This is a genomic window from Aedoeadaptatus ivorii (genome assembly GCF_030815095.1).
GTDB classification, from domain to species: domain Bacteria; phylum Bacillota; class Clostridia; order Tissierellales; family Peptoniphilaceae; genus Aedoeadaptatus; species Aedoeadaptatus ivorii.
The window spans coordinates 57672-113522 of the sequence record NZ_JAUSWF010000008.1 but is presented as its reverse complement, the minus strand read 5'-3'; the positions used below and the strand labels follow the sequence as shown (position 1 = coordinate 113522).

General features: G+C 54.7%; 68 protein-coding genes and 1 other annotated feature (2 of these 69 running past the window's edge). Of the genes, 2 read left to right on the top strand and 66 right to left on the bottom strand.

The genetic code is table 11. The features are described from left to right. The 12 genes from lon to QO008_RS06685 all read right to left on the bottom strand — a co-directional run. Positions 1-234, bottom strand: partial view of an endopeptidase La gene (gene lon / locus QO008_RS06740; RefSeq protein WP_307385287.1) — the 5' portion only. Its footprint begins 2094 nt before the window's first position; only the first 234 of its 2328 coding nucleotides appear in the window; it begins with the start codon at positions 232-234; its stop codon lies beyond the left edge, outside the window. A gap of 44 nt (positions 235-278) precedes the next feature. Then, positions 279-1535 (bottom strand): ATP-dependent Clp protease ATP-binding subunit ClpX, encoded by a 1257-nt coding sequence (clpX, locus tag QO008_RS06735; protein WP_307385285.1) that lies wholly within the window; start codon positions 1533-1535, stop codon positions 279-281. A gap of 12 nt (positions 1536-1547) precedes the next feature. Continuing rightward, a complete protein-coding gene (gene clpP, locus QO008_RS06730; RefSeq protein WP_126465744.1) occupies positions 1548-2132 on the bottom strand; it encodes an ATP-dependent Clp endopeptidase proteolytic subunit ClpP in 585 nt (194 codons plus the stop codon). A 33-nt stretch (positions 2133-2165) separates the two neighbouring features. Next, positions 2166-3506: a trigger factor gene (gene tig / locus QO008_RS06725; RefSeq protein ID WP_126465745.1), complete on the bottom strand. Its 1341-nt coding sequence runs from the start codon at positions 3504-3506 to the stop codon at positions 2166-2168. Between the two features lie 109 nt (positions 3507-3615). After that, positions 3616-4014, bottom strand: a complete 399-nt coding sequence (locus QO008_RS06720) for a hypothetical protein (RefSeq protein ID WP_126465746.1) — start codon at positions 4012-4014, stop codon at positions 3616-3618. Beyond that, complete coding sequence (locus QO008_RS06715) at positions 4011-4931, bottom strand: lactate/malate family dehydrogenase (protein WP_126465747.1); 921 nt, start codon at positions 4929-4931, stop codon at positions 4011-4013. The genes QO008_RS06720 and QO008_RS06715 overlap by 4 nt, the downstream gene beginning before the upstream one ends. A gap of 10 nt (positions 4932-4941) precedes the next feature. Beyond that, positions 4942-5148, bottom strand: coding sequence for a YdbC family protein (locus tag QO008_RS06710; protein WP_126465748.1), 207 nt, complete (start codon positions 5146-5148; stop codon positions 4942-4944). A 41-nt stretch (positions 5149-5189) separates the two neighbouring features. Beyond that, the gene (locus QO008_RS06705; protein WP_307385279.1) at positions 5190-7772 is read right to left on the bottom strand and encodes a heavy metal translocating P-type ATPase; all 2583 of its coding nucleotides are present in this window, start codon (positions 7770-7772) and stop codon (positions 5190-5192) included. A gap of 126 nt (positions 7773-7898) precedes the next feature. Further along, positions 7899-10706 (bottom strand): UvrD-helicase domain-containing protein, encoded by a 2808-nt coding sequence (locus QO008_RS06700; RefSeq protein WP_307385277.1) that lies wholly within the window; start codon positions 10704-10706, stop codon positions 7899-7901. Further along, the gene (locus QO008_RS06695) at positions 10697-13153 is read right to left on the bottom strand and encodes a PD-(D/E)XK nuclease family protein (protein ID WP_307385275.1); all 2457 of its coding nucleotides are present in this window, start codon (positions 13151-13153) and stop codon (positions 10697-10699) included. Before QO008_RS06695 ends, QO008_RS06700 begins: the two co-directional genes overlap by 10 nt. Then, positions 13154-14008 carry an ROK family protein gene (locus QO008_RS06690; protein WP_126465752.1) on the bottom strand — a complete coding sequence of 285 codons (855 nt, stop codon included), beginning with the start codon at positions 14006-14008 and terminating at the stop codon, positions 13154-13156. It lies immediately after the preceding gene. Then, positions 14001-14900: an RluA family pseudouridine synthase gene (locus tag QO008_RS06685; RefSeq protein ID WP_164715243.1), complete on the bottom strand. Its 900-nt coding sequence runs from the start codon at positions 14898-14900 to the stop codon at positions 14001-14003. The genes QO008_RS06690 and QO008_RS06685 overlap by 8 nt, the downstream gene beginning before the upstream one ends. 128 nt (positions 14901-15028) lie before the next feature. Here QO008_RS06685 and QO008_RS06680 point away from each other — a divergent pair, with 128 nt between their 5' ends. Next, positions 15029-15757: an endolytic transglycosylase MltG gene (locus QO008_RS06680; RefSeq protein ID WP_307385271.1), complete on the top strand. Its 729-nt coding sequence runs from the start codon at positions 15029-15031 to the stop codon at positions 15755-15757. Positions 15758-15888: 131 nt separating this feature from the next. Here QO008_RS06680 and QO008_RS06675 read toward each other — a convergent pair whose 3' ends face one another. From QO008_RS06675 to rpsF, 22 genes are all read right to left on the bottom strand, one after another. Continuing rightward, positions 15889-16671, bottom strand: coding sequence for a DUF169 domain-containing protein (locus tag QO008_RS06675; protein WP_307385270.1), 783 nt, complete (start codon positions 16669-16671; stop codon positions 15889-15891). Then, complete coding sequence (locus QO008_RS06670; protein WP_307385269.1) at positions 16672-17496, bottom strand: MetQ/NlpA family ABC transporter substrate-binding protein; 825 nt, start codon at positions 17494-17496, stop codon at positions 16672-16674. 9 nt (positions 17497-17505) lie between these two features. Then, positions 17506-18171, bottom strand: coding sequence for a methionine ABC transporter permease (locus tag QO008_RS06665; RefSeq protein ID WP_126465757.1), 666 nt, complete (start codon positions 18169-18171; stop codon positions 17506-17508). Between the two features lies 1 nt (position 18172). Continuing rightward, positions 18173-18895, bottom strand: a complete 723-nt coding sequence (locus tag QO008_RS06660; protein WP_164715244.1) for a methionine ABC transporter ATP-binding protein — start codon at positions 18893-18895, stop codon at positions 18173-18175. Between the two features lie 201 nt (positions 18896-19096). Next, positions 19097-20023: a thioredoxin-disulfide reductase gene (gene trxB / locus QO008_RS06655; protein WP_126465759.1), complete on the bottom strand. Its 927-nt coding sequence runs from the start codon at positions 20021-20023 to the stop codon at positions 19097-19099. Between the two features lie 4 nt (positions 20024-20027). Continuing rightward, on the bottom strand, positions 20028-21050 hold the full coding sequence (gene fni, locus QO008_RS06650; RefSeq protein ID WP_307385267.1) for a type 2 isopentenyl-diphosphate Delta-isomerase: 1023 nt from the start codon (positions 21048-21050) through the stop codon (positions 20028-20030). Between the two features lie 133 nt (positions 21051-21183). Then, positions 21184-21771, bottom strand: a complete 588-nt coding sequence (locus QO008_RS06645) for a biotin transporter BioY (RefSeq protein ID WP_197721087.1) — start codon at positions 21769-21771, stop codon at positions 21184-21186. A 152-nt stretch (positions 21772-21923) separates the two neighbouring features. Next, complete coding sequence (locus QO008_RS06640; protein WP_307385265.1) at positions 21924-24641, bottom strand: calcium-translocating P-type ATPase, SERCA-type; 2718 nt, start codon at positions 24639-24641, stop codon at positions 21924-21926. Between the two features lie 162 nt (positions 24642-24803). Beyond that, positions 24804-26090 (bottom strand): serine--tRNA ligase, encoded by a 1287-nt coding sequence (serS, locus tag QO008_RS06635; RefSeq protein ID WP_126465764.1) that lies wholly within the window; start codon positions 26088-26090, stop codon positions 24804-24806. Between the two features lie 36 nt (positions 26091-26126). After that, positions 26127-26292 (bottom strand) — a binding site (T-box leader). 112 nt (positions 26293-26404) lie between these two features. Continuing rightward, complete coding sequence (locus QO008_RS06630; RefSeq protein WP_126465766.1) at positions 26405-26572, bottom strand: DUF362 domain-containing protein; 168 nt, start codon at positions 26570-26572, stop codon at positions 26405-26407. Between the two features lie 212 nt (positions 26573-26784). Continuing rightward, positions 26785-26910, bottom strand: a complete 126-nt coding sequence (locus QO008_RS06625) for a FeoB-associated Cys-rich membrane protein (protein ID WP_126465768.1) — start codon at positions 26908-26910, stop codon at positions 26785-26787. 10 nt (positions 26911-26920) lie between these two features. Continuing rightward, the gene (gene feoB, locus QO008_RS06620; RefSeq protein WP_307385262.1) at positions 26921-29041 is read right to left on the bottom strand and encodes a ferrous iron transport protein B; all 2121 of its coding nucleotides are present in this window, start codon (positions 29039-29041) and stop codon (positions 26921-26923) included. Then, on the bottom strand, positions 29038-29274 hold the full coding sequence (locus QO008_RS06615) for a FeoA family protein (protein WP_126465772.1): 237 nt from the start codon (positions 29272-29274) through the stop codon (positions 29038-29040). Before QO008_RS06615 ends, feoB begins: the two co-directional genes overlap by 4 nt. Before the next feature lie 10 nt (positions 29275-29284). Beyond that, positions 29285-29509, bottom strand: coding sequence for a FeoA family protein (locus tag QO008_RS06610; RefSeq protein WP_126465774.1), 225 nt, complete (start codon positions 29507-29509; stop codon positions 29285-29287). A 187-nt stretch (positions 29510-29696) separates the two neighbouring features. Further along, complete coding sequence (locus tag QO008_RS06605; RefSeq protein ID WP_307385259.1) at positions 29697-30518, bottom strand: undecaprenyl-diphosphate phosphatase; 822 nt, start codon at positions 30516-30518, stop codon at positions 29697-29699. A gap of 10 nt (positions 30519-30528) precedes the next feature. After that, positions 30529-31857, bottom strand: coding sequence for a replicative DNA helicase (gene dnaB / locus QO008_RS06600; RefSeq protein ID WP_307385257.1), 1329 nt, complete (start codon positions 31855-31857; stop codon positions 30529-30531). Beyond that, positions 31857-32303: a 50S ribosomal protein L9 gene (gene rplI, locus QO008_RS06595; RefSeq protein ID WP_307385255.1), complete on the bottom strand. Its 447-nt coding sequence runs from the start codon at positions 32301-32303 to the stop codon at positions 31857-31859. The genes dnaB and rplI overlap by 1 nt, the downstream gene beginning before the upstream one ends. Beyond that, complete coding sequence (locus QO008_RS06590; RefSeq protein ID WP_307385253.1) at positions 32300-34297, bottom strand: DHH family phosphoesterase; 1998 nt, start codon at positions 34295-34297, stop codon at positions 32300-32302. The genes rplI and QO008_RS06590 overlap by 4 nt, the downstream gene beginning before the upstream one ends. Positions 34298-34303: 6 nt before the next feature. Further along, positions 34304-35224: a DUF2232 domain-containing protein gene (locus QO008_RS06585; RefSeq protein WP_307385252.1), complete on the bottom strand. Its 921-nt coding sequence runs from the start codon at positions 35222-35224 to the stop codon at positions 34304-34306. A 134-nt stretch (positions 35225-35358) separates the two neighbouring features. Then, a complete protein-coding gene (gene rpsR, locus QO008_RS06580; RefSeq protein ID WP_126465785.1) occupies positions 35359-35583 on the bottom strand; it encodes a 30S ribosomal protein S18 in 225 nt (74 codons plus the stop codon). A gap of 21 nt (positions 35584-35604) precedes the next feature. After that, entirely contained in the window at positions 35605-36090 is a 486-nt protein-coding gene (locus QO008_RS06575; RefSeq protein WP_126465788.1) for a single-stranded DNA-binding protein, read from the bottom strand. A gap of 20 nt (positions 36091-36110) precedes the next feature. Next, entirely contained in the window at positions 36111-36395 is a 285-nt protein-coding gene (gene rpsF / locus QO008_RS06570; protein ID WP_126465790.1) for a 30S ribosomal protein S6, read from the bottom strand. 157 nt (positions 36396-36552) lie between these two features. Here rpsF and QO008_RS06565 point away from each other — a divergent pair, with 157 nt between their 5' ends. After that, a complete protein-coding gene (locus tag QO008_RS06565) occupies positions 36553-37449 on the top strand; it encodes a DMT family transporter (RefSeq protein ID WP_307385249.1) in 897 nt (298 codons plus the stop codon). On the opposite strand, the gene QO008_RS06560 is transcribed toward QO008_RS06565, so the two are convergent. The 32 genes from QO008_RS06560 to clpB form a co-directional block, all read right to left on the bottom strand. After that, a complete protein-coding gene (locus tag QO008_RS06560; protein ID WP_126465793.1) occupies positions 37444-39957 on the bottom strand; it encodes a sulfatase-like hydrolase/transferase in 2514 nt (837 codons plus the stop codon). The two genes, QO008_RS06565 and QO008_RS06560, sit on opposite strands and share 6 nt — an antisense overlap. A gap of 105 nt (positions 39958-40062) precedes the next feature. After that, on the bottom strand, positions 40063-40404 hold the full coding sequence (gene rplQ, locus QO008_RS06555) for a 50S ribosomal protein L17 (protein ID WP_126465795.1): 342 nt from the start codon (positions 40402-40404) through the stop codon (positions 40063-40065). Positions 40405-40418: 14 nt separating this feature from the next. Continuing rightward, a complete protein-coding gene (locus tag QO008_RS06550; RefSeq protein ID WP_307385246.1) occupies positions 40419-41366 on the bottom strand; it encodes a DNA-directed RNA polymerase subunit alpha in 948 nt (315 codons plus the stop codon). Positions 41367-41432: 66 nt separating this feature from the next. Beyond that, positions 41433-41828, bottom strand: coding sequence for a 30S ribosomal protein S11 (rpsK, locus tag QO008_RS06545; RefSeq protein WP_307385244.1), 396 nt, complete (start codon positions 41826-41828; stop codon positions 41433-41435). A 9-nt stretch (positions 41829-41837) separates the two neighbouring features. Further along, positions 41838-42200, bottom strand: a complete 363-nt coding sequence (rpsM, locus tag QO008_RS06540; RefSeq protein ID WP_126465801.1) for a 30S ribosomal protein S13 — start codon at positions 42198-42200, stop codon at positions 41838-41840. A 12-nt stretch (positions 42201-42212) separates the two neighbouring features. Next, positions 42213-42326: a 50S ribosomal protein L36 gene (gene rpmJ, locus QO008_RS06535; RefSeq protein ID WP_126465803.1), complete on the bottom strand. Its 114-nt coding sequence runs from the start codon at positions 42324-42326 to the stop codon at positions 42213-42215. Between the two features lie 17 nt (positions 42327-42343). After that, entirely contained in the window at positions 42344-42562 is a 219-nt protein-coding gene (gene infA / locus QO008_RS06530) for a translation initiation factor IF-1 (RefSeq protein WP_126465804.1), read from the bottom strand. Between the two features lie 13 nt (positions 42563-42575). Next, on the bottom strand, positions 42576-42806 hold the full coding sequence (locus QO008_RS06525) for a KOW domain-containing RNA-binding protein (RefSeq protein WP_307385242.1): 231 nt from the start codon (positions 42804-42806) through the stop codon (positions 42576-42578). Positions 42807-42847: 41 nt separating this feature from the next. Next, positions 42848-43498, bottom strand: a complete 651-nt coding sequence (locus tag QO008_RS06520; RefSeq protein ID WP_307385240.1) for an adenylate kinase — start codon at positions 43496-43498, stop codon at positions 42848-42850. Between the two features lie 10 nt (positions 43499-43508). Then, complete coding sequence (gene secY, locus QO008_RS06515) at positions 43509-44789, bottom strand: preprotein translocase subunit SecY (RefSeq protein WP_126465810.1); 1281 nt, start codon at positions 44787-44789, stop codon at positions 43509-43511. Next, positions 44790-45239: a 50S ribosomal protein L15 gene (gene rplO, locus QO008_RS06510; RefSeq protein ID WP_126465812.1), complete on the bottom strand. Its 450-nt coding sequence runs from the start codon at positions 45237-45239 to the stop codon at positions 44790-44792. 13 nt (positions 45240-45252) lie between these two features. Beyond that, positions 45253-45429: a 50S ribosomal protein L30 gene (rpmD, locus tag QO008_RS06505; protein WP_126465814.1), complete on the bottom strand. Its 177-nt coding sequence runs from the start codon at positions 45427-45429 to the stop codon at positions 45253-45255. Between the two features lie 9 nt (positions 45430-45438). Next, positions 45439-45951: a 30S ribosomal protein S5 gene (gene rpsE / locus QO008_RS06500; protein ID WP_126465816.1), complete on the bottom strand. Its 513-nt coding sequence runs from the start codon at positions 45949-45951 to the stop codon at positions 45439-45441. A gap of 13 nt (positions 45952-45964) precedes the next feature. Continuing rightward, on the bottom strand, positions 45965-46327 hold the full coding sequence (gene rplR, locus QO008_RS06495; RefSeq protein ID WP_126465818.1) for a 50S ribosomal protein L18: 363 nt from the start codon (positions 46325-46327) through the stop codon (positions 45965-45967). A 17-nt stretch (positions 46328-46344) separates the two neighbouring features. After that, the gene (gene rplF, locus QO008_RS06490; RefSeq protein WP_126465820.1) at positions 46345-46881 is read right to left on the bottom strand and encodes a 50S ribosomal protein L6; all 537 of its coding nucleotides are present in this window, start codon (positions 46879-46881) and stop codon (positions 46345-46347) included. 15 nt (positions 46882-46896) lie between these two features. Further along, on the bottom strand, positions 46897-47292 hold the full coding sequence (gene rpsH / locus QO008_RS06485; protein ID WP_126465822.1) for a 30S ribosomal protein S8: 396 nt from the start codon (positions 47290-47292) through the stop codon (positions 46897-46899). Positions 47293-47317: 25 nt separating this feature from the next. Further along, positions 47318-47503 (bottom strand): type Z 30S ribosomal protein S14, encoded by a 186-nt coding sequence (locus tag QO008_RS06480; RefSeq protein ID WP_126465824.1) that lies wholly within the window; start codon positions 47501-47503, stop codon positions 47318-47320. Positions 47504-47506: 3 nt separating this feature from the next. After that, a complete protein-coding gene (gene rplE, locus QO008_RS06475) occupies positions 47507-48058 on the bottom strand; it encodes a 50S ribosomal protein L5 (protein WP_126465826.1) in 552 nt (183 codons plus the stop codon). An 11-nt stretch (positions 48059-48069) separates the two neighbouring features. After that, the gene (gene rplX, locus QO008_RS06470) at positions 48070-48384 is read right to left on the bottom strand and encodes a 50S ribosomal protein L24 (RefSeq protein WP_126465827.1); all 315 of its coding nucleotides are present in this window, start codon (positions 48382-48384) and stop codon (positions 48070-48072) included. A 14-nt stretch (positions 48385-48398) separates the two neighbouring features. Continuing rightward, on the bottom strand, positions 48399-48767 hold the full coding sequence (gene rplN, locus QO008_RS06465; protein WP_126465829.1) for a 50S ribosomal protein L14: 369 nt from the start codon (positions 48765-48767) through the stop codon (positions 48399-48401). A gap of 14 nt (positions 48768-48781) precedes the next feature. Next, positions 48782-49036 carry a 30S ribosomal protein S17 gene (gene rpsQ, locus QO008_RS06460; protein WP_126465831.1) on the bottom strand — a complete coding sequence of 85 codons (255 nt, stop codon included), beginning with the start codon at positions 49034-49036 and terminating at the stop codon, positions 48782-48784. A gap of 3 nt (positions 49037-49039) precedes the next feature. Then, the gene (gene rpmC / locus QO008_RS06455; RefSeq protein ID WP_126465834.1) at positions 49040-49246 is read right to left on the bottom strand and encodes a 50S ribosomal protein L29; all 207 of its coding nucleotides are present in this window, start codon (positions 49244-49246) and stop codon (positions 49040-49042) included. Continuing rightward, positions 49236-49676 carry a 50S ribosomal protein L16 gene (gene rplP / locus QO008_RS06450; RefSeq protein WP_126465836.1) on the bottom strand — a complete coding sequence of 147 codons (441 nt, stop codon included), beginning with the start codon at positions 49674-49676 and terminating at the stop codon, positions 49236-49238. The genes rpmC and rplP overlap by 11 nt, the downstream gene beginning before the upstream one ends. 17 nt (positions 49677-49693) lie before the next feature. Then, entirely contained in the window at positions 49694-50428 is a 735-nt protein-coding gene (rpsC, locus tag QO008_RS06445; RefSeq protein WP_307385234.1) for a 30S ribosomal protein S3, read from the bottom strand. A 14-nt stretch (positions 50429-50442) separates the two neighbouring features. Then, complete coding sequence (rplV, locus tag QO008_RS06440; RefSeq protein WP_108832100.1) at positions 50443-50778, bottom strand: 50S ribosomal protein L22; 336 nt, start codon at positions 50776-50778, stop codon at positions 50443-50445. Between the two features lie 13 nt (positions 50779-50791). Beyond that, a complete protein-coding gene (rpsS, locus tag QO008_RS06435) occupies positions 50792-51073 on the bottom strand; it encodes a 30S ribosomal protein S19 (RefSeq protein ID WP_126465842.1) in 282 nt (93 codons plus the stop codon). 14 nt (positions 51074-51087) lie between these two features. Beyond that, positions 51088-51918 carry a 50S ribosomal protein L2 gene (gene rplB, locus QO008_RS06430; protein ID WP_307385232.1) on the bottom strand — a complete coding sequence of 277 codons (831 nt, stop codon included), beginning with the start codon at positions 51916-51918 and terminating at the stop codon, positions 51088-51090. A 20-nt stretch (positions 51919-51938) separates the two neighbouring features. Beyond that, positions 51939-52229, bottom strand: coding sequence for a 50S ribosomal protein L23 (gene rplW, locus QO008_RS06425; RefSeq protein WP_126465846.1), 291 nt, complete (start codon positions 52227-52229; stop codon positions 51939-51941). Further along, a complete protein-coding gene (gene rplD, locus QO008_RS06420; protein WP_307385229.1) occupies positions 52229-52852 on the bottom strand; it encodes a 50S ribosomal protein L4 in 624 nt (207 codons plus the stop codon). The genes rplW and rplD overlap by 1 nt, the downstream gene beginning before the upstream one ends. Positions 52853-52871: 19 nt before the next feature. Further along, positions 52872-53504, bottom strand: coding sequence for a 50S ribosomal protein L3 (rplC, locus tag QO008_RS06415; protein ID WP_126465850.1), 633 nt, complete (start codon positions 53502-53504; stop codon positions 52872-52874). A gap of 50 nt (positions 53505-53554) precedes the next feature. Continuing rightward, entirely contained in the window at positions 53555-53872 is a 318-nt protein-coding gene (rpsJ, locus tag QO008_RS06410; protein ID WP_126465852.1) for a 30S ribosomal protein S10, read from the bottom strand. A 501-nt stretch (positions 53873-54373) separates the two neighbouring features. After that, a protein-coding gene (gene clpB, locus QO008_RS06405; RefSeq protein ID WP_307385228.1) for an ATP-dependent chaperone ClpB crosses the window boundary here: on the bottom strand, positions 54374-55851 show its 3' portion. 1102 nt of this gene lie beyond the right edge of the window; 1478 of the gene's 2580 nt are visible here — the last part of the coding sequence; its start codon lies beyond the right edge, outside the window; its stop codon occupies positions 54374-54376.

Sequence of the window (55851 nt, the reverse complement as noted above, 5' to 3'; positions counted from 1 at the left end):
CTGGTTGATCTTAACCAGGGTGCCGATTTCGTACAGGTCGTCGATTTCCGGCTCTTCCACGTCGGGATCCTTTTGGGTGGTCAAAAACAGATAGCCGTCCCCGGCATCCGCCCGCTCGATGGCGGCGACGGATTTTTTGCGCGCGGCGTCGAAGTGGGTGATGACGTGGGGCAGAATGACCATGTCCCGAAGGGCGAGCAGGGGAAATGCCTCTCGTTTTTTTACTGTTGCCATAGATACTCCTTATACAAAAAAGCCCACCGCAGTGAGCCTTTCCCTTATTGGTCCGACGAGGTCTTCTGTAAGGGCTCGTCTCTGATTAGAACGGGGTCTTCCGTTCCCTCTACGCTCTCTTTGGTCACGATGACCCGCCGAATGTCTTCGAAGGAGGGAATCTCGAACATGGTGTCCATCATCACCTCTTCGATGGTGCCGCGCAGGCCCCGCGCACCGGATTTTTTGACGATCGCCTTTTCGGCGATGGCTTCCAATGCGCTCTCCTCGAATTCCAGTTCCACATTGTCCATGGCAAACAGCGCTTCGTACTGTTTGACCAGGGCGTTTTTGGGCTCTGTAAGGATGTGCACCAGCGCGTCCTTGTCCAGCTCTTCTAAGGTCACGGTAACCGGCAGACGGCCGATAAACTCGGGAATCAAGCCGTATTTTAAGAGGTCTTCGCCTTCGAGATGCTTTAAGAGGTCGATCTCGTCGTGCTTGCTCCGCTTGATTTCCGTACCGAATCCGATGCCGCCTTTTCCCATGCGCGCCTCGATGATTTTGTCCAAGGAGTCGAAGGCGCCCCCGAGAATAAACAGGATATTGGTGGTATCCACCTGGATAAATTCCTGGTTCGGGTGCTTTCTGCCCCCTTGGGGCGGCACATTGGCGACGGTACCTTCGATCATCTTGAGGAGGGCCTGTTGCACGCCCTCGCCGCTTACGTCGCGGGTGATCGAGACGTTTTCGGATTTGCGGGCGATCTTGTCGATCTCGTCGACATAGATGATGCCCTTTTCGGCGGCTTCGATGTCGTAATCCGCCGCCTGAATCAGCTTGAGGATGATATTTTCTACGTCCTCGCCCACATAGCCCGCCTCGGTAAGAGAGGTGGCGTCGGCGATGGCGAAGGGTACATCCAAGATCTTCGCCATGGTCTGCGCGAGAAGGGTCTTGCCGCTTCCGGTGGGGCCGACCATAAGGATGTTGCTCTTTTGGATCTCTACGCCGTCGTCGGACTGGGCGCGGTCCAAATTGCCGATCCGCTTATAGTGGTTGTATACCGCCACCGCCAAGGAGCGCTTGGCGCGTTCCTGGCGAATGACGTAATCGTCTAAGGTCTCTTTGATCTTCGCCGGGGTGGGCAGCTTTTCCTCGCGGGGAATCTCGCGAATGCGCGATTCCTCTTCCAAAATCTCATCGCACAGGCGGATGCATTCATTACAAATATACACATTCGGGCCTGCGATGAGGCGTTCTACCTGTTGTTGCGATTTGCCGCAAAAAGAGCAGCGCAAATCGTCCGAATTTTTCGACATGAATGCTCCTAACTATTTACGTTTTTCGATGACGTCATCGATAATGCCGTAGGCCTTCGCCTCTTCGGCGGACATAAAGAAGTCCCGATCGGTGTCGGTTTCCACCTTTTCCAGCGGTTGTCCGGTTCTTTCGGCGATAATCTTGTTCATCTGTTCCCGCGTCTTCAAAATCTTCTTCGCGTGGATTTGGATATCCGTCGCCTGTCCTTGGGCGCCGCCCAAGGGTTGGTGGATCATAATGTCGGCGTTGGGGAGCGCATAGCGCTTGCCTTCTTCGCCAGCGAGGAGCAAAAATGCCCCCATCGATGCCGCCAGGCCTACGCAAATGGTAGAGACGTGGGGTTTGATATATTGCATGGTATCGTAGATGGCAAAGCCCGCGCTCACCGAACCGCCCGGGGAGTTGATATAGATCTGAATGTCTTTATCGGGATCTTCGGACTCCAAAAACAGGAGTTGTGCCACGACCAAATCGGCGATCTGATCGTTGATCTCTCCGGTCAAAAAGATGATTCTGTCTTTGAGCAGTCTCGAATAAATATCGTAACTTCTCTCACCGCGATTGGTCTGTTCTACGACCATAGGTACTAATGCCATGATTGCCTCCTTATGCGAGGCCCGAGGCCTCGTTTATGCTTCTGTTGTTTCTTCTTCGTCTTTCTCTTCCGCTTCGACTTCTACGGCATGTTCTACCAAAAAGTCGACGGCTTTTCTGCGTTCCAGATCGCCGCGCAAAGCGTCGGTATTGGTTTCGAGCATGGTCTTGACCATCTCTTCTTGTTTATCTTCGTCGCCCTTGAAATAGTTTTTCGCCATTTCTCTGGCTTCTTTTTCGATCTCTTCGTCGTCGACGGCAAAGCCTTCTTTTGCGACCACCGCTTCCAGTGCGAGGGACTTGAGGACTTCTTTTTCCGCGTCGGGACGCATGCTCGCCTTAAATTCGTCGAGATCCTGGCCGAGCATACCCAGATATTGTTCCAGTTGAATGCCTTGGGAGCGCATATTGTAATCCATATTGCGAATTTGCTCTTCGATGGCCGCATCGACCATGACCGGCGGCAGTTCGACCTGCATATTTTCCGCCACTTTTTCCAGTACGCGGTTGGCGCGCAGGTTCTTGGCGTTGTTTACGACCTCTTCGGTCTTTTTGGTGCGGATGTCTTCGCGATATTCTTCGACGGTGTCGAATTCGGAGATGTCCTTAATAAATTCGTCGTCCAATTCCGGCAGCTCTTCGCGACCGATGGAATTGAGCGTAATGTGGAATACCGCTTCTTTTCCCTTCAGATCTTCGGAGAAGTAGTCTTCGGGGAAGGTGACGTCGATGTCGAATTCGTCGCCGACTTCGTGTCCCACGATGCCTTCTTCAAAGCCGGGGATAAAGGAGCCGCTACCGAGTTCGAGTTCCTGATCTTCCGCACTTCCGCCTTCAAAGGCTTCGCCGTCGACTTCGCCCTTAAAGTCGATATTGACCTTGTCGCCTTCTTCGGCGGCGCGGTCGTCGATGTTGATATGGCGCGCGTTCAGATGTCTTTGCTTGTCGATTTCGTTGTCGATCAGCTCTTCGCCCACTTCGGTGGGTACGGCTTCGATTTCGACGCCCTTGTACTCGCCGAGGGTGACCTCGGGACGCACGTCCACGTCGATTTGCACGGTGACGTCTTTGTTGCGGTCAAAGGTCTCTTCGTCGATCTCCACATTGGGTTGGTCGATGACCTTCAGGTCCAATTCTTCGACTGCTTTTTCGTAGTACTTGGGCAGAATTTCGTTCAACGCGTCTTCGAAGAAGATGCCTTCGCCGTAGAACTGCTCGATAATCTTCTTGGGCACATGTCCCTTCCGAAAACCGGGAACGTTGAAGTAGTTCTTGTTCTTTTTATAGATCTTGGTCTCCGCTTCCTTGATTTCGGCCGCGGGTACGACCACGTCAAAGTACACTTTATTCTTTTCTTGTTTTTTGATTTCTGTCATCGGTATCCCTCCATAATTTATATCCCAAGTATTATACCATAAGGGCTATAAAAGCAACAGTTGGGCACAATTTTCCCACCTTCGGCCACAAATCCGGTCCTTTCGCGCCCTACACGCGTCGTTCGTACCGAAAACCGCAGTGGGGACATCGGATGCGCACCTTGCCTTTTCCCTTGGGCACCTTGGCGAGTTGGTTGCAGGAGGGACAGTGTACGTATCGGTAGTATCGGCTGTTTTTGATGCGTGCCGCGAGTGCATATAGGGGCTTTGTGCCGTCGAGATATTTTTGGTTCTCCTTGCGACGCTTGCCGCGATCCTTCGAGAGGGCGCGAAAGACGCATAGCCCCAGCAGGATCGCCGAAAACAGCGACAAGGGCTCGCATTTGAAGACCAAAGAAATCACGAGGAGCACCAAACCCGCCGCATACAGGGCGCGGTTCAGCCGGTCCCAGCCGTATCTGTGTGCGAAGAAACGGCGAAGTTTTGCTTGAATTTCCTCGCGCTTCATGCTTCCACCCGGTACTTGCGGATGGTCTCGGCGCTCTCCCTATACCGCGCCAGCTCTTCTTCAGTCAGGGTGAGCTCCACCACTTCTTCGATGCCGGCTGTGCCCACCACGCAGGGCGTGGAGATAAACACATCGTCGACGCCGTATTCTCCCTGGTGGAGGGCCGATACCTGAAGCGTGCGCTTTTCGTCGTACAGCACCGCATCCAAGATGTCGTTTACCGTATTGGCGATGCCGTACTGGGTCGAACCCTTTCCGAAAAAGGCGCGGTGGCCCCGGTAGATGACCGACTCCTCGAATTCCGCTTTGTCCAATTCCATATAGTGCTTTTTGAGGTATTCGTCGAGCGCCATATGGTGAATGCGCACGCGGGAATAGGGCAGGAACTGGCTGTCGCCGTGTTCTCCGAGCATCATGCATGCGACCGAATCGGGGGCGACGCCCAAAATGCGAGCGAGCATCGTGCGGGCGCGCTCGCTGTCTAGGGCGGTGCCGCTTCCGATAATGCGGCATTTGTCGAAGCCCGAGTACTTCCACACATGGTATGCGATCGCATCGCAGGGATTGGTGACCACCACAAATACGCCGGTAAAGCCGTTCTTTACGATTTCGGGCACATAGTGCGCCACGTCTTCGTGATTGTTCTTGAACTCGTCGCGCCGCTGGGCGTTCTCGGGGATGCGCCCGCTGGCGATGACGATGATGTCCGCATCGGCGATCTGCTTGTAGTCCGCCGCAAAAAAATCGATATTGTGCGGATAAAATCGCGTCGCGTCTTCTAAGTCGCTCACCACGCCGTCGAGGCGTTTTTCGTCGACATCGCACAGGGCGATCTCTCGAAAGCCCCCACGGAGCGCCGCCGTATAGGCGACGATTTCGCCCACGTGGCCCGCGCCTACGATTCCGAGTTTTGCCATACGCCCCTCCTTATTTGACGAGTTCTCTTAAGGCTTCGAATTCCTCGGGCGTCATGGTAATGCCCTTGGTCATCTTGGTATGGTCCTCGTTCCAGGACCGAATGTCGAATTTCGGCGCCCCGCCGTTATACGACACCCTGTTCAATTCCTTCTTCCAAATGCCGGATTCGCCCAGCACGCCGATGTGTTCTACGATCTCAAATCGAAAATCTGCCATATTTCCTCCCGAAAGAAAAAAGCGCCGTGGGCGCTTTTCGCTTATCTTACGGATTTTACCGTATACCCTGCGTCTTCCACCGCTTTTTTCAACGCGTCCGCATCGAGGTTTTCCCCTTCGACGACGGCTTGTTGCGGATCCAGCGTAACCTGCGCCTTTACGCCCTCGAGGGCGTTTAATGCCTGATCGACTCTGCCGACACAGTGGTTACAGCTCATGCCGTCGAGTTCCAAAATCTTTTTATCCATTTGTATTTTCTCCTTTCCGCTTCCGCTGTATTTATGCGTATACCCCTTTTGCGGGTGAGAGGTAGCGTTTAATCGATAAATTTTTGCTTCGGGCGCCGCTTCCGCCTCCCGCTCGCCGCGATCGGTGTCCAATTTGGTAAAGTTCAGCCGAAGGGCGTTAGTCACCACAAAGACCGAACTCAGACTCATCGCCAAAGCGGCGATCATCGGGCTTAAGGTGAGGCCGAAGGGGATATAAAAGACCCCGGCCGCCACGGGAATACAGATGACATTGTAGAAAAACGCCCAGAACAGATTCTCCTTAATATTGCGGATGGTCGCCTCGGAGAGTTTGGTGGCGCTCACCACATCCAAGAGGTCGCTGTGCATCAAAACCACATCGGCGCTTTCCATGGCGATATCCGTGCCGGCGCCGATGGCGATACCCACATCCGCCCGCGCGAGTGCCGGGGCGTCGTTGATGCCGTCGCCGACCATGGCGACCTTGCCCGCTTCCTGATAGCGACGCACGACGCTTTCCTTTTCGTCGGGAAGGACCCCGGCGTGCACCGTATCGATGGGAAGGGAGGCGGCGATGACATGGGCCGTCTTTTCGTTGTCGCCGGTAAGCATCACGATCTTCTTGCCCAGCTTGCGCAGCGCTTCGAGAGCGCGCGGGGAATTTGCCTTCACGATGTCTTTGGCGGCGATAAAGCCGTACACTTCATCTTCATCGGCAAATACCAGAGGCGTCTTTCCCGCCGCAAGGGCTTCGTCCAGCGCCTGTTCGATCGGCGAGAGGTCTTGTCCCATCTCTTCCATAAGGGTGATATTGCCGCCGTAGATCCACCGCCCGTCGATCTTACCGCGCAGTCCCCTGCCGGGAAGCGATTCGAAATCCGTCACGCGGTCGGCGGATGCGTTGGGGTAGCGCGCCTCAAAGCCGCGGATCACGCCTTCGGCCAAGGGGTGCTCGGAGGATTTTTCGAGCGCATAGGCCATGCGATAAAATGCCTCGGGATCGCGATCGAGTGCCACTACATCGGTCACAAAGGGTTTGCCCCGGGTGATGGTACCGGTTTTGTCCAAAATCAGGGTGTCGGCTTCGTGGAGCACCTCCAGCGATTCGGCGCTCTTATAGAGCACGCCCGCCTTGGCGCCCCGTCCCGTGCCGACCATAATCGCCACCGGCGTGGCAAGGCCCAGTGCACAGGGACAGCTGATGACGAGCACCGAGATCGCGAGACGCAGCGCAAATTCCGCGCCGTAGCCGAGCAGAAGCCATACGATGCCGACGATCGCCGCGATGGCGATGACCACGGGAACAAAGACGCCCGCCACGCGGTCCGCGATCTTCGAGATCGGCGCCTTGGTCGCATTGGCATCTTCTACCAAGGCGATGATTTTCGCGATGGTGGTGTCTTCCCCCACCCGGTCGGCGGTAAAGACCAGCCGGCCGGAGCCGTTGGTCGTCGCCGCCATCAGCGCGTCCCCCTCGGACTTTTCGACGGGGATCGACTCGCCGCTCAAGGCGGATTCGTCGACGGAGCTGATGCCTTCTACCACCGTGCCGTCCACCGGCACATTCTCACCGGGCTTTAATACGATTTTCTCGCCCAATGCGATCTCTGCCACGGGAACGCGCATTTCTGCGCCGTCTCTTATGACCGTCGCGGTCTTGGGCGTCAGGTCCATTAAGCCGCGAATGGCATCGGAGGTACGATGCTTGGCGCGGGATTCGAGCCACTTTCCGAAGTCGATCAAGACGACAATGGTCGCCGCCGATTCGAAATACAGTTCGTGGCCGAAGTGCATCACCCGTTCCATATCGCCGTGGCCGAAGCCGTAGGACAGCTGAAAGATGACGTAAATGCCGTAGAGAAAGGCCGCGCCCGATCCGATGGCGATGAGTGCGTCCATATTGGGGTGGCGCTTCCACAGGGACTTCAAGCCGTTTTTATAGTAGTGGCGATTGAGAAATAAGATCGCCATTGTCAAAATCGCCTGTGCCAGCGCGAAGGAGAGCAGATTTTCCGTTCCCGCTAAAAATGCGGGGATCGGAATTCCCATCATCGAGCCCATAGAGATATATAAAAGGGGAATCAGAAGCGCCACCGAGAAAATCAGTCGCCGCTTCTTCTCCTCCGCTTCTTTTTCAAAGGGATCCGCCGCTTCGCGCACCCCCTCGGGCGCATCGGCCGGCGTTGCGGTATAGCCCGCATCGTCCACCGCCTGCAAAATGGCGGGAATGCGGCTCTTGTCCGCCTCGAGTTTCATGGAGTTTGTGAGAAGGTTGACCGCCACAGAGGAAACCCCGTCCACCTTGGAGACTTCCCGCTCCACGGCGGCGGAGCAGGCGGAACAGGTCATACCCTGTACGTCGAATTTTAATTCCATATTGTCCTCCCTTTCCGCACAGATCACAGATTTGTCTACTTATATCCTACCAATCTGCTTGGTCATTGTCAATAAAAATTTTACCTTCTTTGATCTTAATGATACCCCGTTCGTTTCTCTGTAAAACTATCCCTTTAACATTTTTTCAATGCGCGTGATTTCCTCTGTCGTCAGTCGCACCTCGGTCTTTTTTCCGTCCGCCGGCGTATAGATATATAGCGCGGGAAATGTGCCGCGTATCTGCCGATACGCCATGCCGTAAAGGCCCAGTTGCAGGCGGTAAACCGCCATGGCGGGGCTTTCTGCGCCACGCGTGCCGGTCTTCATGTCGACGATGGCGATCTTTCCGTCGATCCTTCGAATCTGGTCGAAGGCCCCTTCCAATATAACCCGCGGAAAATCCGCCACAAAGGGCACTTCGGCGGCGAGAATCTCGCCCCAGCCGAAGAGATCGTCATAGGCGTCGATATACGCCGAAAGCCGCGCCTCGTCCAAGCCCCGCCGGCGGGCCGATGCGAGCAAGTGCGCACGAAGGCGCGCGTCGGGGCCCTGCGCCCGCTGCATATAGTGGTGAAACAACACCCCCAGGTGACGGCGGCGCGCCGCTTCTTTTTTTCCGAAGCCCGCCGACGCGTAGGGCGCCTCTACGGTTTGTAAGAGCGCACTCGCCGAGGTGACGGGTTTTCGGGAAGCTACCGAGACCGGCGCGGAAACGGCGTGGGCCGGGGGAACCGTTTGCGCGCGCTTCGGCGGCTTGGGCATTTTGGGATCGGCGGTAAATGCCACCGACTGCAAAAAGCCAGAGAATCCCTCGGTCTCCTTGCCCGACCGCAAGAGCACGAGGGCGCTCTTGGCGCGGGTCATGGCGACATAGAGGAGCCGGCGCGCCTCTTCTTCGCGAAAGCGCGCCATCGCATCGGCGTTTTGATCGAATGCGTAGCGCGCCCCGTCTCGGCAGAGGCCCGCGCCGTAGAGATCGGAATAGTTCCAATGGCCGCCGTCGCTTTTTTCTTTGGTAAACAGCGCCCCCAAATAGACCGTGTCGTACTCCAGCCCCTTCGCCTTATGAATGGTGGAAATCTCGATATCCGCATCGCCGCCGAAGCGCGCCTGTCCCTCGTCTTCCCACCGGGCGCGGCGTTCCATTTCGCCGACAAAGCCGTACAGCGTCGATCCCTCGGCGTCGTATTCCTTTGCCAACGCAAACAGGCGGTCCAGATTCGCGATGCCCTGCTCGCCGCGGCGTTCGCGCACATAGACGGCATATCCCGTCGCATACACCGCCGTCTGCAGGGCGTCGTAGGCGGAACCGTAGGCGTCGATCTTCTGCAGCAGATCGAGACACGCCCGCTTTTTTTGTGTGCTATAATTCGGATCTTTCGCTTCCAAAAAGAGATCCTCGCGATTGTAGCCGACGAAGGGACCGCGAAGGGCTTCGGCATCGAAGGTGCCCTTCGCCTTGGCGCGCAGTAGCGCGAGGAGATCGCGCACTTCTCGCGTCTCAAAGAATCCCCGGCCGCTCCGGTTGCGGTGGCGGATGCCGTAGGCCTGAAAGACCGCCTCGTAAATCGCCGCGTGGGTGGTGGTGCGCAAAAGGAGGGCGCGGCTTCCGCCTCCGCCTTCTTGTATATCGGCGGCGATCCATTCCGCCTCTTTGCGCACCCGCTCTTCTTGCGAAGCGGATTCGCCCAGGTCCACCGCTTCCAATCGTACATCGCCCGTCCCGTGGCCCGCGAGGGGCACATAGTCCGGCATCTGCGGCGCAAAGATCTCATTGATCGCATCCACCAGCGCGGCGTGGGAGCGGTAGTTGTTCGTCAGTTCCGCCACGACGCCCCCCGCTTCTTTCAGCTTGCGGCGAAATGCCGCGCTCTCGTCGAGATCCGCCCCGCGAAAGCCGTAAATCGACTGCTTCTTATCGCCCACCACAAAGACCGTACTCGATTCGGCCAGGCGCTCCAAAAAGCGGATCTGCAGGGGATTGGTATCCTGAAACTCGTCGACCAGAATATGGCCATAGGAAGCGCTAAGAGCCGGCTCGGCCTCGATCAGCGCCGTCGCCTTTTCCAACAGGTCCGCAAAATCCACCGCCCCCGCCGCGTCTTTGTGCTTGCGGTAGTTTTCGTCGAGGCGGCGAAAGATCTGCGCCAAAATTTCGGTATAGGGGCGATTTTCTTCTTCGCGCGCCATCATCATCTCGCGGCGCAATCGGTCGAACTTCTCCTGATCCTCGGGCCGAAAGGTGCTCTTTCCGCCGGGGGCCGGCAAACTTTCCAAAAATGCGGTCCGATCCGCCCCGGAAAGGGCGGATAGCGCCTCGTCGTCGATCGCCTTGAGCGCCTGTTGAAACTTGGTATTCCCCTTGGGGTAATTTTGCTTCATATATAAAACATGCCGCATGAGTTCGCCCTCGGGATCGGTCGCCGCAAACCGCTTGGTCCGAAAGGCATGCAGATTGCCCCGCGTGCGGAGCTCCTCGTAAAAATCCATTACCTCCGCAGAAAAGGCAGCGGGCCGCATATCGAGCGCGTGCATCAATGTATCCGCGCCGAGTGCTATCAGCGCCTCTTCGATCTCTCGATACGACGCCTCGAGCATCGCCCGCGACTCCCCTTCCTGCAGCTGTTCCATGCCGCCCAAGGTCCCGGCGCGGTCGCTGTGGATATGGAGCAAGTGGCGACAGAATCCGTCGATGGTCGACACCTTCACCCGCCCGGGATCGAGATCGTCCACCGCGGCCTCGATCCGCGCGCGCATCTCCTCGGCGGCGCGCACGGTGAAGGTGATGGCGAGCACCCGTTCGTCGGTGCGGGTGAGAATGTTGCGGATGCGCTCGGTCAGGACGCGGGTCTTTCCCGCCCCGGCGCCGGCGGAAACCGCCATCGACGCGTCGATCCCCTCTGCCGCCTTTCGCTGCATTTCGTCTAGTCGCATTCCGCTTCGTCCTTTCTACACACCGGCATATATTGACAATAGGTACAGACCGATTCCTTCGCAGGCTGTGCGGGAAATTCTCCCGATTGCATGTCCTCCAGCGCGCGTGCCACCGCCGCCTTCGCATCGTCGATCTTTTGCTGCCAGCCCGCATCGTCGGTCTTTCGCACCTTCCGGAGGCGCGTATACGATCCGATTCGCTCGGTATTTCTGAGCATGATCGATTCCTTCGCCCCTTCCACCGACACGTACTCGAGTCCCGCCACAGGGTGCCCCATATACATCCGCGCCATGGCGTAGATATAGAGCTGGAGCTTGGTATGGTTTTCAAATTCCGTAAAGGCGGGCACGCCCCGAGACTTGTAGTCGATCAGAATTTCGTTCGCCGCTTCGTCGCGGTCGATCCGGTCGATCCGCCCGCGAATGGTATAGGCCCCGAAGGGGAGGGTAAAGTCGGTCTCAAAAAAGGCGGGGGCGAACCCACCGTTTTTGTCCGCGGACCGTAGGCGCTCCTCTTCGTTTTGAGCGGCGGCGCCGACAAATTCGACAAACCGCGCTTTATAATACGGCGCCATATAGGGCGGCAGGAGATCCGCCAGATGCGCATCAAAGTAGGCGCGCACCCTATCGGGGATGTCTTCTTGGTGGCAGGTTCCGGCGAAGTACGACTCCAACACCTTGTGGTACAAGTTTCCCCGCTCGATAAAGCGCCTTCTGCCCCGATCCTCTGCGCTTTCTTTTAACACATGGTCCATAAAAAAGCGAAAGGGACAGGCGAGAAAGTCGTCGATCTGCGTCGTGGATACGGACTTTTGCTGCAAATGGGCAGAAAGCGCCGCCGCCCCCGCCGGCGAAAATCCCCGCGCATCCACGCCGAGATCCGCCGCCTGCACATATGCCTCGCGCTTTTGGTCGAGATCTATCGTCCCCGTCGCTTCGGCGTATTTCGTAAAGGCGGCGGACGCCTCCTGGTCGCCGATGGTATAGAGCATGGCCCTGCCCGATGAGGCGATCAAATGGTCCAGGCGCATGGAATCCGTCTCCTTGCGGTGAAAATCCGCAAACAGCCCCAGTTCCTTTAACCGCGCTTCGTTGTCGTAGTGGATCAGACCGCTCTCCTTTTCGCGTTGCGGAAAGCGGCTGTCCAGGGAGTAGACGATCAAGAGGTCGTACGCGCCGCCCGATGCGCCGGCGAGGGAGAGCACCTCGACCCCGTCGGTCTCTTCGGCGGGCAGTTCTGCCGAAAGGAGCGCCTCGAATTCCCGGGCGTCCACATCGGCGCCGAAACCCTCCCGCAGTGCGGGGATCACTTCGGCGAGCGCTTCGTCCAAATCCGCCTCTCCCGTGGGCAAGATGGATTCTATCGCGTCGAGAAAATCGGACGTCGTGCGCGCCCGATTGCGATACAATGTGCGGAGTGCGGGCAAGTTTCGGGACAATAACGCCCGATCCGCTTCCTCGCCCAACCAGCGATACGAGAGCGCCTCCTGTGCCGCCCTGAGGCTGTCTGCGCCGACGGATTCGAGCACGCGGGCGAGTTCTTTTCCGTCCGCAATCCGCGAAAAGCGGGAGCGCAAATGCGCCAAAAGCCCTTCCATGCCCTCGTCGTAAAAGCGCAGGAGAATCCGCAGCTCGCCGGCCACAGGCGAAGTGTCCAGGACGTTGGTACACTTCGATACAAAAACGCCGTCCTTTTCGAGCGTGCTTTCGATCGCGTATCGATCCGCCTCGTGAAAGGCCACCACCGCCACGCGCGCGGCGGGATCGTCTTTGAGCGCCTCTCGTACGGTGTCACCGATATGCCGAAACATCCGCGCTTCGTCGAGCGAGGCAATACACCGTACCCCAGAAACGGGCTCTTCCGGCACAAAGCGAAAGACCGTCACCGGGGAAACGGCGTCCAGCCTTTCGAGGAGCGCGCGTTCCGCTTCGGTAAACTCGAAAAAGCCGAATACATAATAGGCCCGCTTTACATAGGCCTCCGCCTCCAGTGCGCGCGTAAAGATCTCGGGCGCCCCGACATAGTCTTCTTCGCGCCGCACTTCCTCGAACAGACGCAGCAATTCGGGGTATTCTGGCTTCCAGGAATAGGGCAGTTCGCGGTAGGAAAAATCGACCCATCGGGCGCGATCCAAAAACGAAAACAACGCCTGCACCCGCTCCGGCTCCCCGATATGCGCAAGGGCGCTTTTTGTGCGGCGAAGGCGGTGGCGAAAGTGCAGATACGCCGCCCGCTCGTTGCGCACTTCTTCCATGGCGAGCTCTTCGGCCACGTCGGTGAGCGTCATACAGTCGATTCCCAGCGCCCCGCCCCGACGCGCCCAATATTCCTTGATACGCGCCAAACTTCTTCCGTTTTCCAATACATAGGTGGTGCGAAAAGGTCCGGAGGCGTATTGCTCTACGATCTCCGGACCCGTACCCACCGGTATCTCTACAATGCGCATCTATTGCGCCTCCTCTCTGGCGGCCTTTCCGAGAAGCGCCGCGCCGATCATGCCGGCGTCGTTTCCCTTGGTCGCGACGGCGATGCGGCCCCGGCAGTTGGCATTTCCCCGGGATCGCACCAATTCGGATAAGAGCCTGCCGATCTGCGGCGCGTACTCGGCGATTCCTCCGCCGATTACAATCCGCGCCGGATCGAAGGTGTTTTCCAGGCCGATACAAAAATCCGCGAGCCCCTCGAGATACGCCCGCGCCGCGGGATCTTCACTCGCAAGAAATGCCTGCGTGTCGGAAAAACCCGCCGCATCGCGCGCCGCCTTGAGCGCTCCCGCGCTGAAATACGCCTCGGCACAGCCCCTCTGCCCGCAGCTGCACCGCCTGCCGCCGCGCACCACGATGGTGTGCCCGATCTCGAGAGCGTGGCCGCGGTCGCCGCGAAAGAGCCCGTCTTCGCCGTAATAGGCGCCGCCGATTCCCGTTCCGATCCCGATCCACAGCGTATGCGCCACCGCATCGGCGCCGTGCATTTCGCCGATCAACGCACAGTTCATGTCGTTTTCCAGCGCGTCCAGGCGCACGCCCCGCGCCGCCAGCGCGTCCTTTAGGGGGTAGTGGCCCCAGGCATTTACATTGCCGCCGAGATCCGTGAGCGACAGCGTCTTTCTGTCCACCGTCCCGGCCGTAGAAATCCCCAGGCTCTCGACAGAAAATTCCGACACCGCCTCTCTAATCGCATCCGCCACCCCATCGGGCGTATCGGGGGTGTCTACACTGCGCTTCGCCGCAAGTGCGCCCGCCGCATTCAATACCCCGAGCTTGATCGTGGTGCCGCCGATGTCGATCCCGATATTACACATGCAGTTCCCTCCGAATCGCCCGAAACTTGCCGCCCGGCTCCGATAAATAGGTCTTTTTCGAGACCGCGGGAAACGCCTCGGTTTTGGGAAAGACTAACTTATAGGCATGCAAGAGCTGGTGATGGAGCGCGGGAAAGGCCGATGCCTTCTTGCCGTACTTCTGATCGCCCACGATGGGGTGCGCGATCGAGGCGAGTTGCTGGCGGATCTGGTGAGTGCGCCCGGTAATCAGCTCCGCTTCCACCAGCGTGCAGCCGTCCCCATAGGTGAGGGGCCGGTAAATGCCCCGGGCGTACTTGCCGTCCGCCGATTCGCGCATGCGGTTCTTCTCCCCTTCTTTTTCCAGGTAATTCTCCACCTCCCGCACATCCTCCAGCCGGCCTTCGACAATGGTGAGATAGTATTTTTTCAGCTTTCGTTCCCGAAGCCACAGATTGGCATGGCGAAGCCCTTCGGCGGTCTTTGCGCCGATGATCAGCCCGCCGGTGTTTCGATCCAGGCGGTTCGCCACCGAAGGCGTAAACGTGTGCTCCGCCCGGGGATTGTACGCCTCGGTATGAATCAAATACGCAATCATGCGATCGACCATATTATCCTCATACCGGCGTCCCGTGCCGTGGCTCAGCACCCCGACGGGCTTGTCCATAATCAAAAAGTCCTCGGTCTCGGCGACGATCTTCGGGAATTTGCCCGCCGCCGAGCGGGGCCTGCGGGAAAACTTCTCGATCGTCTCGTCGCTAAAAAACACCTCCACCGAATCGCCCGCCGTTAACATATCGTCTTCCTTGGCGCGCTTTCCGTTTACGGTAATATTCTTCTTGCGGATGGATTTATACAAGAGCGAGGGCTTGGCCTTGGGCAAAAGCTTTTTTAAGTAGCGATCCAGTCGCATTCCCGCATCGTTTGTGTCAATTTTGTAAGAGATCAAGTGCGATTCCCTTCCTTTCTCGCGGCTGTGGTATAATATAGCCATTCTCATTGATTATATCGAATTTACGCACAAAAAGGAAAAGAGGCAGTATGAAATATAGCGGAAGATTAGCGAGATCTCTGGTAAATGTACTGCGATTTTTGGGCATCGTCTGTGTCCTCGCCGTACTCCTGTTCGTCATCAAATGGCGCATGAACCACTTGTTCGGACTGACCGCCCCCGAAAATGCAAAAGACAGCGGCATCGTGGCGGAAATCGAGTCCTCCAAAGAGCAGTTCGGAAAGATCACCGATGCCGCCAAAAACGCGTCGAAAGAGACGACTTTACTTACCGTAGAAGACACGACGCCTGCGGCCATCGCCGCCCGATTGAAAGAACTCGGCCTGATCAACGACGCCGAGGCCTTTCGCGCCATGGCGGTTCAATCCGGCGTCGCCAACTACTTTACCGAGGGCACCTTCGAGATCTCCGAAGGCGCATCCCCCGAGACCATTCTAAAACAACTCACCGAAGACGGACTGCAAAAGGCGACCCGCACCGTCACCATCGAAATCCCCTATAACGCCACCGACGAAATCGTCGCCGATATCGTCGCCAAGGAAAATTTGGTGCAGGACCGTTACACCTTCCTCACCATGCTCCAGGAACAAGGCGCCACGGCGAAAATCTTGCCCGGCGGCTACGAGATCCACGCCCCCATCAAGGCACAGGACTTGATCGACGCCATGACCCAATTCTCCGAACAGCCGCCCCAAGAAGCGGCACCGGCAGAAGAGGCGCCCCAAGAACCCGCACCCGAAGAAGCGCCGGCGGAATAAATAGCGCCCGCGAAGATCTACAAATAGAAACGAGTACGTGCAATGCACGTACTCGCTTTTTTTGCGCCTATTGTTTTTGTTCGGCGACAAAAAAACCGAATCCTTCCGGACTCGGTTTCAGCTGAACTCGATTATTTGCAGTCCATATAGTAATTGTATCGAAACCGCAAAGGTAGCGGTCCCCAGGATTTTTCGTCCCACCGGGAGAGGATTCTGCGCTTTTCGTCATCCCCCTCCATAGTATTGGCCGTTTTCTCTATGCCTTCTACGACGCCCGCAAATTTATCTCCAGGAATGCCGACAGACATATCTTCTTTCGCCCATCCCGCTCGGTGTCGGGTGCCGATACACAACAGCGAGAGGTTGAGCGAACCGGTGGTCAAGGGCAAGGTGGTGGACTCATAGCACACCGCTTGATTCCCCAAGATCCGTAGCCCCTCCGGCTCGCCGTATTTATAGCCGTATCCCTGTACGATGCGCATAGCAATATATGGCACATCGAAGATCAGTACGACTTCCGGGCAGCGGCCCCACGCTTCCAAAGGGCGCACGACGACGCCGTAGTTGCCATCGGGGAGTGTGCGCTGGCCCGTTCGGATCGCTTCGGATACTTCTTTTTGTTCGTATAGCCCCAATCTATGCCAATTTTCTCCGCGCGCATTTGCGGGATCGTCGGGATGAATGCCGAAGAAGCGCTCGGCGCTTTTGCAGCGGAATTTACCGCGGGAAATTTTGATGCCGTGTCCCCGCGTGGCTGCGCGCACCGCCCCACAATAATTGATGGCATTTTGGATGGGCTGCGCGTCTTCCGCTTCAAAGGCTTCTCGATCTTTGAGCACCTCGACGCTTACAGCCTTGTACTTTAGATCCAAGAGGGCATACAGCTTTTGGGTCGCGACGAGAAAATCGTCCATTTATTTCGCCTCGTCGTCGCTGGTGTAGAAGGTGAATACGCCGGGGAATTCTTCTTCGATTTTTTTCTGCGATGCGTCCGTGCGCATACTTTCGGCGAAGTCCACCGCCCATTGTGCCGCTTCATTTTCTTTTTTGACGATTACGCCCATGGGGTAGCGGATCATTACGGTATCTCTGGCGAGATAGGTGCTCGGATCCTTTCCGGCACTCGCCATATGCGTAAAAAATACACAGGCGGCATCCAAATCCTGAAGCGCCGTTACGGTCTGTGCCTGTTCCATTTCGACGATTTCGATGTTTTTCGGATTGTTCGTCACATCGGCTTTGGTGTAGAGATCCTTTCCTTCTTTTAGTTCGACCAATCCGTTTTCTTCCAAAATCCGCATGGCAATGTCTTCGTTCATGGGATCGTTCATAACCGCGATCTTCGCCCCGTCGGGAATTTTGTCCACGGCGTCGTACTTTTCGGAGTACAAACCGATGCCGGTATGGAATACATAGGGCTTTGCCATGGTCAGATCGCCGGATTTGTTGGCGTTAAAGGATTCGACGAACTTGAGGTGTTGGCCGATGGAAATATCCACATCGCCGCTGTTGCAGGCTTCCAATACGACGGGATTGGCGTCGAAGGGAACGAATTCGGTCTTGTATCCCTTTTTTTCAAAGTCGTCTTTGCAGGCTTCGTAGTAGATTTGAGAGACAGATGTTCCGCCGATGCGGATCAATTCTTTGTCTTCTGCGCCTGCGCCCGTATCGGCCTTCGTGCAGCCCACCGCCGCGATCATCACGGCGAGAAGCGCCGCCGCTGTAAATAGTTTCTTCATAATTTCCTCCTACTTCAATTTTTGGAATAACCACTTGCTCGTCCCCTGAATGGAGAGGACGATGATCAACAGTATGATCACGATAAAGTACATAATGCCGTAGTCAAATCGCTGATAGCCATAGGTAAGTGCCACGGCGCCCAAGCCGCCCGCACCCACTGCGCCGGCGATGGTGGATACATTGAGCATGTTGATCAATAGAATCGTATAATTGGAAACGATCGACGGCAGTGCCTCCACCAAGAGCACGCGGTAGATGATCTGAAAATTGCTCGCGCCGAAGGAGCGCGCCGCCTTGATCAGATTGGGATCTACGGTCTGAAGCGAGTTTTCGATCATGCGGGTGGCAAAGGGCGTACAGGCGACGCTGATGCCTACGATGGCGGCATCGGCCCCCACGGCGGTTCCCACTAACAGCCGGGTCATCGGCGCCAAGGAGACGATTAAGATCATCGTGGGAAAGGCGCGCAGCACGTCGGTAATTTTTCCGAGTACGGCGTGCAAGGCGGGTTTTTCCCACAGGCCGCCCCTCCCCGTAATAAAGAGGAGCACGCCGAATACCACGCCCAAGGCCATAGAGATCAGGGCGGAAAAGAACATAATCTTGAAGGTGGCGAGAAGCGCCGGCACGATCACATCGGGCAGGTATTCCGCCAGTTGCGTGTTTTCAAACATATTACGCCTCCCCCTCTGTCAATCGCCGCAACGCTTCGGATTTGCCGGCAAAGATCGCCGACGGTTCGCCGCTTTCTACGATTTTTCCCTCTTCCAAGAGAATCATGCGATTGCACATCCGCTCCGCCAGCGCCATGTCGTGGGTGACGAGGAGAATGGTGACGTCTTGTTGTCTTCGGATCTCCTCCATTAGCGCCAAAATCGATTTGGTCGTGCTGGGATCCAAGGCAGAAGTAAACTCGTCGCAGACGATATATCGCGGCTCCAGGCTCAGCGCGCGGGCGATGGCGACGCGCTGTTTTTGCCCGCCGGAAAGCGCGCGGGGACGCTTATGTATATGCTCCCCCAGCCCCACGGTCTCTGCCAGTTGTCGGCTCCGCGTATCGATCGTATTTTTATCGTACTTCCAACACTGCATGGGAAGCGCGATGTTTTCGAGCACATTTCGCCGAGATAGGAGCGAAAAATGCTGAAACACAAAACCGATCTCTTTGCGGAGCATACGCGCCTCGTCGGCATCAAGGGCGGCGATTTCTTTGCCGTCGATGCGGATGCTCCCCGACTCAAAGGGCTGTAAGCCCGACAGACAATCCAGTAGAGTCGTCTTTCCGGATCCGCTCTTTCCGATAATGCCGAAGACGTCCTTGTCTTCGATGCGAAAACTGATGTCGTCCAACACCGTGTGTTCGCCGAAGGATTTTTTTAGATGGCTGACTTCAATCAAGATCTCAACTCCATTTTCTGATACTCTGCCTCTCAATATACCATAGGGCGATTTGCCCGAACAATCGGAATCCCCTGCTATCGAAAAATCAAATGGCAGATCGTCGGGCATACCGTTTGTGTATATGCCTTGACAAGGTCGCGTAGTGGATCGCGCCACAAAAAATCCCCCGACGAAATCGGGGGATTGCAAATAAATCTCTTATTTTTGTTCCCGCACGTGGTCCAGTGCCACCGCCATGGCGGCGGTACAGCCCTCGCCGCAAGCGTTGATGACCTGGCGGAACTTCTTTGCCACGATGTCGCCCGCGGCAAAGAGACCGGGAACGGCGGTGCGCTGTTCCGCATCCACGGGCACATAGCCGTTGTCGAGTTCTAAGACGTCGGCCAAAAATTCGGTGCGCGGCCGAGCGCCCACATAGATAAAGATGCCCAATGGCTTGTCGTCTTTTTTTACGGTATAGCTTTTGTCCTCTTTGTTGTTGTAGAGGACGAGGCCGTCGGCGGTTACATCGCCGATGACTTCTTTGAGCTCTGTATTCCAGAGGATTTCGATGTTTTCGTCTTTTAGCGCCAAGTCGGCGAGATAGGCCTCTGCGCGGAGCTGATCCCTGCGGTGCACGATATGCACCTTGGCGCCGAGCCCGGACAGGTACAGCGCTTCTTCTACGGCGGAGTTGCCGCCGCCGATGACGTAGACGTCGCCGGTTTGGTAGAAGGCGCCGTCGCAAGTGGCGCAGTAGCTAATGCCGCGGGAGACGAATTTTTCCTCTCCCGGTATGCCGAGGGTATGGGGACGCGAGCCGGTGGCGGCGATTACGGCGCGGGCGCGGTATTCGCCGTCGGTGGTGGCGAGCACCTTGTCCTCTCCGTCCAATGTCAAGGATTCCACCGATGCACGGGCGAATTCCGCGCCGAAGGTGCGCGCCTGTTTGCCCATGCGCATGGCGAGATCCATGCCCGTGTCGTCCTCGTTGGCGCCGGGGTAGTTGGCGATCTCCATGGTCATGGCCATCTGTCCGCCTTCGAGTTCCGGTTCGAGCACCAAGGTCTTCAAGTTGGCCCGGCCGCAATAGATGGCCGCGGTCAGTCCCGCTGGTCCCCCGCCTACGATGATTACGTCGTACATTCTATCACCTCATGAGTTCGAGGAGGCGGCCCGTGGCACGCCAGGGCACCTCTCTCAGTTCCTGTATGTCTTTTGCCCCGACGAGCACCATCAGCACGCGCACTTTATAGAGCAAGTCTTCCAAATATACGGAGGCATAGTCCAACCCGCCGTGGATCAGATACTTCAAAATCTCTCCGCTGATTCCCACCATATCGGCACCGAGCACCAGCGCCTTTACGACGTCGAGGCTGCTTCGAATGCCGCCCGACGCGGTGATGTGAAGGCCTTCTTTTTGAAGCGCCACCGCATTATACAGGGCGTAGGCGGTGGGGATGCCCCAGTCGTATAGATCGGTCATATCTACGGTGGAGCAACGCATATCTTCTACTTCGAAGAAATTGGTGCCGCCGAATCCCGATATATCGACGTAGCGCACGCCGATTGCATACAAAGATTCGATCACCGAAGCGTCCATGCCGAAACCCACTTCCTTGACCATAACGGGGACCTCCAGGGCCTCGGTGACCCGCGCAATGCGCTCGGTAATGCCGCGAAAATCCCGATCGCCTTCGCTCATGGCCAGTTCCTGCGCCGGGTTTAAGTGGATTTGCAGGGCGTCAGCATCGATTAAATCCACCGCACGCCGTGCGTCTTCTACGCGCAAATTGCCGTTTAAGTTCGCGAGTACGATGCCCGCTTCCCCGATGTTTCTGCGCACAATGCGAAAACTCTCTTCTGCCGAAGGATCTTCCAGGGCAATGGTTTCGCTGCCGACGGCCATGGGAAGCGCAAAGCGGCGCGCGAGTTCCGACAGATCGGCGTTGATATCTTCGGTAAAATCGGTGCCGCCGGTCATGGCGTTAATCATCAGCGGGAAGGGCACTTCCCGTCCCAGATAGCGCGTCGTCGTATCGATTTCCCCGATATTTACCTCCGGAAGGGAAATATGGGGCAGGAAAATATCCCCGAACAGCGGATCGCCCTGGTGTTCCGCCCTCAGGTAGTTTTCTACGTGTTCTCTTTTTCTGTATTTTCTCACATGCATCCCAGCCTTTATTTTGATGAATATATCATATCATCAAAATTGTTCTCCCTCAAATCATTTCCGCGGCGCAACAAAAAACCGCCCGCAGGCGGTTTTCCTCGTTTCTAGTCCGGGATGGGATGTGTGCTTTTATCTATCGGCGCCGCGGCAAGCCGATATGGGGCCGTATGCGATCCGCCGCAAGGGCCGCCGCCACGCACAAGGCGAAATCGGGGATCACGGTGCTGAAAAACCACACGGAGAATAGCTCCGAAAGGCCGATACCCGCGACGCCCGGCACGACGTAGTTAAACATGACAAAGTAATACACCAGTCCGCAGGCGTAATAGGCCATCTCTGCCGCAAATGCCGCCGCAATCATATGCCGAAGGGGCATGGCGCGCAGGTCTTTCGAGAGCCGCCCCACTACGTAAGCCGCCGCCGCAAATCCGATCAAAAAGCCGAAGGTGGGCCGCATTAAATAGCCCGGGCCGCCGCCATGGGCGAAGATCGGGATGCCGATCAAGCCGATAAATAAGTACAACAACACACTCATAAGGCCGTTTACGGGCCCCAGCAAAAAACCAGCCATCAGGGCGAAGAAGAATTGTAGCGAGAAGGTCACCGCAAAGGGCCCTAAGGGAATCATGATTTTTATAAAGGCGCCGACGGCAATCAGTGCCGTGAACAACGCGCAGGCGACCAATTCCTTCGTTCCGATTTTGCGAATCGAATCGTTCATTTTTCTTTCTACCTCCCGTTTTCCGTCCCGATCTTGGAAAGATTATTGTATCATAGTTTCCCTGTTTTTTCCCGAGACGACCCCCGCTTATCTATGCACAAAAAAAGCCGCACGCCTAAGCGCACAGCTTCTTTTCCGCTCGGCTACGAGCGTTACTCTTGTGTATCTTGGGGATGGCTTTGGTTGAAGCGAATAAACTTTTGAATTTCTCCGATCACTAAGGGGATCAAAGAAGAAATCAGCACGATGGCCCAGTCCTTCACGTTGAGGTCGACCAAGTGGAACAAGTCCTCCAGGAAGGGGACATAGAGTACGACCAAGACCAATGCCAAGGACAGGAGCACCGCCTGCACGAGGCGCTTGTTGCTGAAGAATCCGATCTTCCAGAGGGTATCGTCGATGCTCCGGGAGGAGAAGGAACGGAAGAGCTCGCAGAAGATCAGGGTGGTAAATGCCATGGTCCTCGAATACACGAGTCCCGCGCCGGTGTCTCCATGGGTCTTTAAGGCGTAGTAATACACGCCCAGGGTTGCCGCGGTGATGGCGATAGACTGGATGATAAGAGTGATGGTCACTTTGCGGTCGAGGATCGGCTCTTGGGGATCTCTCGGCGGCTCGAGCATGGTCTCTTCTTCGCCCTTTTCCACGCCCAGCGCGAGCGCCGGGAAGGAGTCGGTGACGAGGTTTAGCCATAGGAGCTGGATCGGCAAAAACGGGGTGGGCAAATTCAGGATGATGGCCAAAAATACGACCAGCACTTCGCCGATATTGCAGCTCAACAGGAAGGTGACGAATTTTTTGATATTCGCATAGATGATCCGCCCTTCTTCCACCGCTTGCACGATGGTGGCGAAGTTGTCGTCGGTGAGGATAACGTCGGCGGTATTTTTGGCGACATCGGTACCGGTGATGCCCATGGCGATCCCGATATCCGCCTTTTTGATGGCGGGAGCGTCGTTTACGCCGTCGCCGGTCATGGCGGCGATCTCGCCGTTTTCCTTGAGGGCGGTTACGATTTGTACCTTATTTTGGGGCGATACGCGGGCAAAGACGCGGGTGGTCTTTACGATCTCGCGAATTTCTTCGGGCGATTTGCCGTTAAGTTCCTCGCCCATCATCGCATGGTCGCCTTCCCGCAGGATCCCGAGCTCTTCGGCAATCGCCTTGGCGGTCTCGAGATAGTCCCCGGTGATCATCACCGGCACGATGCCGGCGGTGCGGCATTCTTTGATGGCGTCTTTTACTTCGGGGCGGGCGGGGTCGATCATGCCGACGAGGCCCACAAATACCATATCCTGCTCGATGGCATCGGTGCTGATGTCGGAGGGCATGGCGTCGAAGTTGCGAAAGGCGAAGCCCAATACGCGGAGCGCCTGCTTGGCGAAGGCGGTGTTTTGATCCAGCACTTCTTGGCGCATGGCGTCGGTGAGTTCTATGATTTCGCCGTCTTTATAGATATGGCTGCATCGCTTCAAGATGACATCGGGCGCGCCCTTGGTAAAGGAAGAGATCTTGCCGTCGAAATAGTTTTCGTGGAAGGTACTCATCATCTTCCGATCGGAATCAAAGGGAATCTCCTCGAGGCGGGGATATGCCGCTTCGATCTCTTCTTCGTGGATGCCGTGTTTGCCCGCCAGGGTAATCAGTGCGCCCTCGGTGGGGTCGCCCACGATGCTGTAATTGCCGCCGGATTCGGAGAGGTCGGCGTCGTTGACGAGACTCGCGACGGCGGTGAGCGCATCGAGGCCGGGCATGGATTCGGGGGCCACGGTTTCTCCGCCTCCGGTGATCTCACCGGTGGGGGCATAGCCGGATCCCGATACTTCGAGCACCTTACCGTCCACATAGACGCGGGTTACCGTCATTTCGTTTTGGGTGAGCGTCCCGGTCTTATCGGAGCAGATATAGGTGGTGGTGCCCAGGGTCTCTACCGCCAAAAGGCGCTTTACGATGGCATTGTGTCTCGCCATATTGCCCATGCCCATGGAAAGGACGATGGTGACGATGGCGGGCAGGCCTTCGGGAATCGCCGCCACGGCGAGGGATACCGAAGTCAAAAACATTTGCAGGGTTTCCCGCCCGTAGATCTTTCCGACTACAAATACCACGGCGCAGACCGCGAGGACCAGAATCCCCAACGTCTTGGAAAGGCCCGCCAGTTTCCTTTGCAGCGGCGTTTCTTCCTCTTCCATGGTGGAGAGTGTGGTCGCGATCTTTCCGATCTCGGTATTTAGGCCCGTCTCGGTGACGACGCCCTTGCCGCGGCCGTAGTTTACGATCGAAGCGGAGTAGGCGTAGTTCACGCGGTCGCCGATCCCCACTTCTTCATCCATGGTGACGGCGGCGTCCTTTTCCACCGCGACGGATTCCCCGGTCAGGGAGGATTCATCGATCTTTAAGTTGCTGCTTTCGATCAGGCGCATATCCGCCGGCACGATGTCGCCGGTCTCGAGGATGACGAGATCGCCCGGCACCAGTTCGGTGGACTGGATTTCCGATATTCTGCCGTCGCGCACCACTTTCACCGTAGGCGAACTCATCTTCTTTAAGGCGGCGATGGCCTCCTCCGCCTTCCCTTCCTGAAAAATGCTCAACAGGGCATTGACGATGACGATGGCGAGGATAATCACCGAGTCTACGGCTTCTCCCACCACGCCCGAGATGATTGCGGCGAGGAGCAAAATAATAATCATGGGGTCGAGGAATTGTTCCGCCAGCTTTTTGATAAAGGGCTTCTTTTTTTCCTCTTTCAATTCATTGCGGCCGTATTCCGAAAGCCGGGTCTCCACCGCCGATGCGCTGAGCCCCGCCTCGGGATCGGCGGATAATTCTTTGAGTACGTCCCGGGTACTCGTCCTATACCATTCCAAAGGTGCCTCCTTTTCGATAAAAAAGAGACTTTTGCCCATAGGACAAAAGTCTCACAACCGCAGATGCGGTACTTAGCCGGGCATAACCGAATTGACGACTAAGTGTTGCTGTTACTCCCTCTTGTGGGGATAGTATATCAAAGGCTTTTGGGGATCGTCAATTTATTTCTTTTCGATCCGTTCCTTAAAGCCCATATAGGGACGCAGGGGTTCGGGAATAAAGACCGTGCCGTCTTCCTGCAGGTGGTTTTCCAGATAGGCGATCAGCATTCTGGGCGGGGCGACGACGGTGTTGTTCAGGGTATGCGCCAAATACAATTTTCCATCTTCGCCGCGGACGCGGATATTTAAGCGGCGCGCCTGGGCATCGCCCAAGTTGGAGCAGCTGCCGACTTCGAAGTATTTTTTCTGCCGCGGGGACCATGCTTCCACATCGACGCTCTTGACCTTCAGATCCGCCAAGTCGCCGGAGCAGCATTCCAGGGTGCGCACGGGGATCTCGAGGCTGCGGAAAAATTCCACGGTGTTGTTCCACAGTTCGTCATAGAATGCCATGCTCTCTTCGGGCTTACAGATAATGACCATTTCTTGCTTTTCGAATTGGTGAATTCGGTATACCCCTCTCTCCTCGATGCCGTGGGCGCCAACTTCCTTGCGGAAGCAGGGGGAATAGCTCGTCAAGCGGTGCGGAAGGGTGTGCTCTTCGGTGATGGTGTTGATGTATTTTCCGATCATGGAGTGTTCGCTGGTGCCGATCAGATACAGATCTTCGCCTTCGATTTTATACATCATGTTTTCCATTTCCGCAAAGCTCATAACGCCGCTGACCACATTGCCGCGGATCATATAGGGCGGAATATGGTACTCATAGCCCTTGTCGATCATAAAATCGCGGGCATAGGAGAGGATCGCCGAGTGCAAGCGCGCCACATCGCCCTTCAGATAGTAAAAGCCGCTGCCGGAGGTATTGCGGGCGCTGTCGAGATCGACGCCGTTTAGGCTCTCCATAATGTCGATATGGTAGGGCACTTCGTAATCGGGCACCACCGGTTCGCCGAATCGATCCACTTCTACGTTTTCCGTGTCGTCTTTGCCGATGGGCACGGAATCGTCGATAATTTGGGGAATCGCCATTTGAATCTCGCGAATTCGTTCGGATTTTTCCCCTTCTTCTTTTTCCAACGCTTCGATGCGATCGTTGATCGCCTTTACCTTGGCCTTGGTTTCTTCGGCTTCGTCTTTTTTGCCCTGCCCCATCAGCGCGCCGATGGATTTGGACAGCTTATTTCTGTCGGAGCGCAGTTGGTCTCCTTCGGTCTTGGCCGAACGGTTTTCCACATCCAAGCGGATGAGCTCGTCGACCAAGGGAAGTTTGTCGTGTTGAAACTTCTTCTCCATATTTTTTTTGACCACGTCGGGATTTTCCCGAATAAAGCGAATGTCTAACATATTTCCTCCTCCAATAAAAAAAAGGCCGCCTGTCCCTAATGGGACGAGACGGACCCGCGTTGCCACCCAAATTAATCGCCGAGGCGATTCGCTTCCTTGCACAGACTCCGAGGTGGATTCACAAATGCCGCGTATCTGCTCACAGCTACCGCAGACTCTCTGGCACGCTTTCTTTGCTACTGCTCCTCATCTTCGTCGATATTCACTTGATACAAAATAAGTATACCACAGATCAATTTTCTTGCAAAGTTCTGCGTCGATCTTTGAAAACAGCACATAAAAAAAGACGCGTATCGCGCCTTTTTTTGTAATATTTATTCGGGTTGTGCAGCGCCGGTGGGGCAAACAGCTGCGCAGGAACCGCAGTCGATGCAAGCATTTTCATCGATGGAGTAGATGTCGCCTTCGCTGATGCAGTCTACGGGACATTCGGGTTTGCAAGCGCCGCAAGCGATGCATTCGCTGGTAATTTTATGTGCCATAATCAAATACCTCCAAAAAACTCAGTTATGTAATCGAAAAGTCGATCACATGATTCACTTCCTGATTTCATTATAGCATCCGCTATGAGAAATTCAAGACGAAAACGTAAATAATTTCGTTTTATAGGAATATTTTTTGCAAATCATAGTGTTTTACTTTGAATTTTGCAGCGCCTTTTCCCAAAAAAAGGAGCGGCAAAACCGCTCCGTTCTCAGCCTTTATGGCATTGTCCACTGCAACCTGCACAGCTGTCGCAACCGCCGCCGCTCTTTTTGACAGAGCGCACGGCCCATGCGATGGCCGCGATCAGCAATCCGCCTACCAGTATATTTCCCATCCTATCCTCCTTATGACAGCGCCCGGTCCACAGAAGGGCGCGCCGCCGGTTTCGCGGGTTTTCGAAAGATCGCCCACACTATGCCCGCGATCAAGACGAAGGCGATCGCCGTAAAGATGCCGAAGCCGCCGCCGGTAAAGAATACGCCCAGTTGATAAACGATCAGGGCGATTACATAGGCAAACAGCGTTTGGTACACGAGGGCAAAAGTCGTCCACTTTCTCGAGCGCATCTCCCCTTTGATGGCGCCGATGGCGGCAAAACAGGGGATATTCAGTTGGTTAAACAACATAAAGCTGATGGCACTCCACAGGGTAAACTGTCCGCCGATAAAGGCGAGAAGGCCCGCCCCGGCGGCCTCTTCTCCCAAGCCGCTGATCACGCCGTAGGTAGAGACCACCGCTTCTTTGGCGACCAGGCCCATGACGCTTGCGACGGTGGCCATCCAGTTGCCGAAGCCCAGGGGCGCAAAGATCGGCGCAAAGACCTGTCCCAAGGCGGCGAGAATGCTGTCGCTCGAATCGGCAAATTCGACGAATTCGCCGTGAATGGAGATATTTTGCAAAAGCCAAATGGCGACGCTCGCCAAGAGGATAATCGTACCCGCCTTTTTGACGAATGCCTTACAGCGACTCCAGACGCTCTTGAACACATTTTCTGCCGAGGGGATGTGGTACTCCGGCAGCTCCATAACAAAGGGCGCCGGCTCGCCTTGAAAGAGCGATGTCTTTTTGAGAATCAGCCCCGACAGAATGACCGCGAGGATTCCGCTGAAATAGGCGATGGGCGCCAGATACCAAATGCCGAAGGCGGCCACAAATAGCGTGATGATGTCGGTCTTGGCGCCGCAGGGCATAAAGCTCGCCACGATAATCGTCATACGGCGGTCTTGCTCATTTTCGATGGTTCGGGTGGCCATAATGCCCGGCACGGAACAGCCGGTGCCGATCAAGATGGGGATAAAGCTCTTGCCCGAAAGACCGAATTTTCTGAAGATCCGGTCGAGGATAAAGGCGATCCGGGACATATAGCCCACGTCTTCCAAAATCGCGAGGAAGAAATACAGCGTCGCGATCACCGGCAAAAAGCCCAATACGGCGCTGATCCCCGCCACCACCCCGTCGATGACGAGGGAGTGGAGCCAATCGGCGGTGTTCGCCGCCGTAAGCGCGTCGGACAAAAAGCCCGCGACATAGCCGCCCAAGAGCTCTTCGTTCACCCAGTCGGTGACGGCCCCGCCCACGACCTTGGCGCTTACAAAGTAGACAAAGGTCATAATGGCGGCAAAAATCGGCAGTGCCAACACGCGATTGGTGACGATGGCATCGATCTTGTCGCTTCGGGTGCCGCCCTTTCGCGCAGAGACGTAGTTTCCCGCGACGATATCTGCAATATACAGATACCGCGCTTCGGTGACGATTCCCTCGCCGTCGTCATCCAGCGCCTCTTCCAAGGACTCGATCCGCGCATCGAGGGCCGCGCGTTCCGAATCCGTCAACGTGAGGTCCAACTTTTCGTCGCCCTCTATGAGCTTCATGGCATAAAACCGTGCGGCGCCGGATTCGCCGATCGAGGGCACGGTCGCCAGAATATCGGCCGCCGCCTCTTCCACCTCGTCTTCGTAGACGGGATGCGGGGCGGCGTTTTCGATGGCCGCCTTTTTTGCCGCCTCGATCAGCCCGTCGAGGTTTTCCTTTTTGAGGGCCGAAATCTCGACCACCGGCGTCCGCAGTGCGGCTTCGATCTTTTCCGCATAGATCACATCGCCATTGGCGCGGACCACGTCCATGCGGTTTAAGGCGACGACCACCGGGATGCCCAGTTCCATCAACTGTGTGGTCAGATAGAGATTGCGCTCCAAGTTGACCGCATCGACGATGTTGATGATCACGTCGACTTCGCCGTCCAATAAGTACTCCCGGCTCACCACTTCTTCCAAGGTGTACGGGCTTAAGCTGTAGATGCCGGGCAGGTCGGTTATGGCGATGTCCGAATCTTTTCGATAGCTTCCTTCCTTTTTTTCGACGGTGACCCCGGGCCAGTTGCCCACATACTGGTGGGAGCCCGTCAGGGCGTTAAATAACGTGGTCTTTCCGCTATTGGGGTTTCCCGCCAACGCCATGCGAATCATGCTTTCGCCTCCTCTTCCCGCACCACAATCAGCGCGGCATCGGCCTTTCTCAGGCTCAACTCGTAGCCCCGCACCGTGACCTGAATGGGATCGCCTAAGGGGGCGAACTTGCGCACATAGATTTCGGTATGGCGCGTGATGCCCATATCCATAATGCGCCGCTTTACGGGGCCCTTTCCTTCGATTTTCTCGACGACATAATGTCTGTCTTGTGCCGCTTCGTTCAGTCGCATGCTTTCCTCCTTACGCCGCGACGCGGATGCACTCGGCGAGTTCTCTGCCGAGGCCGATGCGCGCGCCCTTTACCCGCACAATGACGGAACCGTCGACGTCGGAGATAACCCGTACGTCGGCACCTTCCACAAACCCGAGATTTTGCAAGTGGTTCAGCTGCTGTTTGTCCAAGCGCTTTGTGCGTATCTTTAAAACCTTTAGGTCTACGTCTTTGGGAGCCAATAATAGATTCATATGTACCTCTCCTGTATTGAAACAAATTATCAACGCTGCCGATTAAGAAAGGGCCGAAGCCCCTCAACTAATACTATTTATCATTGTCTATATTATAGCACCCCGTCCTCGCGGCTGCAAGTAATCAATACAGTTTCTCAATCCTTTTTGGCATGAAAAAGCCCCGCCAATTGTGCGGGGCGATGGTTTATTGAAATTGAAAGTACAAAAAGACGATGATTCCGAGGGCGATTCGATAGTAGCCGAAAATCTGAAAATCGCGCTTTCGGATATAGGCCATAAACTTTCGGATGACGAAGACCGCCACAAAAAAGCTCACTACGCCACCTAAGAGGATCAAGAACCATTGGTAGGCGGAAAAGAGCAATCCGTTCTTTACGGTCTTTAACAGCGTCGCGCCAAACATAGTGGGGATGGCGAGAAAGAACGAGAATTCCGCCGCAGCGCCCCTCCCTACGCCGAGGATCAATGCGCCCAAAATGGTGGCGGCACTTCGGGAAGTGCCGGGGATCATGGCGAGGCACTGAAACAGCCCGATCAAAAGCGCCATGCCGTAGGGAATATCCTCTACCCGCTGGATCCGCTTTTCGCTACGTCTTTTTTTGTTGCGCCGCTCGATGGCGAGGATCAGCGCCCCGTAGAGCACCAAGGTCACGGCGACGACTTCGGGCCGAAAGAGGTGGGCGTCGATAAAGTCGTCGAATAAAAAGCCCAATACGGCGGAAGGAATCACGCCGACGAGGACCCTAAGCCACAGCTGCATGGTCCGCGCGTCGATGCGCGTCTCGCCGCTGTCGTTTTTTCGGAAGGGCCACAGCTTCGAAAAATACAACAGGACCACCGCTAAAATGGCGCCCAGCTGGATGCACACGTCAAAGGCGTTTTGAAAACTTTGAGGATCCAAGGAGACGAATTCGTGGGCGAGGATCAAGTGCCCCGTCGACGAAATCGGCAGAAATTCCGTAACCCCTTCGATAATCCCTAAAAACAGTACTTTCAGTATATCCATAAATCCTCCGTTACACCTGTAGATTGACGAACTTGGTGTATTCGTTTTTAAACAAGAGTTCTACCGTCCCCGTGGGGCCGTTTCTGTGCTTGGCGATGATGACTTCTCCGAGCCCCTGCTTTTCGGTCTCGGGATTGTAGTACTCGTCCCGATACAAAAACATGACGATGTCCGCGTCCTGCTCGATGGCGCCGGATTCCCGCAAATCCGAGAGAATGGGCCTGTGGTCGGCGCGCATCTCGGGCGCACGGGAAAGTTGCGAGAGGGCGATGACGGGCACGTCGAGTTCTTTGGCGATGCCCTTGAGCTGTCGGGAAATGGCAGAGATCTCCTGTTGACGGGATTCCGCCCGGCCGCCGACTTCCATCAGCTGAAGGTAGTCGATGACCACCAGATCGAGCCCTTTTTCCGCCTTGAGGCGGCGACATTTCGCCTTGACCTCCAGGGGGCTGATGCCCGCCGTGTCGTCGATCATAATGTGCATATCGTTGACATAGGTCATGGTCTCGATGACCTTGGTCCACTCCTCGGTGCTCAGATCCCCCGATATAATCTTCATCAGATCCACATGGCAGATCGACGAGAGAATCCGCTGAGAAAGCTGCTGGCGGCTCATCTCGAGTGAAAACATCGCCACCGTGGCACCCGCCTTGATGGCGGCGTTGGTAGAGATGTTCACCATCAGCGCGGTCTTTCCCATCGAAGGGCGGGCGGCGAGAAGCACGAGATCCGCCTTTTGAAGCCCCGAGAGTTTGCGGTCCAGGTCGATAAAACCCGTGGTGAGCCCCGTAAGCCCCCCTTTGTTGGCGGCGCGCTCCTGCATGGTGGTGAATGTATCCACCATGACCTCGGACATATCGACCAGACCGTTTCTCTGATTGTCCTGGGTGATGTCGAAAATGGTCTTTTCCGCCTTTTCGATAATCGCCCCCACCTCGTCGTCGTCGCGATAGCCGTCTTCGACGATTTGGCTGCCGGCGCGGATCAACTCGCGCAGCGTCGCTTTTTCCTTGACGATATTGGCGTAGGCTTCCGTATTGGAAGCGGCGCCTGCCCCGGTGGTCAGACGCCCCAAATAAGTATAGCCGCCGACGGCATCGATCTGCCCGCTCTTTTTGAGAAAAGCGGACAGCGTGATGAGGTCGGCCGGCTCGTTTTGATTGTAGAGGCTGAGGATGCCTTCGTAGATCGCCTTATGGCTATCGTAGTAGAAATCCTCCACCCGCAATATTTCTATGGCCGTGGTAATGGCGGATTTCTCCAAGAGCATGGCGCCGAGTACCGAAATCTCCGCCTGCTCGTCATACGGCGGCGTCCTTCCCACGTCCGGTCTGTCCATTATTCCGCTTCGACGACGACGGTCAGATCCGCGTTGATGTCACCGTGCAGTTTGACGGGAACGGTGTGGTTGCCGACGGTCTTGATATTGTCGGAAAGGTCGATCTTCTTCTTGTCGAGCTTTACGCCGAAGACTTCTTCGACCTTGCCGGCGATGTCTTTGGTGGTAATGGCGCCGAAGAGCTTTCCGCCTTCTCCGCCCTTTGCCGTAAGCGCGATGCTCTTGGATTCGAGGAGGGCCTTGGTTTCTTGTGCCTTTTCGACGCGCGCTTGTTCGTCGGCGGCTTCCTTTGCCTTCATTTCTTTCCAGTTTTCCATGTTTTCGGGCGTCGCTTCTACAGCCATCTTCCGGGGAAAGAGGTAGTTACGGGCGTAACCGGGCTTGGCGTCTACGAGGTCGCCTTCCTTACCCAATTTGTTGATGTCTTCCAATAAGATGATTTTCATGATTCTTTCTCTCCTTTATCTAAATACCATTGTATCGATTCGACGAGGCGGTGTTCCACTTCGTCGATATCTTCCCCTTCGATTTGGGCGCCAGCCATATTGAGATGGCCGCCGCCGCCCAATCTTTCGAGAATCAGCTGTACGCTGATCTCGCCGAAACTGCGTCCGGATATGTGAACGACCCCTTTCTTCTGATTGAGAACAAAGGAGGCCTTAACACCGTGAATTCCCAAGAGCTCATCCGCCGCCTGGGCGCTGACGAGCACCGAATTGGGCATATCGTCGACCAGGCGAGAAATCGCAATGTTGTCGAAAACGATCCGCGCATTGTGTACCACTTCGGCGCGAGAGACGATGGTGTCGTAATCGTCTTCGAACAAAAAGCGGACCTTGGACATATCGGCGCCGCTGCGCTTTAGGGCGGAGGCCGCCTCGAAGGTGCGCACGCCGGTGCGGAAGGTAAAGTTCTTCGTATCCACTACAATGCCGCTCATCAAAGCGTCCGCTTCAAAATCCGTAAGCTCCACGTCCTTATACATATAGGTGAGCATCTCGGTGATCAGCTCGCAGGTCGAGGATGCGTAGGGCTCCACATAGGAAAGCACGGGGTCTGTGACAAACTCCTTGCCCCGCCGGTGGTGATCCACCACGACGACATTGACCGTCTTTTCCAAGATCGGCGGATACTCCGTAAACGAGGGCTTGTGGTTGTCGACGAGGATCAACAGATCCCCTTGGCGGATCAGCTCTTCCGCCCGCGTGCCGGGTATAATGCGTGCGTACAGTTCCGGCGCTTCCGCCTGCATGCGCTTCATCAGCACGTCGATGGAAGGATTGGATTCTTTGAGGACGATATAGCCCTCTTTCTTCTGATTGGCGACGGCACGCATTACGCCGACGGCGGCGCCGATGGAGTCCATATCGGGATTGGTATGGCCCATGACGAAGACACGGGGCGCTTTTTCGATCAGCTGGCGCAGGGCGATTCCCAGCACCCGCGCCTTCACCTTGTTTCGCTTTTCCACCGCCTTGCTCTTGCCGCCGAAATAGGCGTAGTTGTCTTCGGTCTGTACGACCACTTGGTCGCCGCCGCGGCCCAGCGCCACGTCGAGACAGGTGTCCGCCTCGCGATAGGCGTCGATAAAGGCTAGGCCCGGTCGGCTTACGCCGGCGGAGATGGTAACGCTGATTGTATTGCCCGCGTCGATTTCCCGCATGGTGTCCAAGATGTCGAACTTCTGCGCATACACCGACTCGAGATCCATCTCGCGCATTACGATCAAGTACATATCCTCCTGGAACTTGCGCACGAGGGCGTTGCGGGAGCGAAAGTACTCGTTGATGCTGTGGTCGATTTCTGCGATCAACAGGGGCCGCTTGGAGGTGGGGGCGCCGTCGACCACTTCGTCGAAATTGTCGACTTCCACCACCAAGACGACGCCGCGCGTGTCGGTATAGAGGAGCTCGAGATCCTTGTATTCCTTACGGTCGACGAAATAAAACAGACAGAGATTGTCCTCCTTGCCGTTTCGCGAGAGCGCCACCAAATTGCTGTAGGCGGCATAGGGATTTTCGGCGACGGTGATTTCCTCGCCCGATTCGATGGCCTTTAGGCCCTTTTCTTCGGTGGCGAGATCGTCGACGAGTTTGGGCAAGAATTCCCCTTGTAAACTGCTCGTATCCCATAACTTGGAAAAACGGGAATTGTGCCACAAAATCTTTCCCGCCTCGTCGGTGACCGCCATGGGAAAGGGCATGGCAAATACGGTCTGTTCGGTGACCTTCTCAAAGTCTTTATGCAGATATTTGATCCGGTCGTCGAGTTCCTGATTGTATCGCTTTGCGCTGTTATAGGCGTAATAGGCGCAGATCGCGGTGAGGATCAGGGCGACGGTGCCCAGAATCCGGTTGTAGGTAAACAGTGCCACCGCCGTGACGCCGCTTACCGCCAAATACAGGCGGAAGTCCTTTAAGCTAAATCTTTGTGGGTCCACCGTCGGTCACACTCCTTCTATGCCCCGAATGTCCAGCGCCTGATCCAACAGTCCCAGGGCGCTGAGTGCCATCTGTCCGATGGGCAGGATCGGAGTCAGGATCATAATCACGCCCCGCAAGATCGGGGAGGGCACAAAACGCAAGAGATAAAAGTTTACGATGCTCATCCCCTGAAAAGACAGCAGTCCCGACAAAAGGACGATGCCGTTCAGCAAAAAGACCTGTATGCCTAAGTCGAACAGAAGGTTCATAAGAAAAGCGGTCGCGAGTGCCGCCACCCCCGCAAGGACCGGCATCTTGGGCACTCTGAGCAGAAAAAACGGCCCGGGACAAATGACCTTCTCGCCGAATGCGCGCATATTTCTGCCGCCCAGGCGATAGGACGTGTACGAGACGCCCAGTCCCGTCAGCAAAAAGAAGGCGGGCAGAAGATCGAAGACGCGGCGCAGGACGCCTCCCAGGTAGATCGCCATGCGGTTTTTTTCCATGGCGGAAAGCTCCGTCTCTCTGAGTACGTCTTTTTGTACGGCGTAGATCTGCTTGAGCATCTCTCCGCTTCGAATGGAGGCGAGCGCGCCCGATCGGTATAGGACAAATCCGAGCCCGATCAGAAAGATCGCCGCGCCCGCGAGCAGCGTCTTATCCACGGGGCGGTCGGTGCGCATGCAGTAATCCAAGATCAAGATCAACGGCCCCATCGTCGTAAGGAGCGACAGCCCCAGCATGGGGTCCATAAGAAAGCCGACGATCACGCAGACGCCGACAAAAAGCGCGGAGACGGGCAATACGCCCTGCAGGCGCATTTCCGATACAAACAGTGCCGGTATAAATGCGAACAGCACGGGGAAAAACACCCCGCCCGCCGTCAGCAGTATGGCATATAAAAACAGCTTGGCCGCCCGCAAGCCGCGTATATCTCGAAACAATATATCACCTCATACCGTATCAGTTTATCATATTCCGCGCAGGAGATCTATAAACTATTTGCGCCATGCACCCCTGTTGCCCTCAAAGTTTTGACAAAAAAACTCCGCAAATGCGGAGTGCTCTTTGTTCTGTATCAGTCTGCGCTGTAAGGCAACAAAGCGATTTGTCTTGCCCGTTTTACGGCGGTGGTAATCTTTCTTTGGTGCTTTGCACAAGCGCCGGTTACGCGACGGGGAAGGATCTTTCCGCGATCGGAAATAAATCTCTTCAAGGTTTGCGTATCCTTGTAGTCGATTGCCTTGTCCTTATCCGCACAGTAAATGCAGACTTTTTTTCTGGAACGGTATCTTCTTTGCATGTTCTCACCCCTTAACTATAGTTAAAATGGGATATCATTGTTGTCGATCGGGTAGTACCCTTCATCATCGGACTTGGGTCCGAAATTGTTGCGGGACGCGTCCTGTCCCTCGGATTGATAGGCCATATTGGTCGGCGTGTTTTGGTAATTGCCGCCGGCATTTCCCGCTTCCTGCGCAGATTCGATGAAATGCACCCGGTTCGCCACGATATCCGTGGTGTAAATGCGTTCGCCGTTTTTCTCGTAGCTGCCCGTATTGATGCGGCCTTCTACGGCAATGCGATTGCCCTTGTGGAAATAGTTCCCCAAGAGTTCCGCGGTCTTTCCGAAGGCCTTTACGGCGATAAAATCGGCGGTGGGTTGACCCGAGGCTTCCGCTTGTTGGCGCTTTTCTCGGCTCATGCCCCGATCCACGGCTATGGTAATAAATGTATTGGCAACGCCGCTTTGACTGTAACGTAATTCCGGTTCTCTGGTCAATCTTCCGTAGAGTACAACTAAATTCACGATATCACCAATCCCGTTTCTTATTCATCTACGCGGACGATCATATGACGCATTACGGAATCCAAAATGCCGGCGATACGCGCCAACTCTTTGATCGCTTCCGGTTGTGCCTCAAACTCCATGAGTACGTAATATGCTTCCTTGTAGTATTCGATTTCGTAAGCGAGTTTTCGGTTTCCCCATTCATCTGCCGTTTGGATGCTGCCGTTGTCTTCGATGATCTTCTTGAGCCTTTCCAAGTGCTTTTCGCGTACATCGGCATCGACGTCGGGATAGAACATAAGGACGATTTCATATTTGTTCATGTTTCACCTCCTTGTGGACTGACGGCTCATTTCTGAGCAAGGATATCCATCTGATTTATTGTATTCGTCCAGGGCCCGAAAGTCAAGAAGAGAATAATCACAAAGCGCTGTTTTCCCTCTCGTCTCCGTGTTACCATGGAGGGGAAGGAGGTTTTTTATGCTGAAAGGATTATTTTACATTTCCCTATGTACCTTGCTGTGGGCACTCAACGGTAACGTCGGCGGTTACATATTCGAATACAAAAACTTTACGCCGGAAGTTTTGGTCGTAATCCGACTCACAGCCGTCGGCGTGGTACTTTTTTTAACGGACTTATTCCGCAGCGGCCGCTACGCCTTTCGCGTGGTCCGCAAACGCGAAAACTGGCCGCCCTTTGTGCTCTACGCCCTGGGCGGGATCCTGTGTATGCAGTTCGGCTATTTTTCCGCCATCTCCCATTCCAATGCGCCTTCGGCGACATTGATGCAATATGCGGGGCTGTTTATCATTATCGCCTATGCGTCGATTACGACCCGCACGGCGCCGCGACCCATCGTCTATTTTTCCCTTTTGCTCTGCTCGGCGGGGCTCTTCTTTATGGTCACCGGCGGCGATCCCTACAGCCTCGCCATCAGCAAACAGGCGCTCTTATGGGGCACGGTCTCGGCGGTGGGCTTCGCCAATTTTAACCTCGCTCCCACCGGCCTCTCGAAGACCTACCATTCTATGGAAATCTTGGGGCCGTCGATGCTCCTCGCCGGCGGCTTCTTGTTCCTCGCGACGCGACCGGATTTTTCCGCCGTCATCTGGGACAAGGAATCGATCGCGGCGGTGCTTTTTTGCATCTTCGGCGGCACCCTCGTCCCCTTCTGGAGCTTTATGGAAGGCGCGCGCCTCACCGGACCCACCCGCTCGGGCATCTTCTCCCTTTCGGAGCCGATTTTTTCGACCCTGGTGGCGGTCTTTATCTATCATCTGGCCTTTACGCCGACGGATCTATTGGGCATGGCGCTGATTTTGGTCTCGGTATTTTTATTGAATCTGCCCGACAAACGCAAGAAAAAAGAGCTATAGGCGGTCTGTGTAGACCCCTATGGCTCCTTTTTTTATCCATGCCTTGGCGGCATCGGCGTCGTTTACGGTGTGTACATAGTAGGGAATTTGCGCCCGGCGCAGTACATCGGCATAGCCCGCCTCCGCTTTTTGTTCTGACACGGTGATGGCATAGGGCCGCGCCGCGTCATAAAATGCCGCCACTTCTTGGGGCGTGTCTCCGGAAAGATAGAGGGTATAGAGAATCTTCTCAAAGCCCGCCTGGCGCACCGGCGCATATTCCGATTGGGCATAGATCTGGGGCAGAATGCGCGCCTTTAGGGCGGGTTCCACATCGGCGAAATCCCGCACGAGATGGCGCACATTGTCGGTCTTTATATCGGTAATCAAATACGCGTCTTTATGCGCCCGAAACCAGTCCAGCAACATGGAGAGGTCCATCTGGGTGTAGCCGTGGCGTTCTTTGAGCGCCAGAAATTCCGCCCGGCTCACCGGCGTCTCTTCGCTTCCGCCGTAGCCGAAAAACTTCTGCGTATAGCCGTCCCAGGAATGGATGCAGACCAGACGGTCGTCGGTGGTCTCCGACAGGTCGATCTCGAAGTACCGCTTACCCGCCGCATACTCTTTGTCCAGGGTTTCCTTGAAATTGGTGTAGCGCATGCCGTCTATGGTGCCGCCGGCGTGCATTACGGTTAGCGCCGCATCCAGCCGCTCTGTTCCCTCCATCGCCGCCCTTCGCATCTCGCCGATGCGGTCGGTCTCGCAAAGCGCATTGGAAAGGTCGATGGTTTCTTTCGCCGCGTCGCTTTTTTCCGCCGCCGTCTTTACGGCAAGCGGCTTTCTGTTCGTTCGGTCGATATAGCGCGAATTGGCGAAATGGCCGTCTCGGGTGATCTCAAAGAGTTCTGCTTGCGACAGATACGACCCTTTCAGCATATAGGTCTGCTGCAGGACGCGGTGTTCTTCCGTCTGCGGCTCTAAGAGATCTCTGCCGAAGAGGACGGCGATCTCGTCGTTCCAGCCCATAATGTTCGCGATGGTGGGCAGAAAATCCAGCTGCGAGCCTGTGGTTTTAACCGTCTCTCGTATATCCGCCCCCGGCACGTGCACGATCAGCGGAATATTCATCATATCGTCGTAGTCGTAGGGCCTGCCGTTAAAGGCGGTCATGTCCGCGGTCTGCTCCGGATCGTTTTTGGTCATGGCGAAGTGGTCGCCATAGAGCGCCACCACCGTATTTTCTAAGATCCCGGCCCGATCCAGTTCGTCGAGAAATTGCCCCAATGCTTCGTCGGTATAGTGAATGGCGTTTAGATAATTGCCGAGAATATGCCCTTCGATCGACGGATCGATCTCAAGCGCCTTGTATTTGTCGGGGCAGTAAAAGGGCGTGTGGCTCGAAAGGGTAATCATAAAGCCGAAAAAGGGGTCGGCGTCCGCGCCGCGGCGCTGGATCAGCTTCTCGGCGGATTGGCGAAAGAAACTGCCGTCCGAAAGCCCCATGCCCATCTTATCGTCCTGGGCATATGATTCGCCCAAGTCGATTTCGTCGAATCCCAGCTTCGGATAGACCGCATCGCGGTGGTAAAAGTCGCCCCGGTAGCCGTGCATGGCAAAGGTATCGTAGCCGCGATTTTTCGCCATATCGATCAGGCCGTATAAGTCTTTGTCGGCATAGAGACTGTAGGCGCCCTTGCGATTGTTGGGATATAGGCTAAAGAGCGAGACGAACTCCGCGTCCGAGGAGTTGCCGAGCCCCAACATCTGCATATAGTCCGTAAAGTAGAGGCTGCCCCGGTCGCGGATCAGGGCGTTTAAGTGCGGAGTGATTTCCTGTCCTTTGTATCGCTTCCCGATCACGTCGTTCTGCAGACTTTCGACCTGTATCACCAAAAGATTCTTGCCGCTTCCGATGCCGGTATAGGCGTTTTTGTGGTCGAGGCGCGTCAACAAATCGGGATAGGCCGCCGCGAGGTCGTCTTCTTCGGCGACCAGAGAGGCGACTTTTTGCGCCCGCCCGTAATCCGAAAGGCTCGCCGCCATCTGCCGTGCGGCGCCGCTATAAAGGCCGTAATCGGTGCCGGGAAGCGCCAACAAAATGCCGTAGAGGGCCGCCGCCGCGACAAAACACGCCGGCGATATGCGCTTTTTGGGCGCATCCGCATCCCGTAGAATAAAGACGAGTGCGGCGATCCCCAGCGCCAAATACAGCGGGTATAGCGGGTGTATGAGCTCCAGTACGACTTCCTTTACATCTTTTAGGTAGGTGACCTGGGTCATCTTGTAGATGTCGGGAAAGCTCCCGTAATAGCGGTAGTACATATGTAGGGCGAGTTTGGCGGCCATGCCGAATACGCCCAAGGTGGCGGCTAGCTTTTTCTTCGTATGAAGGGCAGTGAGCACGCCGTACTCGAAGGCGGCGGTCATGGCGGCGCTCAGTGCGGAAAGGGCCGCTTCGGTCTGCGCCATGGTGGCGTAGAGCACGAAGTTTTGCGCCCATAGGATTACAAATTGTACGATCTTTCTCACGGGTTCACCTCTTTCATTGACTCTACCATTCTACCGCATTTTTGCCGCAAGAAAAAGGCATCCCCGCTTTGGAGATGCCTTTTATGTAGCCGGGCGTGCCGGCTCTTATACCAATTCGATGATGGCGATTTCTGCGCTGTCGCCGACGCGGGGTCCCTTTTTCAGGATGCGGGTGTAGCCGCCTTGGCGTTCCGCGTAGTTCGGCGCAATTTCTTCAAACAGCTTGGTCACTACGTCTTCGTCGAAGATGTAGGCCAATGCCTGGCGTCTTGCGTGGAGATCGCCCCGTTTGGCGAGGGTGATCATTTTTTCCGCCATGCGCTTGGTTTCTTTTGCACGGGTCACTGTGGTTTCGATCCGGCCTTCGCGCAGAAGATCCGTGGTCAAATTACGCAACATGGCTCTTCTGTGCGGAGTCGTGCGGCCTAATTTTCTGAGTTTTGCCACAATGGATTCCTCCTTTATTCAACGTCTTCTTTGAGAGAGAGACCCAGTTCAGACAGCTTTTCCTGCACTTCTTCCAGGCTCTTCTTCCCGAGATTTCTAACTTTCATCATTTCGTCTTCGGTCTTATCCGTCAGCTCTTCGACGGTGTTGATGCCCGCGCGTTTCAGGCAGTTGAAGCTGCGAACGGACAGGTCGAGTTCCTCGACGGTCATTTCCAGGACCTTTTCCTTTTTGTCTTCCGGTTTTTCCACCATGATGTTGACGTCGTTTACGGTCTCGGTCATGGAGATAAACAGGTCCAGATGTTCCGTAAGGATCTTGGCCGCCAAAGACGTCGCCGCATCGGCAGACATGGATCCGTCGGTTTCGACTTCGAGGATCAGACGATCGTAGTCGGTACGGAGGCCGACCCGCGTGTTTTCTACGTTCCAATTGACCCTGCGAATGGGGGTGTAGTTGGAATCGACGGGAATCACGCCGATTTCGGTGATCTCGTCTTTTTTCAGTTCGCTGGGCTCGTATCCGCGGCCGCGTTCCGCGACGAGTTCCATATACAGGTCCGCGTCTTCGTTTAAGGTCGCGATATGATGGTCGGGATTGACGATTTCTACCCCGGCGGGCACTTCGATATCCGCCGCGGTCAACTCGCCCGCCCCGACTTTTTCTACGCTCAGACGAACGGGTTCGTCCTGGTCGCTGCGCAACACGATGCCTTTGACGTTTAGGATGATTTCCGGAACGTCTTCCAGTACGCCCTGGATGACGCTGAATTCGTGCTCTACGCCACGAATGTTGACAAAGGACACGGCGCATCCCGGCAGGGAGGAGAGCAGGACTCTCCGAAGGGAATTGCCCAAGGTGACTCCATAGCCGTTTTCCAGCGGTTCTACGACAAATCTTCCTTTATTGCCGTCGTCGTCTAATCGTTCAACTACAATACTAGGCTTTTCGATCTCGATCATGTTATCCGCCCTCCTATTGAATGGGTCACTGGAGACAATAATACGTTCAGGCTATCTGCCGTATTATCAGACTCTACGACGCTTCGGCGGACGGCAACCGTTGTGGGGAATGGGCGTAACGTCTTTGATCATGGTGACTTCCAAACCGGAAGCTTGCAGGGAACGGATGGCGGCTTCGCGTCCGCTGCCGGGTCCCTTTACGAAGACTTCTACGCTCTTTAGACCGTATTCTTTTGCCTTGTTGGCCGCTTCCTGCGCCGCTTCTTGAGCCGCGAAGGGAGTGGATTTTCTGGAGCCTCTGAAGCCGAGTTGTCCGGCACTCGCCCAGGAGATGACATTGCCGCTTGCGTCGGTCAAGGTCACCATGGTGTTGTTAAAGGAAGAAACGATATGCGCTTGTCCTTTTTCGATGTTCTTGCGCACTCTCTTTTTGGAGCGCGTAGCTCTGGATTGTTTAGCCATTTAGCCCTCCTACTTCTTCTTTGCTACAAGCTTCTTCGGACCTTTTCTCGTTCTGGCGTTGGTCTTGGTCTTTTGACCGCGAACGGGGAGCCCTTTCTTATGGCGAATACCGCGATAGCAGTTGATTTCGCGCAGTCTCTTAATGTTTAAGGCGATTTCGCGACGGAGATCCCCTTCTACCGCATATGCGTCTACGATTTCACGGATGGATGCAACTTCCGCTTCGGTGAGGTCCTTAATGCGCGTGTCGAAGGAAACGCCCGCCTTCGTCAGGATTTCTTGCGCGCGAGGGCGACCGATTCCGTAAATATAGGTGAGCCCGATTTCAGCTCGTTTTTCTCTCGGTAAGTCAATACCTGCAATTCTTGCCATGCCTACACCCCCTTAGCCTTGTCTCTGTTTGTGTTTCGGGTTTTCGCAGATCACCATAACGCGTCCGTTGCGCTTAATGATCTTGCATTTATCGCACATCTTCTTTACTGAAGGTCTTACTTTCATTTCGTCCCCTCCTAATCCTATTTCTTTCTCCAGGTAATTCTTCCGCGGGTCAAGTCATAGGGACTGAGTTCTACGGTGACCTTGTCCCCCGGAAGAATGCGGATGTAGTGCATACGCAGCTTTCCGGAGATATGTGCCAAAATCTCGTGTCCGTTCTCTAACTTGACTTTAAAATTCGTGTTGGGCAGGGCATCGGTAACGACGCCTTCCACTTCGATTACATCTTGTTTTGCCATGAAAGCATCCTCCTTATGCCTCTTGGAAGCGAGACAGTTGTTTACGAATATAACTATCGTTTAACGTTCTATCTGCAGGATTCATATCCACATGCGAATTCGTCTTCTGCAGATGCATTGCTTTTTTCCGCTTCGGATTTTCCAATGTCCTTCTCTTGCCGTCTGCCAACAAAAGATATCTGTCGTCAATTACTTCCAAGACCACAAAAAAGCCGTCCTTGTCTCTGCCCGCCTTGGATATCACTACCTGACCCACTCTGATATCAGAGGTCCCTATCATCGAATTCAGACCTCTTGTTCCAGTCCGCTTCGAATGCTTTCGAATACCTCTTCAATCGCGCCGGAACCGTCGACATCCAGAAGCAGTCCCTGCGCTTTATAATAATCGATTAACGGGGACGTCTGTTTTTCGTAGACGCCGATACGCGTTTTTACCGTTTCTTCGGTATCGTCATCCCGCTGAATCAATGTCTCTCCGTCCGCGTCGCATTTGCCTTCCACCTTCGGCGGTTGGTTTACGACGTGATAGGTTCTACCACATTTGGGGCAGACTCTGCGTCCTACGGCGCGTTCTACGAGAAGATTTTTGTCTACGACGATATTAATGACGCGATCGAGCTTTTGGCCCATCGCTTCCAGGGCGGCATCCAATGCCACCGCCTGGTTTACCGTACGAGGAAATCCGTCTAAGAGAAATCCTTTTTGCACATCGTCCTTCTTCAGGCGATCTACGACGATTTCGTTGACGACTTCGTCGGGTACGAGTTCTCCCCGATCCATATAGCTCTTGGCTTTTTTTCCCAATTCCGTGTCGTTTTTGATGTTCTCGCGGAAGATGTCTCCCGTAGAGATGTGCACGACGTCGAATGTGTCTACGATGGATGCAGCTTGCGTACCCTTGCCGGCTCCCGGCGGGCCTAAAATGACCAGTCTCATATGATCCTCCTTATTTTAGGAATCCCTTATAGTGTCGCATCATTAATTGTTGTTCCAGTACTCTCGCCGTTTCGAGGATGACACCGACTACGATGATCAGACTCGTGCCGCCGAAACTGAAGTTCATGCCGGTGACCTTTTCCAAGATCGTCGGCAATACGGACAGGATGGCCAGGGCAATGGCACCGGGGAATACCAGTCGATTTACCGTGCGTTGCAGATAGTCGCTGGTGCTCTTTCCGGGACGAATCCCCGGAATAAATCCACCATTTTGTTGTAAGTTTTTGGAGTATTCTACGGTGTTAAACTGGATGGCGGTGTAGAAGAACGTAAAGAATACGATCAATAGCACCATAAATATGCTGTAGACGAAAATCCCTACATTGCCGGCCGGCGTAAACCACTTGGTCAAGAACTTCGCCGCATCGGACTCGCGTCCTTGAAACATGACGAAGATCGACGGAATACTCATAATGGTCTGTGCAAAGATGATGGGCATAACGCCGCTCATCAAAACTTTAATGGGAATATGGGTGCTCTGTCCGCCGTACATCTTGCGGCCGACCACGCGCTTCGCGTATTGAACGGGAATTCTGCGTTGGCCTTCATTCAGCAAGACGACGAATACCACGATGGCGACGGCGAGGATCAAAAATACCGCGACCCAAGCCCAGGATGTCATCCCGGCACTCGCCATGCGGATCGATGCCCATATATCGGCGGGGAATCTGGCTACGATCCCTGCAAAGATGAGTAAAGAGATCCCGTTTCCGATTCCGCGCTCCGTGATCATCTCGCCGATCCAGATCAGGAAGGTACTCCCCGCTACGACCGACGCGATGATGACGAAATCTTGGAACATATTGCTCGTGTTCACCGCTTGACGGTAAAAGCCGTAGGTGTAACCGATGGCCTGTACCGCAGCGAGAGCCACTGCTAAATACCTTGTGTACTGTGCGATCTTCTTGCGTCCCGTCTCCCCTTCTTTGCTCAGCGCTTCCAAGCTGGGAATCGCGATCGTCAGAAGTTGCAAGACGATGGACGCGGTAATATACGGATATATACTGGTGGCGAATATCGAGAAATGCCCGAAGTTACCGCCACTCATTAAATCCAAGAAGGACAGTATACCACCTTGGGACTGGTTAAAGATCTGGGCGATCGCCTCCCGGTTCATAAAGGGAACGGGGATGTGGCTGCCAAATCGGAATACGACCAGCATCAGCAAGGTGAAGAGAAGCTTTTTACGAATTTCCGGGATCTTCCAAGCGTCTCTAAAGGTCTGGATCATCTAGATCACCTCAGCCTTTCCCCCTGCCGCTTCGATCTTTTCGGCTGCGGATTTGGTGAAGTGTTCCGCCTTTACGTGAACGGATACGTTGATTTCTCCGTTTCCTAATACTCTCAAGCCGTCTTTGGCGTCGATCTTTTTGACGATGCCCTTTTCCAACAAGGTGTCTAAGGTAATTTCCGCACCGTTTTCAAATTGATTCAGAGCTTCCACATTTACAATGGCATATTGCTTCTTGAAAATGTTGGTAAAGCCTCTTTTGGGAAGACGACGGAACAGGGGCATTTGACCCCCTTCAAAACCGGGGCGTACGCCGCCGCCGCTACGGGCTTTTTGACCTTTGTGTCCGCGTCCGGCGGTCTTACCGGTACCGGATGCGATCCCGCGGCCGAGGCGTTTCTTTGCTTTGACTCCTCCACCTTCTTGAGGTCTTAAATCATGCAATTTCATTGCGTCCACCTCCTTAGTCGACGATTTCGACCATATGGCTTACTTTGCCGATCATACCGCGAATTTGCGGGGTGTCGCTCTTTTCGACGACCTGACCGACTTTGCGCAAGCCCAATGCTTTAATCGTGCGTCTGTGATTTTCAATGCTACCGATGGGGCTTCTCTTGAGTTTAATCTTAATGGTACTCATCGTATCCCCCTATCCTAAAATCTCGTCCACGCTCTTGCCGCGGAGTTTTGCCACATTTTCGGCGGTCTTCAGACCGGTGAGGCCTTCCATGGTGGCGTTGACGGTGTTTCTCGGATTCGAGGATCCGATGCTGTGGGTGTAGATGTCCTTAATGCCTGCGAGTTCGCATACGGCACGGACACTGCCGCCGGCGATAACACCGGTACCGGGACGAGCGGGTTTTAAGAATACGCGTCCGGCGCCGAATACCCCGGTGATTTCGTGGGGGATTGTGTTGCCGACGAGATTGATCTTCACCATGTTCTTTTTGGCAGCCTGGGTGCCCTTGCGGATCGCTTCGGGAACTTCCAGGGCCTTGCCCATGCCGATACCGACACTGCCGTTTCTGTCGCCTACGACGACGAGAGCGGAAAAGCGCATATTGCGGCCGCCCTTAACGGTCTTGGCAACACGGTTGATCGCTACTACTCTTTCTTCGAGTTCCGAGTCTCTCTCTCTGGTGTTCTTTCTGTTACGGTTCAAGCCATTCCCTCCTTTAGAACTTCAGTCCTGCTTCGCGGGCCGCTTCCGCGAGCGCGCTAATGCGTCCGTGGTATACATAACCGGAGCGATCGAAGACGACTTCTTCCACATCGTGTTCCTTTGCCTTTTCGGCGATGGATTTTCCGATGGCCTTGGCCGCTTCGAGATTTTTTGTGCTCTCCAGGTTCAAGGACTTATCCAAAGTAGAGGCACTGGCGATGGTCTTTCCGTTTACATCGTCGATCAGTTGCGCGTAAATGTGGTGCGCGCTGCGGTAAACGGCAAGACGAGGCTTGGATTCGGTTCCGTTAATTTTACGTCTGACGCGAGTTTGTCTCGCTTTGCGATTGCCGTGGCGGTCAATTTTCTTAAACAAAACACTCCACTCCTTTCTTACTTGCCGGTCTTACCGACTTTTCTGCGCACTTGTTCGCCCACATAACGGATGCCCTTGCCCTTGTAGGGTTCCGGACTTCTGAAACTGCGGATGTAAGCGGCATAAGCGCCGACTTTCTGTTTGTCGATCCCGGTGATGATGATGCTCGTGTTGGAAGGAACTTCCACTTCGATTCCTTCGGGATCTTCCAATTCGATCGGGTGGGAAAAACCGAGACTCAAGTTCAGCTTCTTGCCGGACTTTTGCGCACGGTATCCCGTACCGATGATTTCGAGTTCTTTTTTATACCCGTTGGTAACGCCTTCGATATTGTTCGCGATCAGCGTACGGTAGAGACCGTGCAGGGCGCGGATGTTTTTGTCGTCGTTGGGACGGGTCAATACGACTTGCGTGTCATTGACTTCAACGCCGATAATGGGGTCGACTTCGGTTTGAAGGCTTCCCTTGGCCCCTTTGACTTCTACCACATTGCCGTTCTTCTTAACCTCTACGCCGGAGGGGATATCGATAGGGTTTTTTCCGATTCTAGACATCTTACCGCTCCTTCCTTACCAAACGTAGCAGAGAACTTCTCCGCCGACTTGTTCTTTACGGGCGTCGCGGTCGGTCATAATCCCCTTGGAAGTGGAGATGACGGCAATTCCCAAACCGCCCAATACCTTGGGGATTTCGGTGTGCTTTGCGTATACGCGAAGACCGGGTTTGGAAATTCTCTTAATACCGCTGATTACTTTTTCGTCGTTCTTGCCGTACTTTAATTCTACATTAATCTTGCCTTGCTGTTCGTCTTCGATCACTTCGTAGCTTTTAATATAGCCTTCCTCGAGAAGGATACGGGAGATTTCCGCCTTCATACCAGAAGCGGGAATCTGAACAGATTTATGTTTTGCATCGTTGCCGTTACGGATTCTCGTAAGCATATCTGCAATGGGGTCTGTCATCATTGTCAATTCCTCCTTTCGGTTAGCCTTACCAGCTTGCCTTTCTTACGCCGGGGATTTGTCCCGCGTAAGCGAGTTTACGGAAGCAAATTCTGCAAATGCCGTATTTTCTGAGCACGGCGTGAGGGCGTCCGCAAATTTTGCATCTGGTGTATTCTCTTGCGCTGTATTTCGCTTTTCTCTTTTGCTTAGCCACCATGGATTTCTTTGCCACAGTTTAACCCTCCTTCTTTGCAAAAGGCATACCCATCTTCGCGAGAAGGGATTTTGCCTCTTCATCCGTTTCGGCGGTCGTTACGATAATAATATCGAGACCGCGCAAGGCGTCGATCTTATCGTATTCGATCTCCGGGAAAATCAGTTGTTCTTTGAGTCCCAACGCGTAGTTTCCGCGACCGTCGAATGCGGTGGGCTTTACGCCGCGGAAGTCGCGCACGCGGGGCAGGGCGACATTCATCAGCTTGTCGAGAAAATCGTACATTCTCTCGCCGCGCAGGGTCACCTTGCAGCCGATATTGGAACCTTCTCTTAACTTGAAGTTCGCAATACTCTTACGCGCCTTGGTGACGACGGGCTTTTGGCCGGAGATCAAGGTCAGGTCGTTTACGGCGCTTTCCAGTGCCTTGGGATTGTCCTTCGCTTCTCCTAAACCGATATTGATCACTACTTTTTCCAGGCGAGGAATTTGCATGACATTTTCATACTTGAACTCGTCCATCAAAGCAGGTGCGACTTCATTGATAATCTTTTCTTTTAATCTCGATGTCATCACAGACCTCCTTACTTATCAGAAATGGTAGCGCCGGAGGACTTGATTACGCGTACTTTCTTCCCGTCTTCCACGCGATAGCCGATGCGACTTCTCTTGTTGGTCTTGGTATCGTAGTACATGACGTTGGAAACGTGAATCGGCGCTTCACTCTTGGTGATGCCGCCGGGATTTTGGGGTCCTCTGGGCTTTTCGTGTCTGGTTACGATGTTGACACCTTCGACGACAATGCGGTCAAGTTTCGGGATGGTGCGGACGACCTTACCTTTTTTACCTTTGTCCTTGCCGGAAATGACTTCGACGGTATCTCCTTTTTTGATGCGCATTCTATGCCACCTCCTTAAAGAACTTCGGGAGCGAGGGAGATAATACGCATAAAGTTTTCTCCTCTAAGCTCGCGGGTTACGGGTCCGAAGATACGGGTACCCTGGGGGTTCTTGTCGTCTTTAATAACGACCGCAGCGTTCTCGTCGAACTTGATATAGGTTCCGTCGGAACGACGAATGCCCTTTTTGGAACGCACGATAACCGCTTTGACGACGGCACCTTTTTTAACAACGCCGCCGGGTGTTGCGTGTTTAACGGAGCAAATGACGATATCGCCGATATTTGCATAGTGGCGATTCGTACCGCCCAATACCTTGACGACGCCGAGTTCTCTTGCACCGGAGTTATCGGCGACTTTCAATCTGCTTTCTTGTTGAATCATTCCGAAGACCTCCCTTATTTCGCTCTTTCTACGATGCGGACGAGTCGGAATCTCTTATCCTTGGACAGGGGACGTGTCTCCATAGCGCGTACGGTATCGCCGATACCCGCTTCGTTATTCTCGTCGTGTACCTTATATTTTTGGGTGTTTTTGAATCTCTTTTTGTAGATCGGGTGGGTTTTGAAGGTCTCTACGGCCACGACAATGGTCTTGTCCATCTTGTCGCTTACGACCTTGCCGGAGATCACTTTGCGTTGATTTCTTTCCATACCTTACGCCTCCTTTTCCATATTGAGCTCGCGCTCTCTTTGGATGGTCTTTACGCGAGCAATGTCTTTTTTGACATTTTTAATGGTAGACGGATTGTCCAATTGACCGGTCGCCAGTTGAAAGCGAAGGTTAAAGAGTTCGTTTTTCAACTCGGACACCTTGTTATTCAGTTCCTCACTGGATAATTTACGGATGTCATTACTTTTCATTAGAGTCGCCCTCACTTTCTTCCGTATTTTTGGCGATAAATCTCGTCTTAATAGGAAGCTTCATGGAAGCAAGACGCATCGCTTCTCTCGCCACTTCTTCGGAAACGCCGCCCAATTCGAACAGGACGCGTCCCGGCTTAACGACGGCAACCCAGTACTCCGGAGAACCCTTACCGGAACCCATCCGGGTTTCAGCGGGCTTTTCGGTGACGGGCTTGTCGGGGAATACCTTGATCCAGATATTACCGCCACGGCGGATGTAACGGGTCATGGCACGACGTGCAGCCTCGATTTGATTGGAGGTGATCCAGGTCGGTTCCAATGCTTGGATGCCGTATTCACCGTAGGTCAAAGTGTTGCCTCTGTGGGCGACACCCTTCATTCTGCCACGATGTTGTCTCCGATATTTTACTCTTTTCGGCATTAACATATTGCTTTCCTCCTCACTTACCGTCTGTCTTGGCCTTGGCCTTGATTTCTACGGTTGCTGCCGCGACGATTGTCGTTGCCGCGACGTCTGTTGTCTCTGCGGTTTCTGCGTCCTTCCGGTCTTTGGGGAAGGATTTCGCCCTTATAGAGCCATACCTTTACGCCGATCTTGCCGTAGGTGGTGTCCGCTTCGGCAAATCCGAAGTCGATGTCGGCGCGCAGGGTTTGCAAGGGGATGGTACCTTCGCTGTAGCCTTCGCGGCGCGCCATATCGGCACCGCCGAGACGACCGGAACATTGGGTACGGATGCCCTTGACGCCAAGGCGCATAACGCGTTGGATGGTTTGTTTCATAGCGCGACGGAAAGCCACACGGCGTTCCAGTTGTTGCGCGATGTTTTCCGCGATCAGGGTTGCGTCCAGGTCGGGGTTTTTCACTTCGTCGACATTGATGACGACGCTTCTGCCGGTCAGCTTTTCGAGATCCTTACGCAGCTCTTCGACGCCGCTTCCGCCGCGTCCGATCACCATACCCGGCTTTGCCGTGGAAATAGAGATCTTGACCTTGCTGGCCGCGCGTTCGATTTCAATTCTGGCGATGCCCGCCTGATACAGATGCTTCTTTACGAATTTACGGATTTTATCGTCTTCGACGAGGAGATCTCCAAAGTCTTTTTTATCGGCATACCATTTGGAATCCCAATCTTTAATGATCCCTACACGAAGACCGTGCGGATTTACTTTTTGACCCATTCTTCTCCTCCTCCTTATTCTCTTTCGGAAACGACGACGCCGATGTGGCTAGAACGCTTCAGGATGGGATAAGCCATACCCTTCGCCTTGGGGCGATAGCGCTTCATCGTCGGACCGTCGTTGGCATATGCTTCTTTAACGATCAGATCTTCACGATCCAAATTCAGGTTGTTTTCCGCATTAGCGACGGCGGAGTGCAGAACCTTATACAGTTCACGGGCGCCGCGCTTGGGGGTAAATTTCAGAAGCGCCAGGGCTTCGTCGACTTGCTTGCCGCGAATTTCCGCACAAATGAAGTTTACCTTCAAAGGAGAAATCCGCACGTATTTTGCAATTGCTCTTGCTTCCATTCGTTCTTCCTCCTTATTTCAGCTTCGCTGCCTTTTCGCCGCTGGTGTGGCCGCGGAAAGTGCGGGTTAATACGAATTCGCCGAGCTTATGACCTACCATATCCTCGGTGATATAGATCGGAACGTGTTTTCTTCCGTCGTGAACGGCGATGGTGTGGGACACCATTTCCGGGAAGATCGTCGAACGACGAGACCATGTTTTGATAACTTCTTTTTTGTTTGCTTCGTTCAGGGCGTCTACCTTCTTCAGCAGGTGTTCATCTGCAAAAGGTCCCTTCTTAATGGATCTGGACATTGCTTCCTCCTCCCTTATTTCGTTCTGCGACGAATAATGTAGCGATCGCTCTTCTTGCTCTTTTGACGCGTCTTCAGGCCGAGCGTCTTCTTGCCCCAGGGGGACATCGGGGACGGACGACCGATCGGGGTACGACCTTCACCACCACCGTGGGGGTGATCGACGGGGTTCATTGCAGAACCGCGAACGTGGGGACGAATGCCGAGGTGGCGTTTGCGACCCGCCTTACCCAGGGTAACCAGTTCGTGGGAGATATTGCCGACGCTGCCTACCGTCGCTCTGCACTCGACGCTTACCAGACGGAACTCGCCGGAGGGCAGACGGAGTTGGGCCATCTTGCCTTCTTTTGCCATCAGCTGTGCGCCGCTTCCGGCTGCACGGGCCAATTGGCCACCCTTGCCGGGGGTCATTTCGATGTTGTGGACCGTGGTACCTACGGGGATAGCGCGCAGGGGCAGGGCGTTACCGATCTTGATATCCGCTTCTTCGCCGGATTCGATCTTATCGCCGACCTTCAGTCCCTTGGGCGCCAAGATGTAGCGCTTTTCGCCGTCCATGTAGTTGATCAGGGCGATGTATGCGGAACGGTTGGGGTCGTATTCGATTTGTGCGACCTTTGCGGGGATGTTGTCCTTTTGACGCTTAAAGTCGATAATCCGGTACTTCTTGGTGGTACCGCCGCCTCTGTGACGACTGGTGATTCTACCGTGGACGTTTCGTCCGGCGGATTTATTTAAGGTGACCAGCAGACTCTTTTCGGGTCTGTTTCTCGTAATTTCTTCAAAGCTTGCGACAGTCATGCCTCTGCGGCCGTTGGTCGTCGCTTTATATCTTTTGATCCCCATTAGATTTCCCTCCTTAGGCTTTATTGCATGCTGTCGAAGAATTCAATCGGCTTGGAGTCGGCGGTGAGCTTGACGATGGCCTTTTTCCAGTCGGGACGCTTGCCCGAGTTCATGCCTTGGCGTTTCACCTTGCCGGTCATATTCATCGTATAGACCTTTTCCACCTTGACGGAGAAAATGGATTCGATGGCCTTTTTGATTTCCGATTTGTTGCTCTTCTTGGCGACTTCAAAGGTGTACTTGTTTTCTTCCATATCCATCATGGATTTTTCCGTAACCAGCGGACGGATAATGATATCAAAGTTTTTCATTAGTTATACACCTCCACGATTTTATCCAATGCTTCCTTCGTCAGGATCAGGGAGTCGTATTTCAAGATGTCGTAGACATTCATGGTGCCGACGGTGGCGGTCTTTACGCCTGCGATGTTTCTTGCACTCAGCAACACATTGTTGTCGGCGCCTTCCGCGATTACCAGCGCCTTATTGGCCGCGCCCATCTTCTTTAAGCTCTGTACGAATTCTTTGGTCTTCGGCGCATCCATTTGGAATTTGTCGACGACGATCAGTTCTTTTTCTTGTACCTTTGCGCTCAGAACGGACTTCATCGCCAAGCGACGAACCTTCTTCGGCGTGGTATAGCGATAGCTTCTCGGCTTCGGTGCAAACACGATGCCGCCGCCTCTCCATTGGGGTGCGCGGATGGAACCTTGTCTTGCACGACCGGTGCCCTTTTGTCTCCAGGGCTTTCTGCCGCCGCCGCGAACCTCAGCGCGAGTTTTTGCGGACTGTGTACCTTGGCGTCTGTTGGCGAGAATGTTCTTTACTACCAAATAGACGACGTGTTCGTTGATTTCTACGTTAAAGACCGCATCGGAAAGTTCGATCTCTTCGACCGAATTGCCCTGCATGTCGATCATTTGAAACTTAGTCATTCGTGTGTCCTCCTCTCGCTTATTTACTGTTCTTTACAGTAGCACGGACGCGAACGAGTCCGTTCTTCGGTCCGGGGATGGCGCCCTTGATCAAAAGGAAGTTGTTGTCCGCATCGACGCGGATAACTTCGAGGTTTTGAACCGTGACGCGTTCGTTGCCCATTCGGCCGGCCATGCGGTGGCCCTTGAAGACGCGTCCCGGATAGGAAGCCGCGCCCATACCGCCGGGCATTCTGTGGAACTTGGAACCGTGGGTTTCGCGACCGCGGCCGAAGTTATGTCTTTTGATCAAGCCTGCGGTGCCCTTACCCTTGCTGGTGCCGACGACGTCTACGCGGTCGCCCGCTTCGAATACGTCGACTTTCAGCTCGTCGCCGACATTGTAGTCTTCGCCTTCTGCGAGGGGGAATTCACGCAAATACTTCTTGTATGCCACGCCGGCCTTGTCGTAGTGACCTTTTACCGGTTTGTTGACGCGCTTTTCCTTTACCGAGCCGGTAGCGACTTGAATCGCATCGTATCCGTCGACTTCCTTCGTCTTTCTTTGAACGACCACTTGGGGTTCGACGGCCACGACCGTTACGGGAACCTGGGTTCCCTCTTCGGTAAAGATTTGGGTCATGCCAATCTTCTTACCTAGTGCATATTTCATAAAATACCTCCATTACAGCGGATTGCCAGGCAATCGTATAGTCCGACAGCTTACAGTTTTATCTCAATATCTACGCCTGCGGGCAGATTGAGTTTCATGAGAGAGTCCACGGTCTTTTGGTTGGGGCCCAGGATATCAATCAGACGCTTGTGCGTTCTTTGTTCGAATTGCTCTCTGGAATCCTTATGTTTGTGTACGGAACGAAGAATCGTGATGATCTCTTTTTCCGTGGGCAAGGGTACCGGACCCGATACTTCCGCGCCGCTGCCTTTGGCGGCTTCTACGATACGGTGAGCGGAGTTGTCCAGCAACTCGTGGTCATAAGCTTTCAAACGAATTCTGATTTTTTGTTTTACATTTGCAGACATTAAGTCCCTCCTATTGCATTTTCCTCAACATTTAGGGAAGAGCGCCGATCAACCGATCCGGGTGTTTCCTTCACCCCTTAAAAAAATATGGGCGCTCTGTCGCCCAATTCGCGATTGGACATTCTCGACAATAATTCCCTTTTCCATAGGCTGCCGGCGACGAATCGCCGCTTACGCATCGGCCTATTTCAAAGCCACCTATTGCTTCAACGCATGTCATACACATACCCGAGCATTATACATGAAAAGGCGCGCGAATACAAGGGTTGCGTTGAAATTCCTGTGATTTCTTCAAATCTCTCGCACCTCGCGGGGAGCGCCTCCTGCTCGGACAGCTTCCTGATAATACACGATGAACCCGTACTTTGCAAGGTTTTTTCAAATCCTTTGAAAACTTTACAAAGTGCGGACACAAAAAAAGATGCATACCGCAGTATGCATCTTTTGGCGCCGATGGGCGTTGTTTTATTTTTCTTCTATAGAATAGGGCCGCTTGTGCGCTTACAGAACGCTGAGGGCGTACTCGTCGCCCTCGTAGTCCACGCGTACGCGGTCGCCGTCGACGACATCGCCTGCGATCAACGCGCGGGAGAGTTTGGTTTCGATGTGGTTTTGAATATAGCGCTTTACGGGCCGTGCACCGTATTGTACGGTATAGGACTCTTTGAGCACTTGTTCCTTCGCCGCATCGGAAAGCTCGATGGCGATCTCCCGATCGGACAGGCGCGCTTGAATGTCGCGAACCGCCACGTCGACGATGCGCTTGATTTCGTCTTTTTCCAGCGGCGTAAAGAGCACGATCTCGTCGATCCGGTTTAAGAATTCCGGGCGGAAGTGCATCTTCATCATATCGGACACTTCTTCGCGAGAGCGTTCGGACAATTCGCCGTCCGCGTCGATCCCCTCGATCAAAGCCTGGGAACCGATATTCGAGGTCATAATGATGACGGTGTTTTTGAAGTCCACGGTGCGGCCCTGGTTGTCGGTCAATCGGCCGTCGTCCAAGACCTGCAACAGGATATTGAACACGTCGGGATGCGCTTTTTCGATCTCGTCGAAGAGGATCACCGAATAGGGCTTTCTGCGCACGGCCTCGGTGAGCTGTCCGCCTTCTTCGTATCCCACATAGCCCGGGGGCGAACCCACGAGTCGGGACACGGCGTGTTTTTCCATATACTCACTCATATCGATCCGGACCATATTGCGCTCGTCGTCGAAGAGGGCTTCGGTGAGCGCCTTTGCCGTTTCGGTCTTGCCGACGCCGGTGGGCCCCAAGAAGATAAAGCTCCCGATGGGCCGGTTTTCCGCCTTGAGGCCGGCGCGGGCACGGAGCACGGCATCGCTTACCGCCTTGGTGGCTTCTTCCTGCCCGATCACCCGTTGTCGCAAAATTTCATCGAGGCGAAGCAGCTTTTCGCGCTCGGTTTCGGCGAGCTTCGCGACGGGAATGCCCGTCCACTTACTGACGACCTCAGCGATCTCTTCTTCGGTCACTTCTTCTTTAATCAGACGGCCGTCCCGCTTTTCCTTTTGCTCCTCTGCCTTCAGCGCCTCTTCCAGGCGGGGCAGTTTGCCGTAGCGGAGTTCGGAGAGCTTTTCGAGATCGTAATTGCGCTCCGCCTCTTCGATTTCATGGCGAATGCGGTCGATCTCTTTTTTTAGGGATTTTTCGCCTTCCAGTTCTTTCTTCTCCGATTCCCAACGGGCAGTGAGCCGGTCGAAATCGGATTTTTCTTCGGAAAGTTCCCCTTCCAATTTTTCCAGCCGCTTAAAGGACGCCTCGTCGGTTTCCTTTTTCAGCGCCTCCCGCTCGATCTCCAGCTGCAAAATACGCCGACGGATCTCGTCGATTTCGGTGGGCATCGACTCGATCTCGGTGCGCACCATGGCGCAGGCCTCGTCCATCAGGTCGATCGCCTTGTCCGGCAAAAAGCGGTCGGTGATATAGCGATCGGAAAGCACCGCGGATTGAATCACCG

Coding starts and splice junctions, on each gene's coding strand:
- clpX (WP_307385285.1), bottom strand. CDS start 1,535: ATGTCGAAAAATTCGGACGATTTGCGCTGCTCTTTTTGCGGCAAATCG.
- clpP (WP_126465744.1), bottom strand. CDS start 2,132: ATGGCATTAGTACCTATGGTCGTAGAACAGACCAATCGCGGTGAGAGA.
- tig (WP_126465745.1), bottom strand. CDS start 3,506: ATGACAGAAATCAAAAAACAAGAAAAGAATAAAGTGTACTTTGACGTG.
- QO008_RS06720 (WP_126465746.1), bottom strand. CDS start 4,014: ATGAAGCGCGAGGAAATTCAAGCAAAACTTCGCCGTTTCTTCGCACAC.
- QO008_RS06715 (WP_126465747.1), bottom strand. CDS start 4,931: ATGGCAAAACTCGGAATCGTAGGCGCGGGCCACGTGGGCGAAATCGTC.
- QO008_RS06710 (WP_126465748.1), bottom strand. CDS start 5,148: ATGGCAGATTTTCGATTTGAGATCGTAGAACACATCGGCGTGCTGGGC.
- QO008_RS06705 (WP_307385279.1), bottom strand. CDS start 7,772: ATGGAATTAAAATTCGACGTACAGGGTATGACCTGTTCCGCCTGCTCC.
- QO008_RS06700 (WP_307385277.1), bottom strand. CDS start 10,706: ATGCGACTAGACGAAATGCAGCGAAAGGCGGCAGAGGGGATCGACGCG.
- QO008_RS06695 (WP_307385275.1), bottom strand. CDS start 13,153: ATGCGCATTGTAGAGATACCGGTGGGTACGGGTCCGGAGATCGTAGAG.
- QO008_RS06690 (WP_126465752.1), bottom strand. CDS start 14,008: ATGTGTAATATCGGGATCGACATCGGCGGCACCACGATCAAGCTCGGG.
- QO008_RS06685 (WP_164715243.1), bottom strand. CDS start 14,900: ATGCGACTGGATCGCTACTTAAAAAAGCTTTTGCCCAAGGCCAAGCCC.
- QO008_RS06680 (WP_307385271.1), top strand. CDS start 15,029: ATGAAATATAGCGGAAGATTAGCGAGATCTCTGGTAAATGTACTGCGA.
- QO008_RS06675 (WP_307385270.1), bottom strand. CDS start 16,671: ATGGACGATTTTCTCGTCGCGACCCAAAAGCTGTATGCCCTCTTGGAT.
- QO008_RS06670 (WP_307385269.1), bottom strand. CDS start 17,496: ATGAAGAAACTATTTACAGCGGCGGCGCTTCTCGCCGTGATGATCGCG.
- QO008_RS06665 (WP_126465757.1), bottom strand. CDS start 18,171: ATGTTTGAAAACACGCAACTGGCGGAATACCTGCCCGATGTGATCGTG.
- trxB (WP_126465759.1), bottom strand. CDS start 20,023: ATGTACGACGTAATCATCGTAGGCGGGGGACCAGCGGGACTGACCGCG.
- fni (WP_307385267.1), bottom strand. CDS start 21,050: ATGCATGTGAGAAAATACAGAAAAAGAGAACACGTAGAAAACTACCTG.
- QO008_RS06645 (WP_197721087.1), bottom strand. CDS start 21,771: ATGAACGATTCGATTCGCAAAATCGGAACGAAGGAATTGGTCGCCTGC.
- serS (WP_126465764.1), bottom strand. CDS start 26,090: ATGTTAGACATTCGCTTTATTCGGGAAAATCCCGACGTGGTCAAAAAA.
- QO008_RS06630 (WP_126465766.1), bottom strand. CDS start 26,572: ATGGCACATAAAATTACCAGCGAATGCATCGCTTGCGGCGCTTGCAAA.
- QO008_RS06625 (WP_126465768.1), bottom strand. CDS start 26,910: ATGGGAAATATACTGGTAGGCGGATTGCTGATCGCGGCCATCGCATGG.
- feoB (WP_307385262.1), bottom strand. CDS start 29,041: ATGATTCGCATGGCGTTGGCGGGAAACCCCAATAGCGGAAAGACCACG.
- QO008_RS06615 (WP_126465772.1), bottom strand. CDS start 29,274: ATGCGACTGAACGAAGCGGCACAAGACAGACATTATGTCGTCGAGAAA.
- QO008_RS06610 (WP_126465774.1), bottom strand. CDS start 29,509: ATGAATCTATTATTGGCTCCCAAAGACGTAGACCTAAAGGTTTTAAAG.
- QO008_RS06605 (WP_307385259.1), bottom strand. CDS start 30,518: ATGGATATACTGAAAGTACTGTTTTTAGGGATTATCGAAGGGGTTACG.
- dnaB (WP_307385257.1), bottom strand. CDS start 31,857: ATGGACAGACCGGACGTGGGAAGGACGCCGCCGTATGACGAGCAGGCG.
- rplI (WP_307385255.1), bottom strand. CDS start 32,303: ATGAAAATCATCTTATTGGAAGACATCAACAAATTGGGTAAGGAAGGC.
- rpsR (WP_126465785.1), bottom strand. CDS start 35,583: ATGCAAAGAAGATACCGTTCCAGAAAAAAAGTCTGCATTTACTGTGCG.
- rpsF (WP_126465790.1), bottom strand. CDS start 36,395: ATGAACAAATATGAAATCGTCCTTATGTTCTATCCCGACGTCGATGCC.
- QO008_RS06565 (WP_307385249.1), top strand. CDS start 36,553: ATGCTGAAAGGATTATTTTACATTTCCCTATGTACCTTGCTGTGGGCA.
- QO008_RS06550 (WP_307385246.1), bottom strand. CDS start 41,366: ATGATCGAGATCGAAAAGCCTAGTATTGTAGTTGAACGATTAGACGAC.
- rpsK (WP_307385244.1), bottom strand. CDS start 41,828: ATGGCTAAACAATCCAGAGCTACGCGCTCCAAAAAGAGAGTGCGCAAG.
- rpsM (WP_126465801.1), bottom strand. CDS start 42,200: ATGGCAAGAATTGCAGGTATTGACTTACCGAGAGAAAAACGAGCTGAA.
- rpmJ (WP_126465803.1), bottom strand. CDS start 42,326: ATGAAAGTAAGACCTTCAGTAAAGAAGATGTGCGATAAATGCAAGATC.
- infA (WP_126465804.1), bottom strand. CDS start 42,562: ATGGCAAAACAAGATGTAATCGAAGTGGAAGGCGTCGTTACCGATGCC.
- QO008_RS06520 (WP_307385240.1), bottom strand. CDS start 43,498: ATGAGACTGGTCATTTTAGGCCCGCCGGGAGCCGGCAAGGGTACGCAA.
- secY (WP_126465810.1), bottom strand. CDS start 44,789: ATGATCCAGACCTTTAGAGACGCTTGGAAGATCCCGGAAATTCGTAAA.
- rplO (WP_126465812.1), bottom strand. CDS start 45,239: ATGAAATTGCATGATTTAAGACCTCAAGAAGGTGGAGGAGTCAAAGCA.
- rpmD (WP_126465814.1), bottom strand. CDS start 45,429: ATGAGTACCATTAAGATTAAACTCAAGAGAAGCCCCATCGGTAGCATT.
- rplF (WP_126465820.1), bottom strand. CDS start 46,881: ATGTCTAGAATCGGAAAAAACCCTATCGATATCCCCTCCGGCGTAGAG.
- rpsH (WP_126465822.1), bottom strand. CDS start 47,292: ATGATGACAGACCCCATTGCAGATATGCTTACGAGAATCCGTAACGGC.
- rplE (WP_126465826.1), bottom strand. CDS start 48,058: ATGACATCGAGATTAAAAGAAAAGATTATCAATGAAGTCGCACCTGCT.
- rplX (WP_126465827.1), bottom strand. CDS start 48,384: ATGCGCATCAAAAAAGGAGATACCGTCGAAGTCATTTCCGGCAAGGAC.
- rplN (WP_126465829.1), bottom strand. CDS start 48,767: ATGATTCAACAAGAAAGCAGATTGAAAGTCGCCGATAACTCCGGTGCA.
- rpsQ (WP_126465831.1), bottom strand. CDS start 49,036: ATGGAAAGAAATCAACGCAAAGTGATCTCCGGCAAGGTCGTAAGCGAC.
- rpmC (WP_126465834.1), bottom strand. CDS start 49,246: ATGAAAAGTAATGACATCCGTAAATTATCCAGTGAGGAACTGAATAAC.
- rplP (WP_126465836.1), bottom strand. CDS start 49,676: ATGTTAATGCCGAAAAGAGTAAAATATCGGAGACAACATCGTGGCAGA.
- rpsC (WP_307385234.1), bottom strand. CDS start 50,428: ATGGGTCAAAAAGTAAATCCGCACGGTCTTCGTGTAGGGATCATTAAA.
- rplV (WP_108832100.1), bottom strand. CDS start 50,778: ATGGAAGCAAGAGCAATTGCAAAATACGTGCGGATTTCTCCTTTGAAG.
- rpsS (WP_126465842.1), bottom strand. CDS start 51,073: ATGTCCAGATCCATTAAGAAGGGACCTTTTGCAGATGAACACCTGCTG.
- rplB (WP_307385232.1), bottom strand. CDS start 51,918: ATGGGGATCAAAAGATATAAAGCGACGACCAACGGCCGCAGAGGCATG.
- rplW (WP_126465846.1), bottom strand. CDS start 52,229: ATGAAAAACTTTGATATCATTATCCGTCCGCTGGTTACGGAAAAATCC.
- rplD (WP_307385229.1), bottom strand. CDS start 52,852: ATGACTAAGTTTCAAATGATCGACATGCAGGGCAATTCGGTCGAAGAG.
- rplC (WP_126465850.1), bottom strand. CDS start 53,504: ATGAAATATGCACTAGGTAAGAAGATTGGCATGACCCAAATCTTTACC.
- rpsJ (WP_126465852.1), bottom strand. CDS start 53,872: ATGTCTGCAAATGTAAAACAAAAAATCAGAATTCGTTTGAAAGCTTAT.